General features: G+C 61.4%; 49 protein-coding genes, 1 pseudogene and 1 riboswitch. Of the genes and pseudogenes, 13 read left to right on the top strand and 37 right to left on the bottom strand.

What is annotated here, in order from left to right:
* Positions 1-192 precede the first annotated feature (192 nt).
* Positions 193-1,527 (top strand): glucoamylase family protein, encoded by a 1,335-nt coding sequence (locus tag RCCGE510_RS18380; protein WP_007632390.1) that lies wholly within the window; start codon positions 193-195, stop codon positions 1,525-1,527.
* A gap of 99 nt (positions 1,528-1,626) precedes the next feature.
* Here RCCGE510_RS18380 and RCCGE510_RS18375 read toward each other — a convergent pair whose 3' ends face one another.
* The 6 genes and pseudogenes from RCCGE510_RS18375 to RCCGE510_RS18350 all read right to left on the bottom strand — a co-directional run bounded on the left by RCCGE510_RS18375 (position 1,627) and on the right by RCCGE510_RS18350 (position 9,973).
* On the bottom strand, positions 1,627-2,664 hold the full coding sequence (locus RCCGE510_RS18375; protein WP_007632387.1) for an ABC transporter ATP-binding protein: 1,038 nt from the start codon (positions 2,662-2,664) through the stop codon (positions 1,627-1,629).
* Positions 2,661-4,327 (bottom strand): annotated as a pseudogene (locus tag RCCGE510_RS18370) (iron ABC transporter permease). Before RCCGE510_RS18370 ends, RCCGE510_RS18375 begins: the two are co-directional and overlap by 4 nt.
* Before the next feature lie 62 nt (positions 4,328-4,389).
* Positions 4,390-5,406 carry an iron ABC transporter substrate-binding protein gene (locus RCCGE510_RS18365; RefSeq protein ID WP_007632386.1) on the bottom strand — a complete coding sequence of 339 codons (1,017 nt, stop codon included), beginning with the start codon at positions 5,404-5,406 and terminating at the stop codon, positions 4,390-4,392.
* Positions 5,407-5,606: 200 nt separating this feature from the next.
* Positions 5,607-7,145, bottom strand: a complete 1,539-nt coding sequence (locus RCCGE510_RS18360; protein ID WP_007632385.1) for an aldehyde dehydrogenase family protein — start codon at positions 7,143-7,145, stop codon at positions 5,607-5,609.
* A 64-nt stretch (positions 7,146-7,209) separates the two neighbouring features.
* A complete protein-coding gene (locus RCCGE510_RS18355) occupies positions 7,210-8,493 on the bottom strand; it encodes an FAD-binding oxidoreductase (protein ID WP_007632384.1) in 1,284 nt (427 codons plus the stop codon).
* A 67-nt stretch (positions 8,494-8,560) separates the two neighbouring features.
* Positions 8,561-9,973 carry a VOC family protein gene (locus tag RCCGE510_RS18350; protein WP_037079240.1) on the bottom strand — a complete coding sequence of 471 codons (1,413 nt, stop codon included), beginning with the start codon at positions 9,971-9,973 and terminating at the stop codon, positions 8,561-8,563.
* A 101-nt stretch (positions 9,974-10,074) separates the two neighbouring features.
* Here RCCGE510_RS18350 and RCCGE510_RS18345 point away from each other — a divergent pair, with 101 nt between their 5' ends.
* From RCCGE510_RS18345 to RCCGE510_RS18335, 3 genes are all read left to right on the top strand, one after another.
* A complete protein-coding gene (locus tag RCCGE510_RS18345) occupies positions 10,075-10,983 on the top strand; it encodes a LysR family transcriptional regulator (RefSeq protein WP_007632381.1) in 909 nt (302 codons plus the stop codon).
* Positions 10,984-11,052: 69 nt separating this feature from the next.
* Positions 11,053-11,289 (top strand): Lrp/AsnC ligand binding domain-containing protein, encoded by a 237-nt coding sequence (locus tag RCCGE510_RS18340; protein ID WP_003567502.1) that lies wholly within the window; start codon positions 11,053-11,055, stop codon positions 11,287-11,289.
* Between the two features lie 247 nt (positions 11,290-11,536).
* Entirely contained in the window at positions 11,537-12,715 is a 1,179-nt protein-coding gene (locus tag RCCGE510_RS18335) for a glycosyltransferase family 4 protein (protein ID WP_007632379.1), read from the top strand.
* Positions 12,716-12,735: 20 nt separating this feature from the next.
* Here RCCGE510_RS18335 and RCCGE510_RS18330 read toward each other — a convergent pair whose 3' ends face one another.
* From RCCGE510_RS18330 to epmA, 9 genes are all read right to left on the bottom strand, one after another.
* A complete protein-coding gene (locus RCCGE510_RS18330) occupies positions 12,736-16,047 on the bottom strand; it encodes an alpha/beta fold hydrolase (RefSeq protein WP_007632378.1) in 3,312 nt (1,103 codons plus the stop codon).
* Positions 16,048-16,137: 90 nt separating this feature from the next.
* Positions 16,138-17,316 carry a glycosyltransferase family 4 protein gene (locus tag RCCGE510_RS18325; RefSeq protein WP_007632377.1) on the bottom strand — a complete coding sequence of 393 codons (1,179 nt, stop codon included), beginning with the start codon at positions 17,314-17,316 and terminating at the stop codon, positions 16,138-16,140.
* 45 nt (positions 17,317-17,361) lie between these two features.
* Positions 17,362-19,842 carry a glycoside hydrolase family 2 protein gene (locus RCCGE510_RS18320; RefSeq protein ID WP_007632376.1) on the bottom strand — a complete coding sequence of 827 codons (2,481 nt, stop codon included), beginning with the start codon at positions 19,840-19,842 and terminating at the stop codon, positions 17,362-17,364.
* Between the two features lie 16 nt (positions 19,843-19,858).
* Positions 19,859-20,839, bottom strand: coding sequence for a DUF1839 family protein (locus tag RCCGE510_RS18315; protein ID WP_192815326.1), 981 nt, complete (start codon positions 20,837-20,839; stop codon positions 19,859-19,861).
* Entirely contained in the window at positions 20,830-21,738 is a 909-nt protein-coding gene (locus tag RCCGE510_RS18310) for an amino acid--[acyl-carrier-protein] ligase (RefSeq protein ID WP_007632374.1), read from the bottom strand. Before RCCGE510_RS18310 ends, RCCGE510_RS18315 begins: the two co-directional genes overlap by 10 nt.
* 5 nt (positions 21,739-21,743) lie before the next feature.
* Positions 21,744-22,925, bottom strand: coding sequence for an acyl-CoA dehydrogenase family protein (locus RCCGE510_RS18305; RefSeq protein WP_007632373.1), 1,182 nt, complete (start codon positions 22,923-22,925; stop codon positions 21,744-21,746).
* Complete coding sequence (locus RCCGE510_RS18300) at positions 22,925-23,176, bottom strand: acyl carrier protein (RefSeq protein WP_007632368.1); 252 nt, start codon at positions 23,174-23,176, stop codon at positions 22,925-22,927. The genes RCCGE510_RS18305 and RCCGE510_RS18300 overlap by 1 nt, the downstream gene beginning before the upstream one ends.
* A gap of 262 nt (positions 23,177-23,438) precedes the next feature.
* Positions 23,439-24,491: a lysine-2,3-aminomutase-like protein gene (locus tag RCCGE510_RS18295; RefSeq protein ID WP_007632367.1), complete on the bottom strand. Its 1,053-nt coding sequence runs from the start codon at positions 24,489-24,491 to the stop codon at positions 23,439-23,441.
* A complete protein-coding gene (gene epmA / locus RCCGE510_RS18290) occupies positions 24,488-25,549 on the bottom strand; it encodes an EF-P lysine aminoacylase EpmA (protein ID WP_007632366.1) in 1,062 nt (353 codons plus the stop codon). The genes RCCGE510_RS18295 and epmA overlap by 4 nt, the downstream gene beginning before the upstream one ends.
* A 148-nt stretch (positions 25,550-25,697) precedes the next feature.
* On the opposite strand from epmA, the gene efp reads away from it, so the two are divergent.
* Positions 25,698-26,267: an elongation factor P gene (gene efp / locus RCCGE510_RS18285; RefSeq protein WP_007632365.1), complete on the top strand. Its 570-nt coding sequence runs from the start codon at positions 25,698-25,700 to the stop codon at positions 26,265-26,267.
* A gap of 173 nt (positions 26,268-26,440) precedes the next feature.
* Here the strand turns inward: efp and RCCGE510_RS18280 are convergent, their stop codons facing one another.
* The 6 genes from RCCGE510_RS18280 to metA form a co-directional block, all read right to left on the bottom strand.
* Positions 26,441-27,169 (bottom strand): SIS domain-containing protein, encoded by a 729-nt coding sequence (locus RCCGE510_RS18280; protein WP_007632364.1) that lies wholly within the window; start codon positions 27,167-27,169, stop codon positions 26,441-26,443.
* A gap of 16 nt (positions 27,170-27,185) precedes the next feature.
* Entirely contained in the window at positions 27,186-28,337 is a 1,152-nt protein-coding gene (gene nagA / locus RCCGE510_RS18275) for an N-acetylglucosamine-6-phosphate deacetylase (RefSeq protein ID WP_007632363.1), read from the bottom strand.
* Complete coding sequence (locus tag RCCGE510_RS18270) at positions 28,337-29,368, bottom strand: SIS domain-containing protein (protein WP_007632362.1); 1,032 nt, start codon at positions 29,366-29,368, stop codon at positions 28,337-28,339. The genes nagA and RCCGE510_RS18270 overlap by 1 nt, the downstream gene beginning before the upstream one ends.
* Positions 29,365-30,138, bottom strand: coding sequence for a GntR family transcriptional regulator (locus RCCGE510_RS18265; protein ID WP_007632361.1), 774 nt, complete (start codon positions 30,136-30,138; stop codon positions 29,365-29,367). The genes RCCGE510_RS18270 and RCCGE510_RS18265 overlap by 4 nt, the downstream gene beginning before the upstream one ends.
* A 145-nt stretch (positions 30,139-30,283) precedes the next feature.
* Positions 30,284-31,306, bottom strand: a complete 1,023-nt coding sequence (locus RCCGE510_RS18260) for an aldose epimerase family protein (RefSeq protein ID WP_007632360.1) — start codon at positions 31,304-31,306, stop codon at positions 30,284-30,286.
* Between the two features lie 173 nt (positions 31,307-31,479).
* Positions 31,480-32,403, bottom strand: coding sequence for a homoserine O-succinyltransferase (metA, locus tag RCCGE510_RS18255; RefSeq protein ID WP_007632359.1), 924 nt, complete (start codon positions 32,401-32,403; stop codon positions 31,480-31,482).
* A gap of 49 nt (positions 32,404-32,452) precedes the next feature.
* Positions 32,453-32,530, bottom strand: a riboswitch (SAM riboswitch).
* A gap of 153 nt (positions 32,531-32,683) precedes the next feature.
* Here metA and RCCGE510_RS18250 point away from each other — a divergent pair.
* On the top strand, positions 32,684-34,540 hold the full coding sequence (locus tag RCCGE510_RS18250) for an ABC transporter ATP-binding protein/permease (protein ID WP_037079188.1): 1,857 nt from the start codon (positions 32,684-32,686) through the stop codon (positions 34,538-34,540).
* A 48-nt stretch (positions 34,541-34,588) separates the two neighbouring features.
* Here the strand turns inward: RCCGE510_RS18250 and RCCGE510_RS18245 are convergent, their stop codons facing one another.
* The 4 genes from RCCGE510_RS18245 to RCCGE510_RS18230 all read right to left on the bottom strand — a co-directional run bounded on the left by RCCGE510_RS18245 (position 34,589) and on the right by RCCGE510_RS18230 (position 38,629).
* Positions 34,589-35,218 (bottom strand): DUF5666 domain-containing protein, encoded by a 630-nt coding sequence (locus tag RCCGE510_RS18245; RefSeq protein WP_037079186.1) that lies wholly within the window; start codon positions 35,216-35,218, stop codon positions 34,589-34,591.
* A gap of 221 nt (positions 35,219-35,439) precedes the next feature.
* The gene (locus RCCGE510_RS18240; RefSeq protein ID WP_007632356.1) at positions 35,440-37,260 is read right to left on the bottom strand and encodes an ABC-F family ATP-binding cassette domain-containing protein; all 1,821 of its coding nucleotides are present in this window, start codon (positions 37,258-37,260) and stop codon (positions 35,440-35,442) included.
* Between the two features lie 3 nt (positions 37,261-37,263).
* On the bottom strand, positions 37,264-37,920 hold the full coding sequence (locus RCCGE510_RS18235; protein ID WP_192815320.1) for a thiamine diphosphokinase: 657 nt from the start codon (positions 37,918-37,920) through the stop codon (positions 37,264-37,266).
* A 184-nt stretch (positions 37,921-38,104) separates the two neighbouring features.
* Positions 38,105-38,629 carry a MarR family winged helix-turn-helix transcriptional regulator gene (locus tag RCCGE510_RS18230; RefSeq protein WP_007632354.1) on the bottom strand — a complete coding sequence of 175 codons (525 nt, stop codon included), beginning with the start codon at positions 38,627-38,629 and terminating at the stop codon, positions 38,105-38,107.
* A 116-nt stretch (positions 38,630-38,745) separates the two neighbouring features.
* Here RCCGE510_RS18230 and RCCGE510_RS18225 point away from each other — a divergent pair, with 116 nt between their 5' ends.
* Together RCCGE510_RS18225 and RCCGE510_RS18220 are read left to right on the top strand one after the other, a co-directional pair.
* The gene (locus tag RCCGE510_RS18225) at positions 38,746-40,284 is read left to right on the top strand and encodes an MDR family MFS transporter (RefSeq protein ID WP_007632352.1); all 1,539 of its coding nucleotides are present in this window, start codon (positions 38,746-38,748) and stop codon (positions 40,282-40,284) included.
* A gap of 388 nt (positions 40,285-40,672) precedes the next feature.
* Positions 40,673-42,217 (top strand): M48 family metalloprotease, encoded by a 1,545-nt coding sequence (locus RCCGE510_RS18220; RefSeq protein WP_037079183.1) that lies wholly within the window; start codon positions 40,673-40,675, stop codon positions 42,215-42,217.
* Positions 42,218-42,377: 160 nt separating this feature from the next.
* Here RCCGE510_RS18220 and RCCGE510_RS18215 read toward each other — a convergent pair whose 3' ends face one another.
* From RCCGE510_RS18215 to RCCGE510_RS18195, 5 genes are all read right to left on the bottom strand, one after another.
* Complete coding sequence (locus tag RCCGE510_RS18215) at positions 42,378-43,241, bottom strand: RNA polymerase factor sigma-32 (protein ID WP_007632348.1); 864 nt, start codon at positions 43,239-43,241, stop codon at positions 42,378-42,380.
* 378 nt (positions 43,242-43,619) lie between these two features.
* Positions 43,620-44,192, bottom strand: a complete 573-nt coding sequence (locus tag RCCGE510_RS18210) for a CarD family transcriptional regulator (RefSeq protein ID WP_007632347.1) — start codon at positions 44,190-44,192, stop codon at positions 43,620-43,622.
* A 394-nt stretch (positions 44,193-44,586) separates the two neighbouring features.
* On the bottom strand, positions 44,587-44,925 hold the full coding sequence (fdxA, locus tag RCCGE510_RS18205; protein ID WP_007632346.1) for a ferredoxin FdxA: 339 nt from the start codon (positions 44,923-44,925) through the stop codon (positions 44,587-44,589).
* Positions 44,926-45,117: 192 nt separating this feature from the next.
* Positions 45,118-45,522, bottom strand: a complete 405-nt coding sequence (locus RCCGE510_RS18200; RefSeq protein ID WP_007632345.1) for an RNA-binding S4 domain-containing protein — start codon at positions 45,520-45,522, stop codon at positions 45,118-45,120.
* Positions 45,523-45,524: 2 nt separating this feature from the next.
* Entirely contained in the window at positions 45,525-48,770 is a 3,246-nt protein-coding gene (locus RCCGE510_RS18195) for a helicase-related protein (protein ID WP_007632344.1), read from the bottom strand.
* A 384-nt stretch (positions 48,771-49,154) separates the two neighbouring features.
* Between RCCGE510_RS18195 and RCCGE510_RS34805 the strand changes: the two genes are divergently transcribed.
* The 3 genes from RCCGE510_RS34805 (at position 49,155) to RCCGE510_RS18190 (ending at position 50,004) form a co-directional block, all read left to right on the top strand.
* Positions 49,155-49,367, top strand: a complete 213-nt coding sequence (locus RCCGE510_RS34805; protein ID WP_157179919.1) for a hypothetical protein — start codon at positions 49,155-49,157, stop codon at positions 49,365-49,367.
* Positions 49,368-49,563: 196 nt separating this feature from the next.
* Positions 49,564-49,719, top strand: a complete 156-nt coding sequence (locus tag RCCGE510_RS33530; RefSeq protein ID WP_007632343.1) for a DUF3309 family protein — start codon at positions 49,564-49,566, stop codon at positions 49,717-49,719.
* A 27-nt stretch (positions 49,720-49,746) separates the two neighbouring features.
* Positions 49,747-50,004 carry a YMGG-like glycine zipper-containing protein gene (locus RCCGE510_RS18190; protein ID WP_037079180.1) on the top strand — a complete coding sequence of 86 codons (258 nt, stop codon included), beginning with the start codon at positions 49,747-49,749 and terminating at the stop codon, positions 50,002-50,004.
* Between the two features lie 263 nt (positions 50,005-50,267).
* On the opposite strand, the gene RCCGE510_RS18185 is transcribed toward RCCGE510_RS18190, so the two are convergent.
* Positions 50,268-50,993 (bottom strand): beta-ketoacyl-ACP reductase, encoded by a 726-nt coding sequence (locus RCCGE510_RS18185; protein ID WP_007632339.1) that lies wholly within the window; start codon positions 50,991-50,993, stop codon positions 50,268-50,270.
* 70 nt (positions 50,994-51,063) lie between these two features.
* On the bottom strand, positions 51,064-52,245 hold the full coding sequence (locus RCCGE510_RS18180; RefSeq protein WP_007632336.1) for an acetyl-CoA C-acetyltransferase: 1,182 nt from the start codon (positions 52,243-52,245) through the stop codon (positions 51,064-51,066).
* Between the two features lie 239 nt (positions 52,246-52,484).
* Here RCCGE510_RS18180 and phaR point away from each other — a divergent pair, with 239 nt between their 5' ends.
* Positions 52,485-53,057: a polyhydroxyalkanoate synthesis repressor PhaR gene (gene phaR / locus RCCGE510_RS18175; RefSeq protein ID WP_007632334.1), complete on the top strand. Its 573-nt coding sequence runs from the start codon at positions 52,485-52,487 to the stop codon at positions 53,055-53,057.
* On the opposite strand, the gene RCCGE510_RS18170 is transcribed toward phaR, so the two are convergent.
* The 5 genes from RCCGE510_RS18170 to mtgA form a co-directional block, all read right to left on the bottom strand.
* Entirely contained in the window at positions 53,052-53,459 is a 408-nt protein-coding gene (locus RCCGE510_RS18170) for a hypothetical protein (protein ID WP_037079177.1), read from the bottom strand. The genes phaR and RCCGE510_RS18170 overlap by 6 nt on opposite strands.
* Before the next feature lie 143 nt (positions 53,460-53,602).
* Positions 53,603-53,788 carry a 50S ribosomal protein L32 gene (gene rpmF / locus RCCGE510_RS18165; protein WP_003543812.1) on the bottom strand — a complete coding sequence of 62 codons (186 nt, stop codon included), beginning with the start codon at positions 53,786-53,788 and terminating at the stop codon, positions 53,603-53,605.
* 155 nt (positions 53,789-53,943) lie between these two features.
* The gene (locus RCCGE510_RS18160) at positions 53,944-54,591 is read right to left on the bottom strand and encodes a glutathione S-transferase family protein (protein WP_007632329.1); all 648 of its coding nucleotides are present in this window, start codon (positions 54,589-54,591) and stop codon (positions 53,944-53,946) included.
* A gap of 13 nt (positions 54,592-54,604) precedes the next feature.
* On the bottom strand, positions 54,605-55,327 hold the full coding sequence (locus RCCGE510_RS18155) for a DUF1868 domain-containing protein (RefSeq protein WP_007632328.1): 723 nt from the start codon (positions 55,325-55,327) through the stop codon (positions 54,605-54,607).
* A 96-nt stretch (positions 55,328-55,423) separates the two neighbouring features.
* Positions 55,424-56,161 (bottom strand): monofunctional biosynthetic peptidoglycan transglycosylase, encoded by a 738-nt coding sequence (mtgA, locus tag RCCGE510_RS18150; protein ID WP_037079174.1) that lies wholly within the window; start codon positions 56,159-56,161, stop codon positions 55,424-55,426.
* Positions 56,162-56,295: 134 nt separating this feature from the next.
* Here mtgA and RCCGE510_RS18145 point away from each other — a divergent pair, with 134 nt between their 5' ends.
* Positions 56,296-57,210, top strand: a complete 915-nt coding sequence (locus RCCGE510_RS18145) for a polyprenyl synthetase family protein (protein ID WP_007632324.1) — start codon at positions 56,296-56,298, stop codon at positions 57,208-57,210.
* The last annotated feature ends 85 nt before the right edge of the window (positions 57,211-57,295 follow it).

Raw genomic sequence — 57,295 nt, 5'->3', positions numbered from 1 at the left:
GATTGGGGCGTAACCGCTCCTTTTGCTGCACTGCTTATATGACTTTTGCTAGATATTATTTCACCAATAATTATTAACGACCGATTCCGCCCATTCGTGTTCTCTTATCCGTACGAATCAAAAAGGTTTGATTTGCCCGGGGACGGCCACCATGTTGAAGCATGGGGCGATGCAACAGTTGGGTAGGAGCCTATGCTGCAACGGATTGAAGACATTGACGCAGCGCTTGTCGACAGGCTGCAGCATTCGGCATTCAAGTACTTCCTGAAATATTCCAATCCCGAAAACGGCCTGGTGGCCGATACATCGATCGGCGGCGTGCCGGCAAGTATCGCAGCCGTCGGCTTTGCCCTTTCCTCTTATCCCGTCGGTGTCGAGCGTTGCTGGATCAGCCGCGCGGAGGCAGCCGAACGCACGGTCAATACGCTGCGGTTTTTCGCCGAGGCGCGTCAGGGCGAGGAACGCCACGCCACCGGCCACCGCGGCTTCTTCTACCATTTCCTGCATATGGATACCGGCCATCGCGCCTGGAACAGCGAGCTGTCGACCATCGATACGGCGCTGCTTGTCGCCGGCATCCTGACGGCGGCGCAGTATTTCAATCGCGAAGACGACGAAACGGAGACTGAAATCCGTGAACTCGCGACCTTCATCTACGAGCGCGTCGACTGGCGCTGGGCCCTGAACAAGGGCGACACCATTGCCATGGGCTGGAAGCCGTCTTCCGGCTTCCTGCGCTGGCGTTATCACGGCTTCGATGAGGCGATCATCCTCTACACACTGGCGCTCGGCTCGCCGACGCACCCCATCCCGCAGTCTTGCTACGACGCCTTTACGTCAAGCTATTCCTGGATGCTGCACGGCGAACAGTCCTATCTCTATGCCGGGCCGCTGTTCATCCACCTCTTCTCCCATGCCTGGATCGATTTCCGCGGCATTCAGGACAAGCCGATGGCCGAGCGGAACTGGGATTATTTCCGCAACACCCAGGTGGCTATCAACGTCCAGCGTGATTATGCCGAGCGCAATCCCGGCCAGTTCGTCGGCTACAATAAGAATATCTGGGGTTTCTCCGCCTGCGACGGTCCGCCGCCGACGCGGCGCATGCGCGGCGGCCGTCAGCCGAAGGTTCTGGGCTATGCCGCCCGCGGCGCCCCGCTCGGCCCGGATGACGGCACGATCGCACCCTGGGCAGCCCTTGCGTGCCTGCCCTACGACCGGCAGGCGGCTATGGACGGCACCAAGGCGCTTTTGACCAGCTATCCGAACCTGCTCTTGGAAGGCGGCTTTCCCGGCGGCTTCAACCCGACAGTCAAGACCAAGCGGCCGGAAGGCTGGGTCGACGACCGCACGGTCGGCATCGATCAGGGTCTTCTCGTCATGACCCTCGAGAACGAGCGCTCCGACTTCATCTGGAAGCTGATGCGGCAATCGCCGGCCATCCGCCTCGGGCTCGAGCGCGCCGGCTTTACCGGCGGCTGGCTCGAAGGCATCGAACCGGAAGACCTGGTGCGCAAGTTCGGCTAAGCAATTCCAGGAAAAGTGCGAAGCGGTTTCCGTCAGGAATCGCGTTAAAGCAAGAAGTTAGAGCGGTTCTGCGCGTCCTCGGACGCGCGACGCTCTCACTCAGCTCTCGAAGACATGCGCCTTGCCGGCAATATCCAAGCGAACGAGATCGCCTCGCGCCGGCAGCGCGACACTCGAGGTCTTGATCAGGATCGGCGGCAGCGCAACGCCGTCGAGCGAAACGGCAACGGTGCAAACCGCGCCGCCGAATTCCACCTCGACAACACGTCCGCCATGGTTGCGATCGCTTTCATCGGCAACGACGCGGATCTGCTCGGGCCGCAGCATGATCTCCGCCTTGCCCTGACGGCTGCCTTCGACGGCGACGCGGCCAAGCGCACAGTCGGCCAGGCCGTTCCGAATGATGGCGGGAAGCAGCACGGCATCGCCGAGGAACAGCGCCGTCTCGCGATCCCTGGGATGCAGATACAATGATTGCGGCGACCCGGCCTGAACCAGCCGTCCTTCTCTCAGCACCGCGACCTGATCGGCAAAGGTCAGCGCCTCTTCCTGATCATGCGTGACGAGAATGGTGGTGATGCCGGCCGCCTTGAGAACACGAGCAACCGCCTTGCGCATGTTCTCGCGCAACCCGGTATCGAGTGCCGAGAAAGGTTCGTCGAGCAGCATCAGCCGCGGCTTGCGGCCGAGCGCGCGGGCGAGCGCCACGCGCTGTTGCTGGCCGCCGGAAAGCTGGTGCGGGCGCCGCACCAGCATGCCGCGGTCGAGTTCCACCATATCCAGCAGCTCGACGATGCGCTTCTCGCGATCGGCCGCACCCCGTTCGAAACCGAAGCCGATATTCTCGGCGACGCTTAAGTGCGGAAACAGCGCGCCGTCCTGCGAAACAATGCCGATACCGCGCTTGTGGGCCGGCACCGTTGCGGCGCCGTCGGCGAGGACTTCGCCATCGAGCGTCACTCTGCCGACGTCGGGCTGCTCGAAGCCGGCGATGATGCGCAGCAGCGTCGTCTTGCCCGAACCCGACGGGCCGACGACGGCGGTGCGGCTGCCCGCCTGGACCTCGAGCGAAATATCCTTCAGCGCCTGCACCGGGCCATAGCGCTTGCTGATGTTTTCGATCGTAAGCAGCGTCATTGGCCGGCAGTCCGTTTCGATTGGGTATAGAGCATAAGGGTAAGCGGCAGCGACAGAACGACCATCATGAAGGCATAGGGTGCGGCCGAAACATAATCGATTTCGCTGGTCAGCGACCAGAATTTCGTCGCCAGTGTATCGACGCCGTTGGGCGACAGCATCAGGGTTGCCGTCAGTTCATTGGTAATGCCGAGGGCGGCGAGCGCCACGCTGGCGGCCGCTCCGGGTGCGGCAAGCCGCATGGTGATCTGCCGTACCGCCTGGCCAGGCGTCCGGCCAAGGCCCATCGCGGCGCGCTCCAGCTCCACCGGTGCCTGGGCGATGCTGGCGCGCAACCCGACCATGGCGCGTGGCAGGAAAAGCATCACATAGGCGACGAGCAGCGTTGCAAAGGTCTGATAGAGCGGCAGCACGAGACGCACGGTGATCGTCACCAACGCCAGCGCCACGACGACACCGGGCAGCGAGCCGACATAATAATGGCAGGCTTCGAGCACGCGCTGCAAACGGCTGGGCGCACGAACGGAAAGCCAGGCCATCGGTGCTGCGGCAATCGTTGCCAGCACGCCGCCGACAATGGCAAGCACGATCGTCTGCAGGAAGGCGCTGCCGACTTCGAAGCGCCAGATCCCGGTGCCGCCGAGATAGAGCCAGCGGCCAAGCGTCACCAGCGGCACGCCGAGTGTCAGCACCGCCAGGGCGACAGGCAGAATAACGGCCGGCACCACGAACCAGCCGAGCCGGCGACGGTCTGTCGGACGCGGCGAGCCGGAGCCGACGCGTGCATACCGTTCGTTGCCGCGCACCAGCACCTCGAAGCCGAGCAGAAAAGACAGCAGGCGACGAGCACGCCGCCGAGCATGTTGGAGGCAGGGCTGTTGTAGGAGGACTGGAACTGATCGACGATCGCCGTCGCGAAAGTGTCGAACCGGATCATGACGAACAGCCCGTACTCCGAAAGCAGATGCAGCCCGATCAGCAGCGAGCCGCCGCAGATGGCCAGTCGGAGCTGCGGCAGCACCGCCCGGAAGAAGACCCGCCAGGGATTGAGGCCGAGCGAGGCCGCGGCGTCCTCGATCGCCGGATCGAGACGGCGCAACGCCGCGGCGACCGGCAGGTAGAGAAAGGGATAATAGGCGATCACCGAGACGAAGACGCCGCTCTGCAGGCCGCGCATGCCGGGGACGAGGCTGACCCAGGCATAGCTGTGCACGAAGGCAGGCACAGCGAGCGGAGCGATCGCAAGCCAGGCCCAGAGCCGCGCGAAGGGAATGTCGGTCCGCTCGGTCAGCCAGGCAAGCGTCACGGCAAGCGCGATCGACAGCGGGATGGTGAGCGATTCCAGCAGGACGGTATTGACGAGCAGTTCGCCGACGCGCGGCCGAAAGACCAGGGTCTTTACCGTTTCCCAGCCGACATCGTAGGTGACCCATCCGATGAAGCCAAGCGGCACCAGGCTGAAGATCGCGACGACGGTCGCCATCAGCACCACGGAAGCATGCGGCATAGGCCCGCGCGGCAATCCCATGCACGCGGCCCTCGGCGCGATCGGCGCCGCGTCGCCGGATGCGAGCAATCTGTTGTCCTGCAGCAAGGCCGATGCCTTTACACGCTGAAAAAGGAAGGCAACCGCTTTTGAGGAGCGGTTGCCGGATTTCGTCATGCCCTAAGGTTTTCTTGAGCCAAAAGCAATAGTTTTGGCCGGAAGTCGCCTGCGGCAGAAGGTCAGATCAGGCCGGCGGCCGTCATCAACTCCACGACCTTCTTGCTATCGAGCGTCGAGGCTTCAACTTTTGGCGCGTTGAGATCGGCGAGCGGAGTGAGTTTGTCGTTGGAGGCCGCGTCCTTGCCGACGGCATATTCGTAAGAGTCACCATCCCTAAGAACCGTCTGGCCGGTCTTGCTGGTAAGGAACTTCAGGAAAGCCTGGGCTTCCTTTATGTGCTGCGTCGACTTCAGGATGCCGCCACCCGAGACGCTGACGAAGGCGCCCGGATCCTGGTTCTTGAAGTAGTGCAGGCCGACATTCTTGCTGTTCTCGCCTGTTTTGGCCTGATCGCCGAACCAGTAATAATGATAGATGATCGCGCCTTCGACTTCGCCTGCATTGACGGCCTTCATGGCGACGCTGTTGCCCTTGTAGGGCGTGGCATTTTCCTTGAGAGCCTTCAGCCAGTCGGCAGTCGCCTGCTCACCCTTGAGCTGCAGCAGCGCAGCGACGATGGCCTGGAAATCGGCGCCGGCTGGTGACGCGCCCCAGCGGCCCTTCCAGGCCGGATCAGCAAGGTCGAGCATCGACTTCGGCAGCTTGTCTTCGGTGAGCTTCGTCTTGTCATAGGCAAAAACGGTGGTGCGCGCGGCAATGCCGGTCCACATCCCGTCAGCCGGGCGATATTGATCGGGAACCTGATCCAGCGTGTCCTTTTCGATCGGGGCAAAGAGGCCCGCGCCATCGACCAGCGTCATCGCCGGCGAATTCTCGGTCAGAAACACGTCGGCCGGCGAGGCGTCGCCTTCCTGAATGATCTGGTTGGCGAATTGCATGTCGCTGCCCTGCCGCATGGTGACCTTGATGCCGGTCTCCTTGGTAAAAGCATCGATCCATTCGCGGCCCAGGCTCTCGTGCTGGGCATTGTAGACGACGAGACCTTCGTCCTGCGCATTGGCGCTGCCGGCGAGCGCGGTGGCGGAGAGAAGCGAAGCGGCAAGCGCGAGAGAAAAACGGCTAAGAGCAATGTTCATGATGGCCTCCGTGGGATCTCACCCGAGGTCTCCAAGGGTGATGAGAGGCGTATATTTTTCCTGACTGAAGATTTCAAGTTTGGCTCGGTCGGAAAAGCCATCACAATATCTTGACTGAATATTTCATATTACAACGGGAATAAATCGCGATTTGCCAAAAAAGGCGACCCTCCTTGAGCGCCGCCTTTCATTGTAGCTGGCTATTCGACGTCGAACTTGACGCCCTGCGCAAGCGGCAGCGTCCTGCCGTAATTGATCGTGTTGGTGGAGCGGCGCATATAGGCCTTCCAGGCATCCGAGCCGGATTCGCGACCGCCACCCGTTTCCTTCTCGCCGCCGAAAGCGCCGCCGATTTCGGCGCCCGATGGCCCGAGATTGACATTGGCGATGCCGCAATCCGAGCCGCGGGCGGAGACGAAGGTTTCGGCCTCGCGCATGTCATTGGTGAAGATCGACGACGACAGCCCCTGCGGCACGGCATTGTGCAAGGCCAGTACTGCGTCGAAATCGCTGTATTTCATCACATACAGAATCGGCGCGAAGGTCTCGTGCTCGACCGGGCCGGTCTGATCAGGCATTTCGACAAGCGCTGGGCGAACGTAAAAGGCGTCAGCCGAACCATTGTCGACGCGGTCGCCGCCGGTCACCTTACCGCCAGCCGATGTCGCTTCGCCGAGTGCTGCCTGCATCTTCTCGAAAGCCTGGCCGTCGATCAGTGGTCCCACCAGCGTGCCGGTCTCGAGCGGATTGCCAATGGTGACGGAGCCATAGGCCTTCTGCAGGCGTGGCACCAATTGGTCGTAGACGCTGTCGTGCACGAAGAGACGGCGCAGCGTCGTGCAGCGCTGACCGGCCGTGCCCATGGCGGAAAAGGCAACGCCGCGCAGCGTCAGATCGAGATCGGCGCTTGGGCAGACGATCGCCGCATTGTTACCGCCCAGTTCGAGAATGGCGCGGGCAAAACGCTGCGACAGCCGCGGACCGACGGCGCGGCCCATGGCCGTCGAGCCGGTGGCGGAAACGAGCGGGATCTTCGGATGGTCGACCAGCACTTCGCCGACGTCACGGCCGCCGATGATCAAGGTCGACAGATTGGCCGGCGCCGTGCCGCCTTCTGCGACAAAACGCTTCAGCGCCTTCTCGAACAGCGCCTGCACGGCCAGTGCGGTCAACGGCGTCTTTTCCGACGGCTTCCAGACGGTGGAATTGCCGCAGACCATCGCAAGCGCCGCATTCCACGACCAGACGGCAACGGGGAAATTGAAGGCGGAGATGATGCCGATCACACCGAGCGGATGCCAGCTTTCCATCATCCGGTGCTCGGAGCGCTCGGTGGCGATCGTCAGGCCGTAGAGCTGACGGGAAAGACCGACAGCGAAATCGCAGATATCGATCATCTCCTGCACTTCGCCGAGACCTTCGGAGGTGATCTTGCCGACTTCGATCGAGACGAGACGGCCGAGCTCAGCCTTGGCGGTGCGCAGTTCCTCGCCGAGCAGGCGGACCAGTTCGCCGCGCTTGGGTGCCGGTACGGCACGCCATTCGAGGAAGGCCTTATGCGCCTCTTCGATCGCCGCTTTCGCCTCGGCAACCGAATGCTCCCTGAGTTTGCCGATTTCCTTGCCGGTGACCGGCGAGCTGACCGACAACGTGCCGCCGTGATAGCGGCCGGCATCGACGCCGAGTGCAGCAAGCAGCTTGGCGGTTTCGGTGGCGAGATCGAGGACGGCGATGGTCATTGTCGTGTTTCCAATCTTGTTGTTCTCAGAAGCGAGTTTCGCTTCCCGGAAGCTCTACCGGTTCTCAGAAGCGGGCATCGGCGAAATGGGCGACCTGAGCGCCGGCTTCGTACCATAGTTCTTTCAGCGCGCGGAAGCTCGGTTCGGTCGGCGAAGTCAGCGGCAGCGGCAGGTCGGCTTCGGCAAGCCGCCCGAGGACATGCTCCGCCAGCGTCCGGCCGAAGACCGTGCCTGGCGCAATGCCGCGGCCATTGTAACCCGAAAAGCCGATGACCCCAGGCGCGAATTTGTGAAAGCGCGGCAGCGCATTGTCGGTCATGCCGATCTGGCCATACCATTCGCACTCGAATTCGACATCGCCGACAGTAGGAAACAGCCGCTTCAGGGCGCGCTTGGCCCAGCCCTTATGCACGGTAAGCCCGGTATTGCGCAACGCCCCGACACTGCCGAACACCAGACGCCCAGCCTGATCCATCCGGAAGGAGGAGAGGATTTCCTTGGTATCCCACGCGCCTTCCCGGCCCGGCAGGATAGACTGACGCAGATTGTGGCCGAGCGGCGCGGTGGCGAAATTGAAATAGGGCAGATGCACCTGTTCGCTGCGCACCTGTTCCCACGGCCCGGTGCTATAGGCATCCGTCGCGACGATGATCCATTCCGCGCTGACTTCGCCGCTTTCGGTCTTCACGCTCCAGCGGCTGCCACGACGCTCCGTTGCAACGACCGGGCTGGATGTGTGAATGGCGGCGCCTGATTTGACGGCGGCGTGGGCAAGACCGCGCGCATAGGCCAGCGGCTGCAGCGTTCCGGCCCGCATGTCGAGCAGCGAACCGGTATAGGCATCGCTGCCGATGCGTTTGGCCGTCTCCGCCGCATCGAGCAGCGTCACGGCGGCGCCGCGGGCGGACCATTGCGCCGCGCGTTCCTCGATCTCCTTCAGCCCCTCCGCACCGACGGCGCAATGCAGCGTGCCGTGGCGTTCGAGTTCGCAGGCAATCCCGTATCTGTCGATCAGTTCCATGACCAGCTTCGGCGCATTGCCGAGCAGCTCGAGCAGACGTTCGCCATGCACCGGGCCGAGCACGCCGGGCAGATCGTCGGGCATCACCCACATGCCGGCATTGATCAAGCCGACATTGCGCCCCGCCCCGCCGAAGCCGATCTCCTTGGCTTCCAGCAGCACCACTTTCGACCCGGCTTCGGCTAGATGCAGGGCAGACGACAGGCCGGTGTAACCGCCGCCGACGACGACGACATCGGCCGATACCGCGCCTGCAAGCGGCGAGGTGGCCGGTGGTTCGGCTGCGGTCTTTTCCCAGAGGCCGTGGGAGCGCGGATCATTCAGCATGGCTCAGTCCGATCGGAACGAAATCGCGGTACTCTAACGCATATGATGAAGTGTTGAAGCCGCCATTTTACGCGACGGTCTTCAGTTGCAGGCCCGCAAGACCGAGCGCCTCCATCGCCGCATCCAGCGATGCCGCCTGGCATTCGGCATAAAGCGCCAGCTCGTCCTGGACGGTCGCGCCGAGTGCTGCCTCGAAGGCGTCGCGGTTCGACCGGGTCGCATAATTCTGCTGCTGGTCGGTGCCGAGGTTCGACTGAAAGATGCCGGCTGCGCTGACCGGCAGAAAGTCTTCATAGACGATCGGGGCGAAGGCGAGATAACCCTTGGCCATCAGCGCCTCGGGATCGCCGGCCAGCGTACCGCGGACGGCTGCGGCAATGCCAGCTGGCGTGGCGAAATAGCGGAAGAAGGCCAGATCCTGCCTGCGCAGCTCGTCCCAACTGTCCGGCAGCGCCTTGAAACGCTCGGCGAGTTCGTTGTCGTAGGCGCCGGCTTTGGCGCCGCCGGCGCCGACCTGCACCTCGCCGCGCACCGAGGCGAGCAGCCGGTCGTAGAGCGCCCGGCCCTTTGCCGTCAGCGCCACGCCGCGCTGTTCGATCTCGCCGAAGCGGGCGGTATGCGTACCCCGGTTCGTACCGTCGTCGCCGGAAAAGCCGATCCTTTCCTCCAGCGCCTTGAAGCTCGTCTGCCGCAGCAGAATATCGCAATGACGGCGCGGCGGCCCTTCGATGACGGCCTTCGGCGTGATGCCGCGTTCCGGCATGCGGGCCTGGACCGCGTCGATATCGAGCGTGCGCGGCGTCAGGTGGTTGATATGCGGCCCCTTGAAGCTGACGACGTCGGCGATCAACCGGTGTGCATCGTGCAGCCGTTTGTAAGTCTCGGCGCTGACGGTCGCCTCGCCGTGCCACCGGAAGGTTTCGAGCGCCTCGGCGACGAATTCCATCGCTTCCGCCTCGGTCAGCCCGCCGTTCCGCTCATGACGCTCGATCAGCGCGATGGCGCGCGGCGTATAGATGCGCCGTGCCGCCAGAATGGCCGCCGCTTCATCGCGCAGCCCCTCGTCCTCGATCAGCTCCAGCCGTAACAGCGAGGTGAAGACGCGGAATGGATTGACGTTCAGCGCCGCCTCGTCGACCGGCCGGAAGCTGGTGGAATGAACAGGCACGCCGGCAACCGAAAGATCGTAATAGCCGACAGCCTGCATGCCCATGACCGCAAACAGCCGGCGAATGGTGAAAAGCTCTTCTGCCGTACCAAGCCGGATGGCGCCGTGGCGCTCGACATCGATGCGCTCGAGTTCGCCAGCGCTGGCCAGGCGCGCGCGCAGTTCGGGGTCGTTTTCGAGGCAGCCAGCATTCACATCCGCCACCAGTTCGATCAGCGTGCCGTATTGCGGCACCTCCGCCCGGTACATCTGCGACATCGCCTCGGTGAAAAGCGAACGGATGCGGTCTGTGGAAACGAAGGTTTTCGGCATTGGGAACTCCGGCTCATTCCGCTTTTGCAGGATGCATCTCTTTACAAGCACCCCAAAGCCGGAAATATCGATATTTTGGAAATAGCTCATTCTGAAACGGAATGATCATGTTCGCTTCAAGACGATTTTTGCCGTCGATTTCGCATCTGGCCGCCTTTGAGGCGGTCGCCCGCACCGGCAGCGTGACGGCAGCGGCGCGTGAACTCGATCTGACCCAGAGCGCCGTCAGCCGTCAGGTGAGCGCGCTGGAGGAGCAGCTTGGCGTCGAGCTATTCCTGCGCGAACGCCAGACCATGCGGCTGACGCTTGCCGGCGACAGTTATGCCCGCGAAATCCGCGAGGCGCTGCGGCGCATATCCAGTGCCTCGCTCAACCTACGCGCCAATCCGCATGGCGGCACGCTCAATCTCGCCATCCTGCCGACCTTCGGCACGCGCTGGCTGGCGCCACGCCTCGGGCGTTTCCTCGCCGCCAATCCCGGCGTCACCATCAATCTGGTGACCCGGCTTTCGCCCTTCGATTTCCGCCTCGATTCGATCGACGCCGCCATCCATTTCGGCCATCCGCACTGGCCGGGCGCCGAACTGGCCTTTCTGATGTCGGAGCGCACGGTACCGGCCTGCAGCCCTGATTTCCTGAAGCGATACGCAATCTCCAGGCCAGAGGATCTGCTTTCGGTTCCGCTGCTGCACCTGACGACGCGTCCCGACGCCTGGGAGCAATGGTTCGCCGTCAACGGCGTTTCCTTCGAAAGCGTGCACGGCATGCTCTTCGACCAGTTCGCCACCGCCGCCCAAGCGGCGATCGCCGGCCTCGGCATCGCCCTCCTGCCGACATTTCTGATGCAGGAGGAGATCCGCCGCGGCGATCTCGTCGCCGCCGTCGACCGTGAAATGGAAAGCCGCGAGCGCTATTATCTCGCCTTTCCGCCCGAGCGGGCCGACTATGCGCCGCTTGCCGCCTTTCGCGACTGGATCGTCGCGGAAGCGGCCGCCAATCCAGCCGCGTGACGAACGGCTTGCATCGGCATGGCGCTTTCGACCATTATGCCGCCAACCAACCCTTTGCAGGAAATCCCCATGAAGCCGATCTTCGTCCAGCTCCAATGCGCCCCCGGCAAGACCTATGAGGTCGCCGATGCCATCTACCAGACCGAACTGGTCTCGGAGCTCTATTCCACCAGCGGCGACTACGACCTGCTGCTGAAGGTCTACATCGAGGAAGGCCAGGATATCGGCAAATTCATCAACGACAACATCGCCAATATTCCCGGCATCGTCCGCTCGCTGACGACCCTGACCTTCAAGGCGTTCTAAAGCAATTCCAGCAAAAGTGTGCAGCGGTTTTGCGTCCGGAATTGCGTAAAAACAAAAGACAGAGCATTTCCGTGATTCGAAGAAAAACGGAAATGCTCTGATTTCCCGTCAGACGCGGTTAACCTTTTTCGCGAAGAATCGCCTTTCGGGAGGCCGCTTAAACCGCGGCTTAACGCCGGAGAGATCTGGTCGTTGCTATAAGAGTCCCGCCTCAACTCGGGGCAACGTGCGCAGCGATAGGTGGAAAATGGCGATCCTCGAGGCAGATAGGGTGCGCGAGAAGGCGCAGCCGGAAACGGCGCCGCTGATCGTCCATGTCGTGCGCCAGTTCCTGCCCAACCGCGGCGGGTTGGAAGACGTGGTCGCCAATCTCGCTCGCCAGACTGTCCGGCGCGGTTATCGCGTCCGCGTCGTCACGCTCGATTCCCTGTTCACCACACCGGAGGACAAGCTGCCGCCGCGCGAAAACATCGACGGTATCGAGGTAGTGCGCATCCCCTGGTCCGGTAGCAGCCGTTATCCGCTGGCGCCTAAGGTTTTCCGTCATCTCGCCGATGCCGATCTCGTGCACGTCCATGCCATCGACTTCTTCTTCGACGCGCTCGCCTGGGGCCGACTGCTGCATCGCAAGCCGATGATCGTCACCACCCATGGCGGCTTCTTCCACACGCGAAAGTACGCGGCGATCAAGAAGATCTGGTTCAGGACGCTGACTCGCGCGTCGGCGATGGCCTATCGCCGTGTCGTCTGCTGCAGCGCCTCCGACCTCAAACAGTTTTCGGAAATCGTGCCCGACAGCCTGCTGATCGAAAACGGCGCCGATATCGGCAAGTTCGCCGACACCGCTTCGCGCCGGGCAAAGCGCCGCATCGTCACCATCGGCCGGTTCTCGGTGAACAAGCGGCTGGACTATCTGCTCGATGCGATGGTCATGCTGAAGACCCGCGACCCGGAATGGCATCTCGACATCGTCGGCGCCGAATCCGATCTGAACCAAGCGGACGTCGAAGCCGCGATCGAAAGCCGGAAACTTAACCGCCACGTCACCCTGCACGTGTCACCCGACAACGGCGCCATCCGGCGGATCATCACGGATGCCTCGCTCTTTGCCTCCGCCTCGGAATATGAAGGTTTCGGCCTGGTGGCGCTTGAGGCGATGAGCGCCGGGCTGCTGCCGGTGCTGAACGCCAACGATGCCTTCGCAACACTTGCCGAGCGGCATCCTGTTATCATGCTTGCCCATTTCACCGATCCTGAGGCCGCCGCCACAGCGATCGAAGCGGCCTATGAAGGTCTTTCGCGCCAAACTGAGACCATTCGCGCTGGGCTTCTCGACGCCGCGCGCGGCTATTCCTGGGATATCGTCGCCGGACGCTATATCGATCTCTACAGATCGTTGGATATCGTCGCCGTCGAAAGCATCTGATCCAGCCCGCTGAATTCCGGTCACGCTCTCGCTAGACGAATGATTTCGTCCAGCACGAATTTGCGCGACTGCGGCGGCGTCAGATTGTGGTCGGCATCCGGCAGCATCAGCAACCGCACGTTCGGATAGCGGGAAAGCCTGGCGCCGCGCGGCCCAAAATGGAAATAGACGTGGTCGAGCCCGACATCGCCCTCGCTGTAGATCAGCGTCAGCGGCACCTTGCGTTTGCCGAACAGTGCGAAAGAATGCCTGACCTCGCGGGCGATATGGCGTCGGTCGGGAAGCAGCTCCAGCAGCGGCGCGATCCACGGCGACAGCCGGCGGCCGGCGGCGATGACGACATTCTGCAGCGCCGAAACCACATCCACCTGGCCGCGCAACAGCCGCTTCAGCGTATCGAGCCGCGCCAGGCGCTGTCCGTAGTCATCCAGGCTGCGGGGAACGGAAACGACATGTTCCTTGCGCACCGGTATCTTCGGGTCCCAATAATAGACGAAGGGATTGATCGACACGACGGCCTTCAGACGTTCATCGGCAACCCCAGCGCGGAAGGCGAGATAACCGCCGCTGCATCGGCCGGCGACCATGACCGGACCGGTGACAATGCTTTCCAGCAGATCGAGCGAGGCGACCGCGTCCGCGGTCTGCGTATCCGAATAAAGCACCTGTTCCGGTGCATCCGGCCGCGGCGGGCTGTCGCCGACATTGGCGGAATCGAAACGCAGCGAAACGACGCCTTGCCGCGCCAGCTCGCGGGCCATATCGACCGTCGTCCGCCCCCAGCCGGCGTGCCGGTCATAGGCGGTCGACAGGAACAGCACGGCATTGCCCTTGATCTCGCCCAGCGGCCGGCTGACCACGCCGACCAGGTGATCATGGCTTCCGAAACGGATCGGCATCTCCGTAAAACCGTCGCCCGCAAGCGGCGGGTTCTCGATCGCTGCCGATGAATGGGCTGCGGACGTCTCCCTCGTCGTTGCCTCAAGCCACGTCGTCAACAGCGCGATGACATCCATCGGCGTCTTGGCAAACAGCGGATTTGTGGCGAGCTCGTCATAGCCTTCGAAAGGCCCTTGCTCGACCTCGGCGCCAAGCGCCCTCACCGCATCGGCAAAGCCGGTATCCTCGGACTTGGCGGGACGTTCAAGGATCAGATAGCGCGAGGCTGCAAGCCCCTGCGGTGAAGCGATACTGAGCTTGCCGAGCTCGGCAGCGATCTCCTCGGGCATGACCAACCCGGCGATCTGCACCTTCGCCGTCTGGACGTGCTCCTTGCCGAGGCCGAGATCGGCGTCGATAATCCTGGACCACATGTTGAGTTCACGCAGATAGGCCCGGCCGCTCAGCACCGGGGCCAGCATGACCAGGCTGTCGACGCCGTCGATCGAGGCGCCGACGCGCTGGGAAAGTGTCGCACCGAGGCCCTGGGCGATGAGGATGATGCGGTCGCAGCCGCTCAGCGATTTCAGCTTGGCGGCGGCCGCGCGGATCGAATTTTCCCAGGTTTCCAGCCTTGCCGGCAGCGCGCCGAAATCGAGCGCATCGCCGGTGCCGCGATAGTCGAAGCGCAGGCTCGGCACGCCGATGTCGGAAAAATGCTCGGCCGCGACGCGGAAGAATTTGCGGCTGCACATCTCCTCGAAACCCCACGGGCTGACAAAGAGCACGGCCGCCGATCGCTTCTTCACTAGGGGATTCTCGGGCATGAACAGCCCGACCGTGCCGTCGAACACGACAGGCATGGCAGCGCTGCGTCCCGCACCCTCGGCCGGCTCGAGCGAGAATTCGCCGGGCGCGACCTTGGCGCGATCGGGATCGCCGGGAAGCCGCGGCGCAATGAAATTGATCGCGTAGCCCACAGGCCGGCGCAGCAGCGACGGCATCTTTTCAAGAATGGAGCGCATGACGTCGACATCCTCGCCCGGCACGGCGCGGAGCACGCGGAGCGCGGCGAAATAGCAGAATGCACCGGCGACGATTGCAGCGAGCAGTCCGGCCGGGCCATGGAGGAATTCCAGCACGGAAATCGCGCCGCAAGCGCAGAGCACGGAGGCAAGCGTCACCTTCGTCAGACTTGTGTAGAGACCCGAAAGCTGGGATCCGAATCCTGTCTGCCTGATCATCATCACCGACATCGCAACGAAAACGAGGATGCGCACGAGTGCGGCACCCTCGGCTGCAAGCCTAGGTACGATCAGTAAACAACCCGCTACCATGAGAAGGCCACCTATCACACTGATGTTCAGGCGGGAGCGAGCCCGGTCCATCGACAACAGGTAGAGGCTGAGGATCTGCATGAAGGTATAGGCGGGCGCGACGAGCGCCAGCAGCGCCACCACCGTGCCGCTGCGGCGGAACGCCTCGCCGAACACCACAAGCACCAGTTCGCTGGAGATCGCGGCAAGCCCGAGGCTCATCGGCAAGACGATATAGGCCATGCTGCGGGTAACGGCGGCGAAGACTTCGACCGGCAAGGTCGAATCGTCGCTGCTGTGCCGCCGCTCGGAATAATAGGGCAGCAGGCTGCCGGTCATCTGGATCGGCAATTGAAGGGCGATATTGGCGATCGACAGGCCGACGGCGTAGTAGCCGACCATCTCCACCGACCAGAATTGCTGGAGGAAGAGCAGTTCCAGCCGATTGAGGAAGATGGAATCGATGATGAACTGGATCGACAGGATGACGGAGGAGGAGGCGAGCGATTTCAGCGACACTCCGCACCAGTCGCGCCGCGAAAGAAGGATCGGCAGTGTGGCGAAAAACAGCACGAGTTGGCCGAGCGCATAACCGACGAGAACACCCTCGACGCCATAGAAAACGGCGCCGACGGCAACACCGGCGAGCTGCAAGATCGAGACGGCGACCGTCAGCCGGAAGAAGGCACCAAGCCTTTTTTCGCCGATCAGGTAGAATTTGACGAAGGATCCGATCGCCTGGACGAAGAACAGCACGCCGGTGACCAGAGCGACGGAGGGCGCGGTATCGGCCCAGTGCATCTCCTCGGAGGTCAGGAAGAACAGAGCGTAGAGCGCCAGCAGCACGACGGTCGAGAACATCATGAAGCTGACGAGGATGGCGGCAAAACCGCGCCGGCGGCGCGCGTCGTATCCTTCTGCCGAAAGTTGCGGCAGAGTCTTCAACAGCGTGATGCTGGAACCGAGCTCGGCAATCGAGGCGCCCGTGACCACCAGCCAGAGCGAGAAGGCGACAATGCCGTTGGCTTCCGGCCCGAGCAGCCGCGCCGTGATGATCGATGACACGAAGCCCGTCAGCAAAAGCAACATGCCTGCCGCCGCATTCATCACCGAATTTGCGATAATACCCTTCGACATCTATCCATCCGCCAGGATCGGCCCTTGAGGCCCGACACTCGCCATCTCTAATGCGAAAATGTTAAAATAAAGCGGAGTGGCGACCTCACCTTAGCTCGCCTGCATCGCCGCCAGCCTCTGAAGCGCCTTCTCATAGCTATTGTCAGCGAGATAGCGCAGCAGGAATTCCCGAGCCTTTTCTGCCTTCTCAAGCGCACGCTCAGGCGCAAGGTAGATGTCCCTCAACTGCGCCGCCGCAGCTTGCGGAGAGGGATCCGCCCAGACCGCGCCTGCAAGCCCGACAAATTCGGGATGAGTATCGACGACAGGAATGAGAGAAGAGTCGACCAGCCATGTATTATCAGGATCGCAGAAGTCCGCCGTGCCCGACCAGGCGGTTGAGATAACCGGCGTGCGCTGCATGATCGCCTCGGCAACCGTCAGCCCGAAACCCTCGGAGCGATGCAGCGAAAGATAGGCGTCGGAGGAGCGGATGAGGCCGTTGATCTCGGCGTTCGACAGCCTGTCGGTGACGATCCTGATGCGGCTGTTGCCCGCAACCGAAGCGACCAGCGCGCGCAGGCCTTCATCCTTGTTCACATCGCCACTGGCCTTCATCAACAGGAAGGCGCTTGGGGCTTCGGCGGCGAATATCCTGAAGGCTTCGATGACGGCCCGCGGATTCTTCCGGTTGATCGAGGAGCCGCCGCTGAAGATGAAGCTGACGAGAAAGGCATCCTTCTCGATGCCGAACTTTTCCCGCATGCCTTCGCTCGCCGGCGCCTCGGTGACGGGATGCGGAACGACGATGACGGGTGCCTTGGTGAGCGGCGCAATCACTCGCCGGGTGAATTCCGACGGCACAAAGACGGCATTCATGTAATGCATCGCGTTGCGCCACTCGGCCGGCACGACTTCGAGCTCCCAGGCGAAGTAACCGATGTTGTAGGCGCGGGTGAAATTGGCTACGCCCTTCTTCAGGATGGCGCGCGGCAGCATCGGCGGATTGAGGTGCCAGACACGGCTTCCCGGCGGCTCGGTGGAGAGATGCGACCGTACCCATCCGGCGAAGGAACCCTCGTCAGGATGCGTGCTGACATCGGAAAGCGAGATCGCCCTTCCCGCCTCCGACAGAGCGCCGGCGCAAAGCCTTGCCGATTCGCCGACGCCGACAGCCATCGAGAGATAGCCGACGATTTCCACCGGCTTGCGCGGATTGAAGGCAAGACGCGACCGCGGGATCAGCCGCTGCAGCACATGGGCACGCAAAAAGCGGTAAGTCGTTCTCAAATCACGGTCTTTCTCAATGAATTGGCATCATCCTTCGCAGGGACATCAGCCCTCGATTGCGACGCGATGCGAACTGCCTAGACTTCTGATCTCGCCTGCAGGCGCAATATCGCTTTCGGTGCCAGGCAGCGCAGAAAGCGTTACGCGCCGCATCGCGCCGGGGGCCAGATGGAACCAGTCGTCTTCGGCCCGGTAGCCTTCGATGTCGATATGCACCGACTGCGCCAGCCGATCCGTCTTCAGATCGACGAACCAGTCGTCGCCGTCTCGGCCGAGTGATGCCTCAATGCCGGCATCATGCAGCGCCTTCCCCCGTCCGCACGGGAAGTGGAAGCTTTCCGCCAGCACGGCGCCGTCTTCCAGCGAACGCAGACGCGCGACACTCGCATCATGCGACGGCGGCCCGAAACGGAAGGCATAGGTCGTGTCGAAAAAAGCGCCGAACAGCGAGGTAGCGGCAATACGCTCCGTGTCCCTTGCGGCCAGCTTGAAGGCCCTACTGCCGCTCAGCACCTGTTGTTTCCCTTCACGCAGGCAGACGACTTCGAGTTCTACCTCGAGGGCGGCATCCGTCTCGTTGATGATGTGCACGTCGAGACCGTTGTTTCCCTCATCGGTGAAAACCACCTGAATCGGGCGGAATGCACGGCGCATCGCATACCAGACCGGCTTCGGCTCCCCGGTGGAATCGATCACTCCCCAACCGGGACCGGGCAGCAGGTCCTGCAGCGTCCAGACGAGGGCGCCGTTACAGGAGGAGCCCTTGCGCCGCCATTCGGCAAAGGTCTCTTCGATCACCTCGCCGGTGATGGCGCGGGAAAGATCGAGATAATGCCCCGGATCTTCGCGGCGCAGCTGAGCCGGATCAAGGTCGTAGAGAAGCTGCAGGTAGAAATCGCGAACATCCTCGAAATCCCACGAAGCGCTGCGGTCGCGCGGCACGCGGGCCTTCCAGAGCGGGCTGTGGACGGCCGGCACGTCGAGATGGCGGTGCAGCGTCCTCTGCTGCGGCACATGCGCGAAGGCAAGGCTTTCGGAGGCAAAACGCACATCGGCGCGGCGTGCATCGGCAATCGGCCGCATATAGGCGCCGACACCGTAATAATGGGCGATACCGGCATTCGGCGAAAACGGCATCGCCCCGCCATGTGGCGAATTCGGGACATAGGGCACATCGGGTCGCATGCGCGTGGCGATCGCCGGGATGATCTCATCGGTGACCGGCCCGCTCCAGAATTCCACGGGGAGACCCAGCATCGCCGCCTGCTGGTGGATTTCACTGCCGCCGCAGAGCACCGCCAGCGATGGCGATGCCTGGACGCCATGCAGGAATTCCTCGACTTCCGCATGCACATGGCCGAGAAAAGCCTTGTCGTTGCGCGGATAATCGAAATTGGCGAACATGAAATCCTGCCAGACGAGCAGACCGAGTTCGTCGCAGAGCCCAAAGAAATCAGGCGTCTCGTAGGCCATGGTGCCGCCGATGCGGATCATGTTCATGCCGGCTTCAGCGGCAAGCCGCAGGAACGGTTCATAATCTGCCCGCCCGCCCGGCAATCGGACGATATCGGCTGTCGTCCACACCGCGCCGCGGCAGAAGATGCGTTCGCCATTGACGGTGAGCGCGAAGTCATCGCCATCGGCGCCGCGGTTGACGTCAATACGCCGGAAGCCGGTTGTACCGAGCGGATATTCCACACCGTCGGAAATCAGCGTCAGCTCATAGAGGCGCGGAGCGCCATGCGTATGCGGCCACCAGGGCTCGATGTCGGAGAGCTTGAGGATCGCCGAGTAATGATTGTCGCCGATCTTCTCGAAGGGCTGCTCCATCCCGCCGCAGTGCAGCAACATCGCGGGATGCTCGGCATTGCTGTGCAGAGAAACGCTGAGACGGCCGATCCCACTCTCCTCCAACACCGCGCGGATGGAGACGTTGTCGATCGAGACGGGATTGCGCCGCACCATCGAAATCGGCCGCCATGGCCCGACGGCATGGATATCGGGGCACCAGCCCGGCATATGACCGAGCAGCGTCGTGCGGAAATTCTTCAGCCCCGCCGGCGTGATCATCTGCGGCCGCCAGCGCGCACGCGGGCCTGGCTCCGACAGGCGGGGGCCGAGCGCCCGGAAGCAGAGCGCCAGTTCGTCGCCGCCCGAAAGCGTCACCGGAATCTCGTGCGCCGTGAACATGCTCTCGGAAAACAGGATTTCCTGGCCGTTCAGGAAAACATGGCAAAGCGTCGCGAGCCCTGCAAAACGCAGGATTGCCGCGCCGGGCTCGGCATCGAACAGCCGGCAGAGATACCAGGCGTCTCTCGTGTTCAGCGGTTCGGGATTTTCCCGATCGAAGAGACCGGCCTTTTCGAGGGCGCCAGCGACGGTTCCGGGAACGGGCGCTGGGATGAACCGGGCAGAGAGCGGGATGTCGTGCGGCACGGCGCAGGCGCCCGGCTCCGTCAGGATCAGGTTCCAGCCTTCGGAAAGTAGACTTTCCTCCGCACCGATGCTTGCCAAACGCCCCCGCATGGTCAGATCTCCGGCCTCAGATTCGCCCCGCAAGCGACACCATCATGGAATCCCATGCATCGGCAGCCGGATCAAGGGCTGCCTGCAACGGCTCGAACTTCCTGCGGGTGACAGCGCGGGCAAGCTGGAACTGCACCGATTTCGCCACTTCCGAAATGCGCCGCGCATGCTCGGCTGCCGCCGCGAGGTCACCGGGCGAAAGCCAGGTCAGATAATCGGCCGCAAGCTCGAAATTGGCGCCCACCTGGCGAAGCGTGTTGAAGGCGTATTTGTGGAAGAAGCCGAACGGCCGCTCCGCCACCGCTTCCACCTGTTGCGGAAAGACGCTTGCAAAGGCGCGGATCGGGTTTTCGCAGGGACGCCTGGTGAAATGAACGCCGGCAAGCCGCCGTGCGGTCGAATGCAGATGCGCCTCATCCGCGGGCTTTTCCGGGAAGCGGGCAAATTCCGTGTAGGGCAGGAACGGCGGGTTATCTTCCGTCAGCTGCAATTGGAACAATCCGTCGAAATCCTCGCCTTCGAGGCGGAAATAGCCGGCATTGTGGAAATAATCGACGTGCTTGGCCGCAACGTCCAGCCGGTTGATCGCCACCGTCGTCTTGCCGTGTTCCTGCCGGTAGGCAGTGCCGCGCGTATCCGGCATATAAAAGGAATCCATCTCGATCAGGCAGAGACGGCCCCGCGCGATCTGCACTTCGACATGCCGTTCGACGCGGTCGTAGATGGCAAGCTCGGTCGCGCGAATGCCGTAGAGCGCTTCGAGATCTTCGAGTGGCACCTTGAAGAAGGTGAATTGGTCGCCCTCGAAATCCTGCGTCAGGGTGAAACCGAGCATGGCCTCGGGCGCAACGCCCGAAGTCGCCAGCACCTCGATCCAGAGATCGACATAGCAATTGGTTTCCGGCCAGGCGCGCTCACTGGAATGCAGCGCATGCGCCCGATAGGTTTCCGGGTCGATTCCCGAAAATACCGATGTCATCGACCGGCTCAGCCCCACAGCGTTTTCCGGACGCTGGCCGGCCATTCCTTCACGTCGAGCCCGTGATGATGGAAGAGAGCCAGCGCGATCCGCTCCAGTCCGAAGCCGACGCAGGCGGTGTGCGCGACACTGCCGTCCTCGAGATTGAGACCCCACTTCGTCCCGAAAGCGTCCTGATGGTAGTTGAAGCTCATGCAGGCAGTCGGATTTGCGGCCGAGGTGATCGGGATCAGCAGTTCGAATTTCAGGTTCTGGTCGCGCTGGTTGTTGGCAAGCATCTTGCCGGCGCGGCCGAAGAACGGATCGTTGGCGACGTCGATCGTCACGTCGAGGCCGACGGCCTTCATCATCTCGACGCCGCGATCCATCCAGCGCTGGCGGAAATCGGTGACATGCTGTTCGGTACCCATGCAGACATATTCGCGCATGCGGAACAGCTGCTGGCGGGCCGGATCCTTCGACGGCTCGTGGCGGAAGCAATAGGATTGCAGGTCGAAGAGGCCGCCTGTCTTCGGCAGGTTGCCGCGCTTGGCGATCGTCGGATAGAGCGGATAGCAGGCAGCCGGCGTCAACACGATATTGGTCGCCTCCTGTCCCTTGGTCCAGTCCTCGCCCACCTCCATGCATTGCAGCAGGCTGACATGATCGAGTTCGCTGCCGCAGAAGCTGTGCACCGTGCCGGCGAGTTGCGGAAAGCTCTTCATGTAGCCGCTCTTTTCGAAGAAGGCGCGGTTCATGCCCGGCGGAAAGCGCATGGCCTCCGCGCCGTCGGCGCCGCCGAACGTGTCGACCAGGCGCTCGAAGGCAGCGATCACCTCTTCGAACTGGCCGCTGCGGCCATAGAGCCCGTCGATGCCGGTATCGATCAGCAGGCCGGCTTCGAAAAGCCGGTCGAGAAACGAGGTCTGCATATCCATGACTGTCACCCCAGTAGGCTAGTGTCCTGCTTATGGACAAGAAGCATGCTCGACGTATTGCCGAGGATGCGGTCGTTCGAAATCATCAGCTGTGCGGAATGCGCGTCGCGCAGATGGCGTCCGAGGCTGAAGGGCGTGCCATTCTTGTAGCCCATGATGCCGCAGATCAGCATGGCATGGTTGACGATCTCCAGGATCGTCTCGGACGAGGCGATCTTGACGTTGTTCATCGTCACCGCAAATCCCATCGAAGACAGCCTGTCGACATCGACCTTGGCATCCTCATAGGCCTTGAGGCCGGCAACCACATTGGATTTTACCATCTGCAGCAGGTTCGAAACCTCGGCCAGGCGCAGCGCGCCCGGCGGCTGGGCATCCGGCGTCTTGCGGGCGGCGGCGCGCACGAAAGCCTGAGCGCGTGCGACGGCGTCGACGGCGATGCCGTACCAGACGCCGCTCCACAACAAGTGCGAGGAGGCGAGCATGGATTGCGCGGCGATCTCGGCGAAGGGCTTCGGCAGGATTTGATGCGCCGGCGCCTGCCCCTTGAAGAGGAATCCGTCGGAGCAGGTGCCGCGCATGCCGAGCGTATTCCAGACATGCGTTTTCTCGAGCGTGTACTGGTCCTTGAGGAAGGCCGTCAGCACCTGATCGGAGGAAGCCGCCTGCGCGTGGGCACGCGAGGTGATGAGAATGGCGTCGGCATGCGAGCCATAGGAAATGACGGTCGCATCCTTCGCCAGGCGACAGGTGTCACCATCGACCTCGACCGCGCAAATACTGTTGCGCAAGTTACCGCCAATGCCACCTTCTGTGGTGGCCGATGCGATCAGCAGCTGATTGGCGGCAATGCGATGCATGAAGTCGCGGTGCCATTCGCTGTCGGTCCCGTGTTCAACAAGGCTCGACAGCTTGATATGATGCATGGCGAAGACCATGGCGCTTGCCGCACAGGCCTGGCCGAGCATCGAGCACAATTCGGCGATCTCGGTGATCGAGGCGGATTCGCCGCCGAATTGGCGCGGCACCTGGATGCCGAGCAGCCTTTCGGCCTTCATCGCATCCACGGCTTCGCGCGGAAAGCGAGCTTCGGTGTCGACGGCATCGGCGTGTTTCGCCGCGATTTCGGCAACGCGGGCCACTCGTGCGACAAGACCGTCCTGCATGATCTTCACAGGGAAGTTCATCAGGCGACCTTCCGGCTGTCCCGGATGAGATCAACGGTCCGGGCGATGGCCGAGATGCTCGCGAAGGATTTGCGGTTCAGGAGATTGTCGGGAAATTCGATGTCGAACGCCTCTTCGATGCCAAGCATCAGCTGCACCGAAGCAAAGGACGTCAGACCGGCCGCATAAAGATCGGCTTCGTCGGCGACCTGGTCGATCGACGCAGGAAGTTTGCCGTATTTGGCTACGAGGTCGCGGATTGTCTTATGCATCCCATCACTCCAAGATTCTCATGATCCCGAACCGGCGTTCATCGCCTTGTCATGAGCGTTCTTTTAGTGCGGAAAACAGAAAATTCCGCTAATTTATAGCGTTAAATATGATTGAGGCTCACAGTTAGAATTTTAGCGACCATTTCGGTGCTAACTAAAATAAAATTTATATATCAATAATTTAAACGATTTTCGAGAGCGATGATCGCCGCAGCTTTCAGCCCAGTGCGTACAGAAATGACACGAAAAACACCCGTTTTCCTCAATCAGCGGGCGGATAGGAATGCTCGCCGCCGCGATAATCCGAGACGGAATAACATCCGTCACCGCTAGCCCGGATGGCATTTCCGCTGACAACGGCCTTGCCGTGACCGCCCGGGATATCAAGGATGTAGGTCGGCTGGCAGAGACCGGAAATCTGTCCGCGCAACGCGGAGACGATCCTCTGCCCCTCCTCGATCGTCACTCTGAAATGACTGGTACCGGGCGCCAGATCAGGATGATGCAGGTAATAGGGTTTGACACGGATCTCGACGAAGGCCTTCATCAGTGCTGCAAGCGCATCCGGATCGTCGTTGACGCCCTTGAGCAACACCGACTGGCTGACCATGGGGATGCCGGCATCGACGAGGCGGGCACAGGCAGCACGCGCTTCCGCCGTCAGTTCTCTGACATGGTTGGCATGCAGCGCCACATAGACCGTCTTGCCGCTCGCCTTCAGCGCGGCGATCATCGCCGCATCGATCTTCTCGGGATCGACAACAGGAACACGGGTGTGGAAACGCACGATCTTGACATGGGCGATCCCGGCAAGCGCCTCCATAATGTCATGGAGGCGGCGCGGAGAAAGCACCAGCGGATCGCCACCGGTCAGGATGACCTCCCAGATCTCCTCATGACCTTTGATGTAATCGAATGCTGTCTGCATCGCCGCCGCATCGAGCGTGCCGAGGCCCTGCGGCCCGACCATTTCGCGTCGGAAGCAGAAGCGGCAATAAACCGGGCAGACATGCACGGCTTTGAGCAATACACGATCGGGATAGCGGTGAACGATACCTTCGACGGGGCTATGGGCATGATCGCCGATCGGATCGGCGCGTTCTTCTCGGGTGATCGTGAGTTCGGCACTATCAGGCACGAATTGCCGTGCGATCGGATCGTCAGGATCGGTGCGGTCGATGAGCTTGCTGATCGCAGGCGTCAGCGCGATCGCGTAACGCGCCGCAACCTGCTCGAGCGTTGCACGATCGGCCGGCGCGACCAGTCCTGCCATCACCAGATCGTCGACGCTTTTGAGCGGTTTGACGGCATTCATCGTCCATACTCCGCCACCGGCGCCCAGAGCACCTGGTCGATGCGCGAAGCTCCCGTCGCCAACATCACCAACCGGTCGAAGCCGAGCGCGATGCCGCTTGCTTCAGGCATCAGCGAAACTGCGGCAAGGAAATCCTCGTCGATCGGATAGGTCTCGTCGTAGACGCGAGCCTTTTCGGCCATTTCGATCTCGAAGCGCCGGCGCTGTTCGGTAGCATTGGTGAGCTCGCCGAAGCCGTTTGCGAGCTCGACGCCGCAGGCGTAAAGCTCGAACCGCTCGGCAACCCTCGGATCGCGTGCCGAGGGACGCGCAAGTGCCGCCTCCGAGATCGGATATTCGTCGAGGATGGTAATGCGGCCGAAGCCGAGATGCGGCTCGATCTTTTCGACCAGCACCCGGCTGAACAGATCGGCCCAGCCGTCGTCGTCGGCAACACGCATACCGACGCGCGTCACCTCGGCCGCCAGATGATCGCGATCGGTCGACCCGTCCGCGGCGACCGAGGCGAGAAGGTCGATGCCGGCATGACGCTCGAATGCTTCGGCAACGCCGATCCGCTCCGGACCGGCGAAAGGATCGCTTTCGCCGCCGCGATAGGCAAGTTTTTCAGCCTTTACCGTTTCGGCCGCGAGCGCCAGGATCCGCACACAATCCATCATCAGGCTCTCGTAGCTTTCGCCGGCCCGATACCATTCGAGCATGGTGAATTCGGGATGGTGCAGCGGTCCGCGTTCGCGATTGCGATAGACATGGGCAAAACACGAGATGCGTTCTTCGCCGGCCGCAAGCAGCTTCTTGCAGGCAAATTCCGGCGAGGTGTGCAGGTAGAACGGGGCTTTTTGCCCATCCGTCGTCAGCGCTTCCGTTGCGAAGGCATGCAGATGCGCTTCATTGCCCGGCGAGACCTGCAGCACCGCCGTATCCACCTCGATGAAATCCTCGCGCGCGAAAAACCCGCGCAACGCCGCCTGGATCGCATTGCGCCCGATCAGGAACGGGCGGCGATCGGCGTGTACGGACGGGGTCCACCAGGGGGACGCTTTCGCCGAAGAGTTCATTCCAAGCTTTCTTCGCCGGAGAAGCCGGTATGGGGATGGCTATTTCCCGGATTTTAGGTTAGTTGCGCCCCCAAAGAAAAATATTTGCGTCTTCGAGGCGTCTCGGCAGTTCTCTACGACGCCGAAAGCCGAGTTACAAGGAAGTCTTATGGTCAAGGTCATCGCCTCTTCGGTCCGCAAGGGCAACGTTCTCGACGTCGACGGCAAGCTTTACGTCGTTCTCACCGCTCAGAACTTTCATCCGGGCAAGGGTACGCCGGTCACCCAGGTCGACATGCGCCGCATCGTTGACGGCGTGAAGGTTTCCGAGCGTTGGCGCACCACCGAACAGGTCGAGCGCGCCTTCGTTGAGGACGTGTCCTTCCAATATCTCTATCAAGACGGCGAAGGCTTCCACTTCATGAACCCGAGCAACTACGATCAGGTCGTGGTCGATGTCGACACCATGGGCGACCAGAAGGTCTATCTGCAGGAAGGCATGTCCTGCATCCTCTCGATCTATGAAGGCCTTCCGCTGGCACTCGAGCTGCCGCGCCACGTCACGCTTGAGATCACCGAGACGGAACCGGTCGTCAAGGGCCAGACGGCATCGTCCTCCTACAAGCCGGCCATCCTGTCGAACGGCGTGCGCGCCATGGTGCCGCCGCACATCAATGCCGGCACCCGCGTCGTCATCGCAACGGAAGACAATTCCTACGTCGAACGCGCCAAGGACTGATCCCTGGTTCATTCCATGCAAAAGGCCGGTTCCAACCGGCCTTTTTTGTGTCCGCCGCCAACATTGCTGATTAAAGCATGTCGCGCAAAAGTGTTCAGCGGTTTTGCGGCAACGATATGCGCAAAAACAATGAGCTAAAGCGCGAGGAGCGATCTGAAAGATCGCGCCGCGCTTTAGAGATGCGGGTTGCGCGGCCGGTACTTCCGCACAAGCTTCTGGTTGATCTCGGCTGCACCCGGCATGTTGGCGCTGAGATAAACCGGTGCATCGCCGCATTTCGAAAGCTCCGAGGCGACCTCGGCGAAGATCGCATTGATGACCGTCACCCCGACCGCCGTCGAGACCGGCCCAACCCGAAGCCCCGTGCCTTCGAGATCGAGAACGGCGTCACCCGGTGGCAGCCCGTTGTCGAGCACCACATCGGCCGCATCGGCGAGCCGCCGGCGGCCATTGGCGATCGCCGAGGAATAGGCGATCGACGTGATGGCAATCACCTTTGCGCCGATTTCCCGCGCGTAGTCGGCGGCTTCGATCGGCGCAGCGTTGACGCCCGAATTGGAGGCGATGATGATGACGTCGCCCGGCTGCATGCCGTAACGCTCCAACATCGGCCGGACCAGGCCCTGCGTGCGTTCATAGACTGAACTGATTACCGCACCCTCATGCAGCATCGCCGAGCCGACGAGCACCGGCACGGTGAAGGCGAGCCCGCCGGCACGATAGTGCACCTCTTCCGCCAGCATATGCGAATGGCCGGTGCCGAAGACGTAGACGCGCTTGTCGCCACGAGCGGCATCGAGAATGACGGCCGCTGCCTGCGCCATCGGCTCGGCAAGCGTTTGCTTCAATTCTTCCAGCCGGCCAATCAAGTTGGAGAAATAGGCATTGGTGATGTCAGTCATCCCACGTCTCCTTGAGTCATGCCGCTTCGCCGCTGAGCCAGGTGGCGGTGACGGAGAGCGCATCGGTGAGATGCACGAGATCGGCGCGCGCGCCTGGTGCGAGATGGCCGCGATCGCCCAGTTTGAGGAAGCGGGCGGGATAAAGCGTTGCCATGCGCAAAGCCTCGGCCAGCGTCAGATCGAGATAGGTGACGCCGTAGCGGATCGTCGAGATCATGTCGACGTCGGAACCGGCCAGCGTGCCGTCGGACAGTACCAGCTTCGAGCAGAAACCGCCCCGTTCGCGCCGGACGGCGCGCCCGTTCAGCGTGAACGAATCCTTCTCCGACCCGACGAGCGACATCGCATCGGTGACGAAGAACAGTTTGCCTTCGCCGCGTTTGGCGCGCAGCGCCGTGCGCAAAGCCTTCGGATCGACATGGTGACCGTCGGCAATGATGCCGCACCAAGTCGAGGGATGATCGATCGCCGCGCCGACAAGGCCGGGGGTGCGGTGCCCGAGCTGGCTCATGGCGTTGAAAAGATGCGTGACGCCGCGCGCTCCGGCATCGAAACGTTCTTCCGCTGCCTCGCTCGAACAATCGGAATGGCCGATGCTGACGCTGACGCCGGCTTCGGCAAGCGTGCGCACCTGGGCAACCGTCACCTGCTCGGCAGCCATGGTGACGAGTAGCGTACCGATTGCCTCGCGTGCCCGGATGAAGGCTTTGACGTCGCGGTCCTCGACCGGCCGCATCAGTTCGGCCAAATGCGCACCCTTGCGCGCAGGCGCCAGATGCGGGCCTTCCAGATGCAGGCCCGCGACGCCACGGTTTGCCTTCACCGCCTCCTTGGCAGCCTCGATTGCGGCAATGGATGCCTCGGATGTATCGGTGATCAGTGTCGGCAAGAGCGATGTCGTGCCATAGGGCCGGTGTCCAGCAGCGATGATCTCCATCGAGATGGCTGATGGATCGTCGTTCAGCATCCGCCCGGCGCCGCCATTGACCTGCGCATCGATGAAGCCGGCCGACAGCACGCCGCCGGCAAGTGTTACCGTCTCGCTGTCCGGCAGATCGTTTCCAGCAGCGATCGCTTCGACACGGCCGTCGGCAACGATCAGTGCTTTCTCGTCATGGAAGCGCTCGCCGTCGAAGATGCGAGCGCCGATGAAGATCTTGCGGACCATCAGACCGTCTCCGTCACCTTGAGCAGGTTCGCCGGCTTGTCGGGATCGAAGCCCTTGCGGCGCGTCACCGACTCGATCAGCCGGTAATAGACGAGCAGCGACACCAGCGGATCGATAAGGCCATTGCCCGTCGTCGACACGCGCAAATTGACGCCGGAAAGCGGCTGCGTGGAGAAACCGACAGTGGTGGCGCCGAGCTTTTGCAGGCGCTCCAGCGCCTGGACGTTGTTGACGAAGGCCGCATCGTCCGGCGCAAAGGCGACGATCGGAAAGCCCGGTTGCACCAGGCGCATCGGGCCGTGCATCAGTTCCGCCAACGAGAAGGCCTCGGCATGCAGGCCGGAGGTTTCCTTGGCCTTCAACGCCGCTTCGAGCGCGATTGCGAAGGCCGGGCCGCGGCCTGCTGTATAGAGCGAGGTCGCATTGAAAAGCACCTCCTCGGCTACCGCCGTGTCGATCCCGGCGGTTGCTGAAAGCGCCTCCGGCAGTTTGCCAAGCGCAGCCTGCAGGTCGGACGCACCGCCGACCGCAGCCGTCACGCCGGCAAGGGCGGCGACGGAGGCGATAAAGGATTTGGTCGCCGCAACGCTCTTTTCCGCGCCGGCATTGAGCCCGAGAACAATATCGGCTTGCTTCGCAAGCGGACTGTCGGTGACGTTGACAACGGCAATCGTCGTCGCTCCGCCCCTTTTGGCCGCATCCTGCAATGCGACGATATCGGGGCTGGCACCCGACTGCGAGACGGTGAAATGCACACCCCCCTTGAGATGCAGCGCGGCACCATAGACCGAAGCGATCGACGGGCCGACCGAGGCGACCGGGACGCCGCAGGTGATCTCGAAAAGGTATTTGAAGAAGGTGGCGGCATGGTCCGAGGAGCCACGCGCCGCCGTCGTCACCACGCTCGGGCGGGCGGACGAAAATAGCCGGGCGATCTCGGCAAGGGCCGGCTTTTCCTTCTCAAGAAGCGTGGCCACCACCTCGGGGGATTGGCCGGCTTCCTGCAGCATCAGCGACTGATTCTCACTCATAGGTCATCTCCGATTCTCAATTCGGCAACGAAATCATAGGCATCGCCGCGATAATGCGAGCGGGTGTATTCCACGACGCGCTGGTCTTCCAGGCGCGAAACGCGTTCGATCAGAAGCGCTGGCGCGCCTGATTTGACATTCAGGATCGCAGCGGAGGACGGATCGAGCGTCACCGCCGTTAGCCGCTGCAGCGCCCGCACCGGCTTGTGACCGTTGGCCGCCAGCGCATCATAGAGCGATCCCTCGCCGCCGGGATCGCCGCCTAAGAATTTGATCGGCACCACGGCGCGTTCGATCGCCAGCGGCAGTCCGTCGGCGAGACGCAGCCGGTCAAGCCTCAGTACCGGCTCGTCGCCACCAAGGCCGAGCAGAAAGGATTCCTCCGGCGACGGCGTATTGACGGCCCGCGACAAGATCCGCGCGGCTGGCAGACGCCCACGCGAACGCATGTCGGCTGAGAAGGAGGAAAGCCGCCAGAGCGACTGTTCCATGCGCTCCACTCTGCTCGATACGAAGGTACCGCTTCCATGGCGCGATTCCAGGGCGCCCGATGTCATCAGATCGCGATAGGCGGTGCGCACGGTGACACGGCCGAGCTTCAAGGCCTCGGCAAGGTCGCGCTCTCCCGGCAGCGCCGTGCCAGGCTTCAGCAGGCCCTCCTGAATAAGACCGGTCAGCGCCTGCGCCAGCCGCTTGTAGAGCGGGCCGGTCAACGCCTCGTCACGCAGGCCGCGGTTGTTCAGCTCCGCTATCAGACTGGTTCTATCCATGTGAACACAATAGAACCTATTTAGAACCAATCCACAAGCAGCAATCGCGCACGGCCAAGAAAAAACCTCCCCGGGGACCGGAGAGGTTCATAGCGATAAGATTTGAAAGCCGTGCGTTCACAGCGCCGTGCGTCTAAAAAAGGCGTCAGCTCTTAGTGAAGATATAGTCCGTCTCCTGGCGCAGCACTTCGCCGGGGCGCAGCACCGCATTCGGGAAACCCTTGTGATTGATGGCATCCGGCCAGACCTGCGTCTCTAGGCAGAAGCCGGCAAACGGGCCGTACTTGCGCCCGCCGATGCCGGGAGCGCCGGTATCGAGCTTGAAACCGGCATAGAACTGTACGCCCGGCTCGGTGCTGCGCACCTCAAGCGACACACCGGAATACAGGCTGCGGGCAAGCGCGACGCTGCGCTTGGCGGTGCGTTCGCCCGACAAACAGAAATTATGGTCGTACAAAGCCTGTTCGCTGCCGACGAAACGCTTCATCGGCGCCATCTCGCGGAAATCGAACTCCGTGCCCTCGACGGAACGGATCTCGCCGGTCGGGACCTGTTTCCCGTCGGTCGGCAGGTAGTGATCGGCCGCGATCATGATGTCGTGGCCAAGCGCATCCTCGCGGCCGTCGAGATTGAAATAAGCGTGCTGGCAGACATTGGCGAGCGTTGGCTGATCACAGGTCGATTCATAGGTCACCGACAGTTCGCCGTTACCGTGCACCCGAAAGGTTGCCTGGATGGTGCAATTGCCGGGATAGCCGGCGCGGCCATCGGGATCGACGATCTTCAGCACCACGCGGTCGACATCGTGCTCGACGACTGTCCAGATGCGTTTGGCGACATTGTCGCTGCCGCCATGCAGATGGGTGACGCCATTTTCGTTCAACTCGAGCTGGTAGTCCTTGCCGTCGAGTTTGAAGGCGCCGCCACCGACACGGTTGGCGCAGCGGCCCGGTGTCGCGCCGAAATAGGCCGAATAAAGCGGGTAGCTGTCGAAATCGTCGAAACCGAGCTGCAGTGGCGCCTCATGTCCCTGAAGGCGCAGATCCTGGATGACCGCGCCCCAGGTGATGATCTTGGCTGTCAGCCCGCCGCCCTTGATCTCGACGCGATAGACGGTCTCGCCTGCCGTCGTCTGCCCGAAAACTTCCCGCTCCAATTTATCCGACATCATCGACCGTCCATTCTAATTCAAAGTTTTACAGCGTTGCACGTCAGATAGAGACCCGCAACGCTGTAGGTTTCAGGTGCGGAACCTGCCCGCATTTGCTCCAAACCGCAACCGGTCGGATTAGAAGAAGCACCACAGTAGCGATGCGGGGGCCTCGGTCGAGGCGCGGTGCTTTAGAGGTCCGTGCCGATCTCCTCCACATCGAAGGGCGTCGTCTGGTAGATCTCATTGATCCAGTTGCCAAACAGGAGATGCGCGTGGCTGCGCCAGCGGTTCTGCGGCGTCAGCGCCGAATCGTTATGCGGGAAGTAGTTGTGCGGCATCTTGATCGGCACGCCGGCATTGACGTCGCGGAAATACTCGTCGGAAAGCGAGGTGGAATCATATTCGACATGGTTGAACATGTAGAGCCGCCTTCCCCTCTTCTCGTGCACGAGGCAGACACCCATCTCGCTTGATTCCATCAAGATCTCCAGGCTTTCGGATGTCTCGATATCGGCGCGGCGCACTTCGGTCCAGCGCGATACCGGCACCTCGAAATTGTCGGAAAAGCCGTTGAGATAGATGGAGGACGGTTTCAGGTTCCGGTGGCGGTAGATGCCGAAGGCCTTCTCTTTCAGCTCGTATTTCGGAACGCCGTGGAAATGATAGATCGCCGCCATCGCGCCCCAGCAGACGTTCATCGTCGAATGCACGTTCGTTTCCGTCCAGTCGAGAATCTGCTGCATCTCCGGCCAATAGGTAACGTCCTCATAGGGCAAAAGCTCAATCGGCGCCCCGGTGATGATGAAGCCGTCGAATTTGCGGTGCTTGACCTCCTCCCAGGTCTGGTAGAAGGCGAGCAGATGATCTTCGGACGTGTTCTTCGCTTTGTGGCCGCCGATGCGGATCAGCGACAGCTCGACCTGCAGTGGCGAGGCGCCGACGAGCCGGGCCATCTGCAGTTCGGTCTTAATCTTGTTCGGCATAAGATTGAGCAGCCCGATCTGCAGCGGTCGGATATCCTGACGGATCGCCAACGTCTCGGTCATCACCCGCACACCCTCTTGAACCAGGGTTTCGAAGGCGGGCAGCGTATCGGGGATCTTGATGGGCATTGCGGTCACTCGATCAAAAAACAAAAAACCGGCGGCGAAAAAAATCGCTACCGGTCCGCACGCGGCCCTTTAGCGACTTTTTTAACGTGGCTGCAAGCCGGCCGGCCAAATCACCACGGAGCTTAATTAGCCCCAGTCGGACCGCGAATCAACTGCCGAATGCACGCAGGAGCGATCCATGCAAGCATCATCACAGTTTAATGACTGATAGAATCTGTTGATAGACCGGTAACGCCACCATGTTAATAATGGTAAGCATGGGCGATGTTGGAAAAGCGTAATGGCAGATAAGATCGAGGGGAGGCCGGGCATCCGAAGGCAGGATAGGGTAGGGTATGATCTCAGCCTGACGAATCGCCTCGGGGTGATGTTCTCCGCATTCTGGAATTCGGAAGTGCGTGGCAAGGTGCTGTTTCTGGCGACCGTGCTGATCCTCGTCATCCTGGCGACGTCCTACGGCCAGGTCATCCTTAATCAATGGAATGCTCCCTTCTACGACTCGCTGGAACGCCGCGACCTCGGTGAATTCTTCCACCAACTCGAAATTTTCGCCATGATCGCCGGCGCGCTGCTGCTGCTCAACGTGCTGCAGGCATGGCTGAATCAGATGACCGCGCTCTATATGCGCGAGGGCCTGTCGCGCGACCTCGTCGATCAGTGGCTGAAGCGCAAGCGGGCGCTGCGGCTTGCTTCCAGCGGCTTGATCGGCGTCAATCCGGACCAGCGCCTGCACGAGGATTCCCGCAACCTCGCCGAAAGCACGACAGGGCTCGTTCTCGGCCTGCTGCAGTCGACCATTCTTCTGGTGAGCTTCATCGGCGTGCTCTGGGAGCTTTCCAGCGGCTTCATCTTCCACATCAGCGGCCACAGCTTCTCCATTCCCGGCTACATGGTCTGGGCGGCGATCTTCTACGCCGCTTCCGCCTCGGTGCTGAGCCAGGTCGTCGGCCGCAAACTGGTCAAGCTGAATGCCGACCGCTTTTCGAAGGAGGCCGAGCTTCGCTTCACGCTGATGCACGCCAACGAGAACATGCCGGCAATCACCGTCGCCCGCGGCGAGGAAAATGAACGCCGACGCATCAACACCGACATCAGCTCGGTACTGACGGTCGTCAAGCGGCTCGCCATGGCCAATACCAACCTCACCTGGGTTTCGGCCGGCTACGGCTGGCTGGTGATCGTCATCCCGATCATCGTCGCCGCCCCCGCCTATTTCTCCGGCGGCCTCACCCTCGGCCAGCTGATGATGTCGGTCGGCGCCTTCAATCAGGTCAACACGGCGCTGCGCTGGTATGTCGCCAATTTTGGCCCGATCGCCGAATGGCGCGCGACACTGATGCGCGTCACCGATTTCCGCCAGGCGCTGCTCGACATGGAAGAGGAATTCGCCCAGAAGGACGGCATCGCCTATGAAAACACCGCGCCCGACACGCTGACGCTGAAGGATGTGGTGATCGTTGCCAAGATCGGTGAAGAGATCGACGAATGCGGCGGTTTCCGCCTGCGTGAAACCGATGTCGTGATCAAATCAGGCGAAAAAATCATGATCAACGGCGATCACAGCGTCAACCGCAAGCTGCTCTTCCAGGCGATGGCCGGCCTCTGGCCGTGCGGCAGCGGCACGATGGGCCTGCCGCCGATCGACGACATGCTGTTCGTTCCGCAGATCGCTTATGTTCCCGGCGGCACGCTGGGCGAGGCGCTGGCCTTTCCCGCAAGTCCTGATGCCTACGAGCGAGCCGCTGTCGAGACGGCCCTCGACAGAGCCGGCCTGCATTCGCTGATCGCAAGGCTCGATACCCGCGCCCGTTGGGACAAGCTGCTCGACAGCGACGAACAGAAGGCGATCGGCTTTGCCCGCCTGCTGCTCGTGCGCCCGCGCTGGATCATCTTCGACGAAGTGTTGGAAGGCATGGAGCCGGAATGGCAGGAAATGATGGCCAAACTGCTGACCTCCATGCCGGAAAGCGGCATGATTTATATCGGCCGCTCCGAGGCCTATCTCGAGGCGTTGAAGCCGCGCGTGCTACATCTGCAGGCGCTGCCGGCAAGATCTGAGGAACCGCAGCAGCAACAGCACGTCGCCCCGACCGGCACCAGTACCGGCGCTGCCGCCATGCCCGCGCCGGCGCTGTAGAGCGCCGCGCGGCCGATAGACACTATATCACTTTGAATTCCACGCTGGTCACATCGGCGGCGTGATACCATTCAGGCCGACGGCCACCTGGCTGGCCGAGATGCTGCCATCCGCCGCCTTCTCGCCGGTGACGATGACGCCGGCGCCGGCCTTCAGATCGTCCTTGGTCGCCGGCGCCAAGGTCACGATCGGCGTGCTGTCGGCAATCGTGATGGTCTTTTCCTTGCCTTGATAGGTCAGCGTGATCGTGTGGCCGTCGACGGATTTGACGGCATTGCTGACGGTGGCATTGGTCATCTGGCTGTTCGGCTGCGCATCCCAGGGGCGGTTGCCCTCGCCGGTCCCCTTCATCGACGCCGGAAAGATCAAGACCTCGATCGCCCCATCCGGGCCGGTGCCCTTCGGCAGCGAGGCGACGCCGACGAAATCGCCGGGCTTGATATCCTCGACCGAGGCTTTTTTGATACCGCCGACTTTCCAGCCGGCTTTCAGCGCGATCGTTGCATCGCTGCCTTCGCGCGTCTTGACGACGAGACTATCGCCGCTGAGACTTTCGATGGCGCCGCGAACGCGAACGCGGTTGCCATCCTGCGCCTGTGCGGCCTGCGATAGCGCAAACGCAACAAGGGCGCCGGCGGCAAATGCCGTGAAAATTCTGGAATAGGGGTTAAGAGACATGTGACTTTCCTTGTCGCCATTGCGCTCGGCAATATCCTTGCAGCGCCGCGCATCTTTCCAGACGCGCAATGGGCGCTGTAACACTTTGATTTGCTGCATAATTTGGCTTTAGATCGATTCCGATCTAAGAAATTATACGCTACCTGCCGGACAGCACCTTATGCCGCGCGGCGATACACTGGCCAATCAAGGAAAGGTGAGCCGGTGAGGTTGTGGAAGCCTCAGCCTTCCAGCTCTTCACGCAGCATTTCAAGCTCCAGCCACTCCTCCTCCATTTTCATGAGGCTGGCGCGCAGTTTCTCCATCTCGCTAGCAAGCCGGTTGAAAGCGGCAGGATCGCGCGTGAAAAGATTGGGATCGGTCATCACCTGTTCGCGCTTGGCGATCTCGGCTTCGGCTTTCGCCATGTCCCTCGGCAGGTTTTCCAGCGCGAATTTCTGCTTGAAGGAAAGCTTGCCCCTGGCGCTTCCAGCAGAAGACGCTGCCTCTTGGGTCTTCGGCCTCTCCGCCGCCTTCTCAGCCCGCTTGCGCTCCTCGATCACGCCCTTGCGCTGCGCAAGCATGTCCGAGTAACCGCCGGCATATTCGATCCAGCGGCCGTCAGGTGCGTCCGGTACGGCGGGTGCGATCGTCGAGGTCACTGTGCGGTCGAGGAAATCGCGGTCATGGCTGACGAGAATGACGGTGCCGGGAAAGCCGGCGACGATTTCCTGCAGCAGGTCGAGCGTCTCGATATCGAGATCGTTGGTCGGTTCGTCGAGGATCAACAGGTTGGTAGGGCGCGACAGAATACGCGCCAGCATCAACCGGGCGCGCTCGCCGCCGGAGAGGCTTCTGATCGGCGTTCGCGCCTGTTCCGGTTGGAACAGGAACTCCTTCATGTAGCCGGTAACATGACGCTGTTCGCCGTTGACGAGCAGGTTTTCGCCGCGCCCGTCCGTCAGGTAGTTGGCGAGCGTATCGTCGGGATCGAGGTCCTCGCGTTTCTGGTCGAGTGTGGCGATCTCCAGATTTGTGCCGAGCTTTATCGTGCCGCTATCCGGGGAAAGCTCACCGGTCAACATCTTCAAGAGCGTCGTTTTGCCGGCGCCGTTCGGCCCAACCAGACCGATGCAATCGCCGCGATGCACGCGGATCGAGAAGGGCGTGACGATTGCCCGGTCGCCGAAGCTCTTGGTGATCTTGTGAGCTTCGATCACCAGCTTGCCGGATTCCTGCGCGTCCGAAGCCGTCGCCTGCACTGAGCCCTGCGGTCCCTTATGGCCGCGATAATTCGAGCGCATCGTCTGCAGCTCGCCGAGGCGGCGCATGTTGCGCTTGCGCCGCGCCGTGACGCCATAACGCAGCCAGTGCTCCTCGCGCTCGATCGCTTTGCCGAGCTTATGCTGCTCCAGCTCTTCGGCCTCCAGCACTTGGTCGCGCCAGGCCTCGAAATGCGAAAATCCCCTGTCGAGCCGGCGCGAAGTGCCGCGGTCGAGCCAGACGGTTGCCGTCGAGACCTTTTCGAGAAAACGACGGTCGTGCGAGATCAGCACCAGGGCGCTGCGCGTCTTCTGCAGCTCGCTCTCCAGCCATTCGATTGTGGGAAGGTCGAGATGGTTGGTCGGCTCGTCGAGCAGGAGAATGTCGGGCTCCGGCGCCAGCACGCGGGCAAGGGCGGCCCGGCGCGATTCGCCGCCGGACAGCATGCGCGGATCTTCCTCGCCGGTCAGCCCGAGATGAGACAGCAGATAGGTGACACGATAAGGGTCATCGCCCGGCCCGAGACCGGCTTCGGCATAGGCCTGGACGGTGTTGAAGCCGGCAAAATCCGGCGCCTGTTCGAGATAACGCACCGTCGAGGACGGATGACGGAAGACCTCGCCGGACTGCGCCTCGACCAGGCCGGCGGCGATCTTCAGCAGCGTCGATTTTCCCGAGCCGTTGCGCCCGACGAGACAGATTTTGTCACCGGGCTCGATCTGCAGACTAGCACCGGCCAGCAGCGGTGCGCCGCCGAAGCTCAGGAAGATATCGTCGAGTTTCAGAATGGGAGGGGCCAAAAATCAGACTCCGGAAAGATCATAGGGCCTGGCGAGCACAATCGCCCGGCCGCTGCGGAGCGAAAAGCGAACAGTGCTTTCCGCAACATTGGAAATGGTGCGCGACGAGCCGAAAGGCAGATGGAAATCGGCCAGTGGATAACGCGCATTCTCGATGGAAAGCCCGGTCAGCTCGCTGAGCCCGAGCACGGAAAACAGGCTGTCCTTGGGAAGATCCAGCTCGATCGTCCCGGCAAGCAGCGGCACAGCCTCTTCCTTGCCCGAGGTCAGCAGCACGTCGAAACCCTCCTCCGCCAGACTGACGGCCGACAGCAGATGCTGCAGCGCGTGGTCCGAGCGTTCGCCGCCAAGCGCGCCGGCGAGAATCAGCCGCCGCGCACCCCGCGCGATCGCTTCCGACACGGCGATTTCGCCGTCCGTCGCCGCTTTTGCCGCGGGATAGGGCTGTTTCGGCACATGGGGAAAGGCACCCTCGAGATCATCGGGCGTCGAATCGAAATCGCCGACCCAGAGCTCCGGCTCGATGCCGAGTGCCACCGCATGCCGCATGCCGCCGTCGGCCGCGATGGAACGACTGCCGCCGACGGCCTGGCGCAAGCGCTCCGTCAGGCTGAGTTCGCCGCCGAGGAGAATGGTAAAGGTGGATGGGCTCATGGGCATTGCCCTTAGCGCAAACCGGGGGTCGAGGGGAAGAGGCGGCGGCGGATCGGCGCCATTTGCCTTCGAGCGCCGCCAAAACAGGATGATTTTAGGCCGCTCGGCCTAAAATCTGAATCCTGTTCTAAATTGAAGAGTTAGAGCATGATGTCGCCCGAAAACCGCACACACTTTTCGGCATTATGCTCTAGCCCGGCGTATCCTTGTCGCGCGACTGGAAGACCGCCTCGTAACCGCCGATGAAACGCTCGAACAGCATTGCGAAACGATCGACATCCTCCTCAGGCCAGTCGGAGACGATCTCCGAGATGATCGCCAATTTCTGCGCGACGATCTCGGCAAGCAGATTCTGGCCGACTTCGGTCATGACAACGACAATCCGTCGCGCATCGGCCTGCGAAGCCTCGCGGCGCAGCACGTTACGCCCGACCATGTCGGCCACCACCCGGCTTGCCCGAGACGGATCGATGCGCAGCATCTCCGCAATCATCCCAACGGTGACCTCGCCGGCAGGCTGCGCCCTCCGCACCGCATCGAGCACGTCGAGATGCGAAAGTTCAAGGCCCGGTGCAGCACTCTGGATCGCCAGCCGGCCGATCAATCGCCGCCCGGTCATCAACCGCATGCGCCCCATGCTCCGGCCGATGCGGGGCACGTTTTCCTCAGCCGGCCCTGGCTCCGTGGAAGTGGTCTTGGTCAGCACTTCGTTCATGACGGGACCATAGCAGAGCCGTTTGGGAATTTGAATATGCCGATGTCATTAATGTGCCATTGACAAATATATGCTGTTAGCACATAAAAACTTGCCCAACCCGGAATGATACTCCCATGGATATGCAATTCGCGCCTGCGCCGCTCGTGACGGATCCTCGTCGCCGGCTCATCCTCTTCTTCTTCCTGATGACAGCCATGTTCATGGCGACGCTGGACAATCAGATCGTTTCCACAGCGCTGCCGACGATCGTCGGCGAGTTCGGCCATCTCGAGCGTTTCGGCTGGATCGGCTCGGCCTATCTGCTGTCGCTAAGCGCCGTCATGCCGGTTTATGGCAAGCTTGGCGATCTCTTCGGCCGCAAATATGTGATGATGACGGCGATTATGATCTTCACCGTCGGCTCGGCGGTCTGCGGCCTAGCGGTTTCGATGAACACGCTGATCGCCGCCCGCGTGCTGCAGGGTCTCGGCGGCGGCGGCATCATGGTATCGATCTTCGCCGTCAATGCCGATCTGTTCGAGCCGCGCGAGCGGGCCCGCTATCAGAGCTATTCCAGCCTGGTGTTGATGGCGTCAGGTGCGATCGGGCCGGTCCTTGGCGGCACGATGAGCGACCTTTTCGGCTGGCGCTCGATTTTCCTCGTCAACGTACCGATCGGCTTCATCGCACTTATCGGCCTTGCCGTGATGCTGCCCTATCGCAAACCGCATCGCCGGCCCAAGATCGATTATGCCGGTGCGCTGCTTCTCGCCCTGACGACGACTAGCATCGTGCTTGCCACCGACAGCAGCGAACTCTTCGGCGCATTGGTCTCGCCACAGAGCATCGGCATCGTCGCCTTCGGTATCGTTTGCGCTATCACCTGGGTGTTCGTCGAGCGCCGCGCGCCGGAACCGATCGTTCCCCTTCAGCTCTTTCGCAATTCGACCTTTAGCCTGCTCCTGGTGATGTCGATCATGGGCGGCGCCATCGCTATCGGCATGGTCAACTATCTCGCCCTCTTCCTGCAGACCACCACCGGCCTTTCGCCCTCTGCCGCCGGCGCGCTCTTCATCCTTCTGACCGGCGGCCTCGTCTGCGGATCGCTGTCCGCAGGCCGCATCATCTCAAAGACTGGGCGTTACAAGCCCTTCGCCATCGCAAGCCTCACTTGCAGCGCCATCGCCTTCGCGCTGATGTCACAGATCCATGCGGGGACGCCGATCGCCTTCATCGGGGCGATTATGATGCTGCATGGCATCGGCATTGGCCTTGCCCAGCAGGTTCCCATCATCGGCGTACAGAATGCGGCGCCGGCCCGGGACGTCGGCGCCGCCACCGGCTCGGTGACGCTGTCGCGCATGGGAGGCGCGTCGATCGCCATTTCCATCTATGGCGCCATCATCGCCTCTCAACTCGACAAGGTCGGCGTCTCAATTCCCGGTGTTGCCGATATCAAGCAGCTGACGCCGAAGATGATGGCCTCCCTTCCCGAAGCAAGCCGCCAGGCTGTCGCCGATGTCTATGCCGGCGCCTTCTCGCCGCTCTTCATGACCTCCTGCGCTATTGCCCTGATCGGCCTGGTGGCCGCCATCATGCTGAAGCCTGTACAGCTGCCTCGCGCCGGCGAGGCGAAGATGCCGCAACCGGCGACAGCGGATGCGGCGGAGTAACCGAATCGAACCCGCGGAATACGTCATCAGGAGGGCTTCTTTCCGCGATGACATTATCCGCGGTTGCAATTTTCTCGCATGGCTGCCGCTATCGGCTCGGTTGCTTCAATCAGGCCGTTCTTTTTCTGCGCCGCCGACGAATCTCCGCGTTGTGACGGAACTTTCGCCATAATTTCATCCGAGCGAAGGGAAGGCCTTTCGTCCGAGGCTTGCTAAAATGCAACGGCGCCACATTTAAACAGAGTCTCGCTATGCAACCGATGCGTAAATCAGCTACAGCAAGGACTTGTATCGGCCGATTGTGCAGCGCGAGATCAGGGGTGCGCACCTGTTGAATTCCCCTTGCCACGGTCGGTGCCAATCTGCGGCAAACCGGCAAGACAGCGACATGATGCGGAGAACCAGACTGGATAGCTTGACGACGTGGAAATCGCCCGCGCTTTCCAGTGATGCCATTTCCGCGCCGCGGCGTTTCGCGCGTCGTCTGATGCTGCTTTCGGCCGTGGCAATGGCGCTGAATGGCTGTCAGACGCTGATCGACCAATCCTATCAGCCGAGCGTTTCGCCTTCTTCCAATCCGCAGATCGTCGACGAGGTCCAGAAGAACGACCCGCGTGCGGCGATGGGCGCCCGCGAGCATCCGCGCATCGTCGCCAGCTACGGCGGCGAATACAAGGACGCCAAGACGGAGCGCCTCGTCGCCCGCATCGCCGGTGCGCTGACGGCGGTATCGGAAAACCCGAGCCAGTCTTACCGCATTACCATCCTGAATTCGCCGGCGATCAACGCGTTTGCGCTGCCGGGCGGTTATCTCTACGTCACCCGCGGCCTGCTCGCCCTTGCCAACGACGCCTCGGAAGTCGCCGCCGTGCTGTCGCACGAGATGGGCCATGTGACGGCGAACCACGGCATTGAGCGGCAGAAGCGTGAGGAGGCTGAGGTCATCGCCAGCCGCGTCGTCGCCGAGGTCCTCTCCAGCGATATCGCCGGCAAGCAGGCGCTGGCCCGCGGCAAGCTGCGCCTCGCCGCCTTCTCACGCCAGCAGGAACTGCAGGCCGATGTCATCGGCGTGCGCATGCTTGGCGAAGCCGGCTACGACCCCTATTCCGCCGCCCGTTTCCTCGATTCCATGGCGGCTTACAGTCGCTTCATGTCGGTGGATCCCGAAGCCGACCAGAGCCTGGACTTCCTGTCGAGCCATCCGAATTCGGCGCAGCGTATCGAGCTTGCCCGCACCCATGCCCGCGCCTTCGGCCAGGAAGGTTCGGTCGGGGATAAGGGACGCGACTATTATCTCGACGGCATAGACGGCCTGCTCTATGGCGACAGCCCGGAGGAAGGCTACGTGCGCGGCCAGACCTTCCTGCATGGCGGCCTCGGCATCCGCTTCGACGTGCCGCCGGATTTCCACATCGACAACAAGGTCGAAGCCGTGATGGCCACCGGCCCGAACGACATCGCCGTCCGCTTCGACGGCGTCGCCGACAATCAGACCCAGAGCCTTACCAACTATATCTCCAGCGGCTGGGTGACCGGCCTCGACCCGTCGACCATCCAGCCGGTCACCATCAACGGAATGGAAGCGGCCACGGCGCGGGCAAGCGCCGACCGTTGGGATTTCGATGTCACCGTGATCCGCAACAATTCGCAGATTTTCCGGTTCCTGACCGCCGTGCCGAAAGGCAGCGACGCCCTTGAGCCAACGGCCAATGTCCTGCGCGCGAGTTTCCGGCGCATGACGCCGGCAGAGGCCGCTTCGCTCAAGCCACTGCGCATCCGCGTCGTCACCGTCCGGCCGGGTGAAAACATCTCGACACTCGCTGCCCGCATGATGGGCACCGACCGCAAACTCGATCTCTTCAAACTCATCAACGCCCTGCCCACGGGCGCAGCCGTTTCACCAGGCGATCGCGTCAAGATCATCGCCGAGTAAAAAATAGCCCGGCTCGCGCCGGGCCAGTCTGTGCTGCTGGAGGGAATAAATTAATGCAAGCCGCCCGGAAGTGTGCAGCGATTCCGAGATAACGACATGCATAAGAACAACGATCTAAAGCGCGTCGTAGGAATCAAATTTCATGCGACGCGCATTCGGTTCAGGCGTAAGCCGCCATGTGCGGATCTGCGCTGACAAGCGCGCTGCGGAGCTTCTCCATTGCCCGGCTTTCGATCTGCCGCACACGTTCCTTGGAAATCCCGAGGTCGGCTCCGAGTTCTTCGAGCGTGGCACCGTCTTCCGCCAGACGCCGGGCGCTGATGATCTTCATTTCGCGTTCGTTGAGATGTGTCAGCGCCGAGGCGAGCCAGACGCGGCGGCGCTCGCCGTCGATCATGTTTGAAACCTGCTCGTCCGGCAGGGGATCATTGCTGACGAGGAAGTCCATCTTCTCCGCACTCTCCGCATCGCCGGAGACCGAAGGCGCCTGCAGCGAAGCGTCATTGCCGGAAAGCCTGGCATCCATGGTCTGCACATCGGCGAGGCTGACGCCGAGCGCCGCGGCGATCTCCTGGTGGATGGATTGCAGCGTCAGCTGCGTGTCACCCTTGGCGAGCTTGGCGCGCAGACGGCGCAGATTGAAGAAGAGCGCCTTCTGTGCGGAACTCGTGCCGCCGCGCACGATCGACCAGTTGCGCAGAATATAATCCTGGATCGAAGCCCTGATCCACCAGCTCGCATAGGTCGAAAAGCGTACGTCGCGTTCCGGCTCGAAGCGAGCGGCAGCCTCCAGAAGGCCGACATAGCCCTCCTGCACGAGATCGCTCATCGGCAGGCCGAAATTGCGAAACTTGCCCGCCATGGATATGACGAGGCGCATATGGGCCATGGCGATCTGGTTGCGCGCGCCGCGATCATCGTGATCCTTCCAACGGATGGCGAGATCGTGCTCTTCCTGACGGGCAAGGTAGGGGGCGGCCATCGCGATTTTGATCATGCGCCGATCTGCAGACATGTTCTTCATTTCGATCTCCTGAAACAGGCCTCTCGCCCTAAATGAACAATAAAACGCGCCTTCCGGAACATCGCTGTCCGAGCTGAATGGGGTTCTGAATGCATAAAGGCCTCGCCCCTGGACTTTTCAGGGGGAGGCCCTATTTTTTATCATGTGCCGTTAAGACGGCTGGGCCGGATCTGTTTCTTCACGCTGCCGAATGGGCAATATTGAAAAGGCATGATCCGCTCCTCATCGAACATTGACGGAATGACAGTTCGCCCGTCGAGGCATTGCCCTGCGAGCAGTCCGCAATCACGTATGTTAAACGCGGCAGTCGTGAAAAAGTTCCAATAAAAAAACCCGGCGCTAGCCGGGTTTTTTGATAGGGGAAAAAACAGGGTCGCCTTATGCGGCTTCGTCCTGTGAGTCGTCTTCTTCGATCGCCTTGCCGCGCTTCGGACCCTTGTTAAGATTGGTCTCGACCACGCGGACGGCTTCGGTTTCCGACATCTTGTTGACGGCGGCGATTTCGCGCGCCATGCGATCGAGCGCAGCCTCATAAAGCTGACGCTCGGAATAGGACTGTTCGGGCTGGTTTTCGGCACGGTAGAGATCGCGCACCACTTCAGCGATGGAAATCAAGTCGCCGGAATTGATCTTGGCATCGTATTCCTGGGCACGTCGCGACCACATGGTGCGCTTGACGCGCGCCTTGCCCTGCACGACCTTCAATGCACGCTCGACGAAATCCGTTTCCGAAAGCTTGCGCATGCCGATGCTCATCGCCTTGGCGACCGGGACCTTCAGCCGCATCTTGTCCTTTTCGAAATCGATAACGAAAAGTTCGAGCTTCATGCCGGCAACTTCTTGCTCTTCGATAGCGGTGATGGTACCGACGCCGTGAGCGGGGTAGACGATCGATTCACCGGTCTTGAAGCCGTGGCGTGCGGTGGAAGGCTTTTTCTGCTGAGTCGTCATTCTATTCAAAAACTCCCTGTTACGCTTCCGGCGGCGGCCGGAGCCGGGTCAGTCAGGCCCGGGTGAGACGGTAGTATCCGTCGGGTGACTTCACTCTGGTCCCATCGGGCAAAAGCAAAGAACTTCTTGCGCACGATCTTGGGACCCGGCGCTCAAAGCGTTGAAATGTCACGGAAACCGCGTACGGATTGGTTTTGCTTTCGTGATGGTTTTGGGCATGCGTCATGCCACAAATGGAACAGTAGCCGAAACCTATCATAAAAATATGAGGAAATCAATAATTTGCTTCGGTTGAGTCATGCGGGCAACACATGTCACCCATATGCCTCGCGCAGCTTTTAAAACGCTCCGCCCCGCAGCCGCCCGAATCGGGCAACCGAATATGGCCGCCGTCTCAATCGCCGGAACCGGGTTTCTCGGAGAAATATTTCTCGAACTTTCCGGTCTCGCCATCCATTTCCTTGGCCTCAGGCAATGGCTCCTTCTTGACCGTGATGTTCGGCCAAATGGTGGCATATTCGGTATTGATCTTCAGCCATTTATCGAGGCCCGGCTCGGTATCGGGTTTGATCGCCTCGGCGGGACATTCAGGTTCGCAGACGCCGCAATCGATGCATTCGTCAGGATGAATGACGAGGAAATTCTCGCCCTCATAGAAGCAGTCGACAGGGCACACTTCCACGCAATCGGTGTATTTGCACTTGATGCAATTGTCGGTCACGACGTAGGTCATGAAGAACTCCAGGATTCCATGCGATGGGGCCGGGCAACCTGGAACGTCGCGCCTATCCCCGTGCCGGAGGAAAAGCGTGGGCAGGCTTGGGAGGCAAGCACGCTTCCGGCAGGTTGTCAGTGACGTATCGGCTTTAACGCCGGATTTCAAGGATAAACGATCTGCAAAAGCCACCGCCGCAGACAGAGTTTTCTAATCCTCGTCCGACATCAGCCTGTCGATTGCCCGTCTTTCCTTTTTGGTCGGACGGCCGGTGCCGGTCGCCCGGATCGCCTGCTCGTAGGGGGTGAGACGTTTTGCCTCATCGGGCGGCGGTGACAGGTCTTCGTAAAGCAGTCGGGCCTCCTCGTAGGGCCCTCGCCGCTCGCCGGCGAGGCGCACGAGGAGAACGAGATCGCGTCGATCCAACGTCAGCTCGACACGGTCGCCCGGCTTGACCATCTGGCTCGGTTGATTGCAGCGCTCGCCGTTGATGCGCACATGGCCCGATTGGACATGGCTCTGGGCCAACGAGCGCGACTTCACCATGCGCGCGAAGAACAGCCACTTGTCGATGCGCTGGCGCGAACCGCTTGTCGGCTGTGTCTCCCCGCTCATGATTACTTCTTCATCTGCTCCTTGAGAGCCGCGAGCTTGGCGAAAGGTGAATCCGGATCGATCGGCTTCTCCTTGCGCGGCGGCTTGGCCTCGAAGCGCAGCGGCTGCGAACCACCGCGATTGTTGTTGCGATCGTTGCGGTCATTTCGCTCGCCGCGATCCTTGCGGTCCTGCCGGTCGCCGCGCGGCTGGTCGCCCCGTGGCTGGTTGTTGCGTTCGCCTCTTGCCTGCTGCGGCCGGCCGCCATCGCGATTGCCACCGTCCTTGCCGCGGTTTTGACGATTATTGTCGCGGCCTTCGCCGCCGCGATTGCCCTCACCGCCTTCACCGCCGCCCGGCCGGCGATTGCGGTCGGTGCGCTCCTGGTTCTGACCGCGCTCCTGGCCCTGGCCGCCACGGCGTTCGCCATGACCGCTTCGCGCCTGGCGCTGATTGTCGTTGCGGCCGCCGAGGCGCCAGAGAAGAACCGGCTTCGGTTCCGCCGGCTCGCCGGCTTCCTCGGAAGCGGACACAGCTTCCACAGACGCGGATACCGCTTCCGCAGGAGCGGAGGCTTCATCGGCAGCAGAGGTCTCGACTGCTTCAGCCGGAGTGGGGGTTTCGACCGCTTCCGCCACGGGCGCATCGACGTCAGCCGAAGCCGCCTCGGTTGCGGATGGCTCGGCGGCGATCTCTTCCGCCGCCCCATCGGCATCGTCGTGATCGGCCTTTTCGGCTGTCTCGTCCGCAGGCGTTTCCGTGGTGGCAGCCGGCACTGAGGCCACATCTTGCGTCGCAAGATGTGCCGATGCCTCTTCCGCCTTCACCGCATCGGCGCGATAACCGAGGCCCTTGAGGATTTCTTCCATGTCCTCGAGCGTCGCACCGAGGATCGACAGCATCGCCGTCGTCGTCGTGAAGCGGCGGCCGTCATAAGCGCCCTCCGGACGGTTGTTCTGACCGGGCTTCCACTGCAGCAGCGGACGGATAATATCCGCAAGCCGTTCGAGGATATCGATGCGCACGGCCCGCTTGCCGAGGAACCGGAAGCCGGCGAGCTTGTAGAACATCCGCTCGAAGCTCGGATCGGTGACGACGGAGGTACGGCCGGCGGCAAGCACCGGGATAAGATCGCCATAGCCCGGTTTGTCCAAACCGTCGTTCTTCAGCGCCCAGAGCAGCGTGATGAGCTCGGCCGGCGCCGGCTTCAGAAGTGCCGGAACGAAAATATGATAGGCTCCGAAACGCACGCCATAACGGCGCATGGAGGCTCGGGCCTCCTGGTCGAGCGATTTCACTTCCTCGGTCACGTCGCGGCGGAACAGTACACCGAGATTCTCGACCAGCTGGAAGGCCAGCCCTTTGGCGAGACCCTGCAGGTCCTCGGCACGCGACAGATCATCGAGCGGCTTCAGCACCGTGCTGATATGATGATTGACGAAGCGCTCGATCCGGGCGGCGACATGATCGCGGGCATTGCCCGTCAACTGCTCGTCGGCCAACAGAATCACGCGCGGACGCATGATGTGTTCGCTGCCCGAAAGCCGCGCCACCGGGTCGCCGATCCAACGGATCAACCCATCCGAGCCGATCGCCAGATCGCTGTTGCCGGCGGCATGGATTCGAGCCGCACGGGCCTCGAATTCGAGCGCGAGCGCTTTCTGCGACGCAGCCTGAACTGCCTTGGCATCCGGTCCGTCCGTTCCCGTCACCGGCGTGAAACGGAATCCGCTCAATTGCCCTACATGATGTCCTTCAACGAAGACATCGCCATTCACACTGATTTCAGCTTCCAGCATCGCATTCTCTCTCAGGCGCTTCATGAGCACAGATGTCCTGCGATCAACAAAGCGTTTCGTCAACCTTTCATGTAACGCGTCGGACAATCGATCTTCGATTTCCCGCGTCTTTTCCTGCCAGTGTGTCGGATCGGCAAGCCAACCAGGCCGATTCGAAACGTAGGTCCAGGTTCTTATCTGCGCGATTCGCGCCGAAAGCGTGTCAATTTCCCCATCTGTCCGATCGGAGCGATGAACCTGCTCCGCGAGAAACTGTTCGTTCACCGTGCCATAGCGGACGAGATCGGAAAAGAGGGTCGCGATAAGATCCGCATGTTGTGCCGGGGTGATACGCCGATAGTCGGGAAGCGCGCAAGCCTCCCAGAGTTTTTCGACGCGGGCCGGCCTGTCGGCAAGACCGACGATCTCGGGATAGCGCGAAAGCTGTTCGAGCGCCTGCTGGTCGACCGCAGGCAGCGCCCGCGTCAGCCCCGGCACGCGCGGCCCTGCCTCGAGGCTGGTCCGCAAGGATTGAATCGAGGAGAAGTCCATTTCGGTCGTGCGCCACTGCAAAACCTTGACGTTGTCGAATTCGTGCCCTTCGATGCGCTGCACCTGCTCTTCGTCGAACGGCGAGACCTGTCCGGTGACGCCGAAGGTACCGTCTCGCACGTGCCGCCCGGCGCGTCCAGCGACCTGACCGAGTTCACCCGGATTGAGATTGCGGAACTGGTAGCCGTCGAATTTGCGGTCCTGGGCGAAGGCGACGTGATCGACGTCGAGGTTCAGCCCCATGCCGATCGCATCGGTCGCTACCAGATATTCGACGTCGCCCGCCTGGTAGAGCGCGACTTGCGAATTGCGGGTGCGCGGGCTGAGCGCGCCGAGCACGACAGCCGCGCCGCCGCGTTGCCGGCGGATGAGCTCGGCAATGGCATAGACCTCGTCGGCCGAGAAGGCGACAATGGCCGAGCGCTGCGGCAATCGCGTGATCTTCTTCTGCCCGGCATAGAAAAGATGCGAAAGCCGTGGCCGCTCGACGATATTGATGCCCGGCAGAAGCTGCAGCAGGATCGGCCGCATCGTCGCCGCGCCAAGCAGTAGGGTTTCCTCGCGGCCGCGAAGATGCAGGATGCGATCGGTGAAGATATGGCCGCGCTCGAGATCGCCGGCGAGTTGCACCTCGTCGATCGCGACGAAGGCGGCCTTGGTCTCGCGTGGCATCGCCTCGACGGTGCAGACCGAAAAACGTGCATTGGGCGGCGAAATCTTTTCCTCGCCGGTGACCAGCGCCACATTCTGTACGCCGACCTTCTCCACCACCCGCGTATAGACCTCGCGAGCCAGCAGCCTGAGCGGCAGCCCGATCACGCCCGTCCCATGCGCGACCATGCGCTCGATGGCATAATGGGTCTTGCCGGTATTGGTCGGCCCGAGCACCGCGGTCACACCGCGTCCACTCAGAATAATCGGCTGCGAAGTCAGAATCATGGGTCCATGCAAATGAGGCGGGCGCCCCCAGGAAAATCTCGGCTCCTCAGGGAAGCTAATGAACACATGGACAGCTGTCACCGCAAACGCAAGGGCAGATTTCAAAATGCTTCTGGGATTGCGACCATTGCGAGTCTTGCGGAACACCCGAATTTCCGATTCGGAACAGCGCAAGAACGAATCAGCGACGAATCGCCGACTCCCGCTGATTCAGCTTTTGTTCACGGCTAAGTATTGATTTTGAATCGCTTTTTCCCACTAGATGCTGAATCGCTGGTCCCCCTCCGCTATTGTATTTTCGCTGTCGTTGACGACGAGTCCGCTCCGCGGCGAACAATCGAAAATGGCGCCGGGAAATTAACCTCTCGACCAAAGCCGGAACGAATGGGCGACGAATCGCCGACTGTATTGATTTCGCCTTTTGTTCACGGCAACATCTGGTGGGCGGATTTCAATCCCCGTGCTAGATGCGGATCGGTGGCTGGTGCGCCGTTCCGCCTCGTGATCTCGGCGTTAATCTTTGGAAGGCGGATTCAGATGCGGTTAAGTCGGGATGGCAATGGCGGCGCACCGATCAAAAACGGAACGAATCGCTGACGAATCGGCGACATCGAGACTTTCTTGCTTTGTTCACCGCAACATATTGTATTTAAACGACTTTTTAACCATACAAGCAAGTTTCCGATCGGTGGAGGTGAGGACACGTGACATTTCCTGGCTTAACCGGGAACAAAAATCGCCAATAGGTGTTTCTCGTCCATTCAAATTGCCTATGAAATGAAGGAAACACACCATGCTTGGCACAATACTTCTTGTTATCCTCATTCTGCTCTTGATCGGAGCCTTGCCGAATTGGGGTTATAGCCGTGGCTGGGGCTATGGACCTTCTGGCGGTTTGGGGCTAGTTCTCGTGATTATCATTATTCTTGTACTCATGGGCCGCGTCTAAAGGCCAACAAACCTGGGGAGTTTCGACATGATGAAGAAGATTGTTCTTATTGGTGCGCTCGTTGGCGCTCTGGCATCCTGCACAGCGACCGAGCAAGGTACCGCGATCGGCGCCGGCACTGGTGCGGTCATCGGCGGTGTCGTCACCAACAGCTGGGGTGGTGCCGCGGTCGGCGCCGTCGCCGGCGGTCTGACCGGCGCTCTCATCGGCAACTCGGTCGAACGCCGCGGCTACTGTGTCTATCGCGACCGTTACGGCCGCCGCTACGAGGCCCGTTGCCGCTGATCGGCAAAAGCATATCGGACTCCCAACGGGCGCTTCGGCGCCCGTTTTTCTTTGCGGCTCACACCCGCGGACACGGCGTTGACGATCCGTCGCCGAAAATTAAACCGGTCGACCAGGCACAAACGGTGATGGGCATACGAGGCATGAAATAAGCAAGAGCGCATCCAACCGAACGCGCTCTTGCTTCAATCCACCGCTGATCGACTCGGAAAATTACGGCATGTCGTAATCGCAAACGACGATGCAGCTTTGCGAGATGTACTTTAGGCGAAGAACTGCCCGCCATTGGCCGTCAGCGTCGAACCGGTGATGAAACCGGCATCGTCGGAGGCGAGGAAGGTGACGCAGCGCGCGATCTCTTCCGGCTCGCCGAGACGGCCGACGGGGATCTGCGGGATGATACGTTCGTTCAGCACCTTTTCCGGCACGGCAAGCACCATTTCCGTTCCGATATAACCGGGGCAAATGGCGTTGACGGTGATGTTCTTGGTCGCGCCTTCCTGGGCCAGCGCCTTGGTGAAGCCAAGATCGCCCGCCTTGGCTGCCGAATAATTCACCTGACCCATCTGGCCTTTCTGGCCGTTGATCGACGAGATGTTGACGATGCGGCCGAAGCTGCGGTCGCGCATGCCGGTCCAGACCTGATGCGTCATGTTGAACAGACCGGTGAGGTTGGTATTGATCACCTCGTGCCACTGCTGCGGCGTCATCTTGTGGAACATCGCGTCACGGGTAATGCCGGCATTGTTGACGAGGATTTCGACCGGCCCGATCTCGCTTTCGATCCTGGCGATCCCTTCGCCGCAGGCGAGGTAATCCGAGACATCCCATTTGAACACCGGAACGCCGGTCACGTCGTGGAAGGCTTTGGCTTTCTCGTCGTTGCCGGCATAATTGGCAGCAACCCTGCATCCGGCATTTTTCAACGCCATGGATATGGCCGCGCCGATGCCGCGCGTACCCCCGGTGACCACAGCCACTCTGCTCATGTTCCGCTCCCCTTTTGTTTTCGCCCCGCCTCGTGGCGAGATTTTCAATCAATGACGGATCGTATGCTATTTAAAGTGCTTCGAAGCACATGGCGACACCCATGCCGCCGCCGATGCAAAGCGTGGCAAGGCCCTTCTTGGCGCCGCGGCGCTTCATTTCGAACAACAGCGTATTGAGAACGCGCGCGCCGGAAGCGCCGATCGGATGGCCGATCGCAATCGCCCCGCCATTGACGTTGACGATCGCAGGGTCCCAGCCGAGATCCTTGGTGACGGCGCAGGCCTGCGCTGCAAAAGCCTCATTGGCCTCGACGAGATCGAGATCGCCGACCGACCAGCCGGCCTTTTCGAGCGCCTTGCGGGACGCCGGGATCGGGCCGGTGCCCATGATTGAAGGATCGACGCCCGCCGTTGCCCAGGAAACGATGCGGGCGAGCGGCTGAATGCCGCGCCGGACGGCTTCCGCTTCGCTCATCAGTACCGCTGCGGCCGCACCGTCGTTGATGCCGGAGGCATTCGCGGCCGTAACCGTGCCCTCCTTGTCGAAGGCCGGGCGCAGCTTGCCCATCGCCTCCAGCGTGGCGCCATGGCGGATATATTCGTCGGCATCGACGGTCACGTTGCCCTTGCGCGTCTGGATGACGTAGGGGATGATCTCGTCGGCAAAGCGGCCGGCCTTCTGCGCCGCCTCCGCCTTGTTCTGCGAGGCGACGGCGAACTGATCCTGCTCCTCGCGAGAAAGCTGCCACTGTCGCGCGATATTCTCGGCGGTAACGCCCATGAGGTAGCCGTGGAAGGCGTCGGTCAGGCCGTCCTTCATCATCGTGTCGACCATCTTCGCGTCGCCCATCTTGACGCCGCCGCGCAAATGCATGGCATGCGGCGCCATCGACATCGATTCCTGGCCGCCGGCAACGATGATCTTGGCGTCGCCGGTAGCGATCTGCTGCATGCCGAGCGCGACGGCGCGCAGACCCGAACCGCAGAGCTGATTGACGCCCCAGGCCGTCGCTTCCTTCGGGATGCCGGCCTTTATCGCTGCTTGGCGGGCCGGGTTCTGGCCCTCGCCGGCAGCGAGCACCTGGCCGAGGATCACCTCATCCACTTCGCCGGCATCGACGCCGGCGCGAGCGAGCGCACCCTTGATGACGGCCGCGCCGAGTTCATGTGCGGGGACCGTTGCGAAAGCGCCGTTGAACGAGCCGACGGCCGTTCGACCTGCGCTGGCGATGACGATGGATGAATTGCTCATGGGGACGCTCCTCGTTTTTCGTCTCACTTACATAAGACGAAACTGGCAAAGCTTGGAGCGCAAGTCAAACGCGAAGACCGGCTGCGGTTATTTTTCGGCAGAGCCCTGGAAAGCCCGATTCATCTGCTCTGTTAAAGGTTTGCCGCATCGCACAAAGAGATTGTCACCGGCCTTCTTTTGCGTTTACAGTCTGAAGTGGAGGAATATCCATAATTCAGACGGGGGTCCAGGAGACTGATATGGCGAAGCATGAGGGTCAGATTGTAATCAAGAAATACGCCAATCGCCGGCTATACAATACAGGCACCAGCACCTACGTCACGCTGGAAGACCTGGCGGAGATGGTGAAGAAGGGCGAAGATTTTACCGTCCAGGATGCAAAAAGCGGAGATGACATCACCCATTCGGTGCTGACCCAGATCATCTTCGAACAGGAATCGAAGACCGGCAATACGCTTCTCCCGATCTCCTTCCTGCGCCAGCTCATCACCTATTACGGTGACCAGATGCAGATGGTCGTGCCGAGCTTTCTCGAACATTCGATGCGCGCCTTTGCCGAACAGCAGTCTCAGATGCGCGAGCAGGTGAACCGCGCCTTGGGCGAAACGCCGCTTGGCAAGAACCTGCAACTGCCGATGCAGATGGTCGAGGATCAGGTGCGGCGCAACACAGAGCTGTTTCAGCAGGCCATGCAGATGTTCTCGCCCTTCATGACGCCGCCCGCCAAGGAAAGCCGCAAGGCCGAGGCTAAGGATATCGATGAATTGAAGGAACAGCTCCGCGCCCTTCAGAACAAGCTCGATAACCTATAAGCCGATAGAAACATCCCGCCCGGCGCTCCGGATCGAGACGGCAAAGCCGCCGATCACATCGATCAGAGCGATCGTCATCAAAATGAAGAATACCTGCGTTGCGGCGTCCCGGACGAGCAGAAATTCGACCAGGAAGGCGATGAAAACCAGCATCGACAGCATATGGTTGATGAGGTTGCCGGGGCCGGTCCTGGTTGCCTTCAGGATTTCGAAGAACAGCACGACAAGCGCTACGACGATGAAAAGATCGCCAAGCGCCATGCTCCATATTGCCCCCGAGATCATCGACAGCACGATAATATCATGCTGCAGCGCCGGAATGCCGCCATCGCCCATCAGGCCCAGCATCGCCAGATTGTAGAGAATAAACGGGATAATCATCAGCGGCATTGCGGCTATCATCGGCAAACTCCTTGGCGGCTGGAAGAATACTGCCGCAAACCGCTGCCACACTGCAAGTCGTTGCAAATATTATATCACCGGAATGCAAAAGGCCGGCGTAAGGCCGGCCTTGGAACTTTCGATCGGACAAGCCAAATCGGAAATTATGCGCTTTCCTTCGGCGTCAGAACCTGGCGGCCGCGATACATGCCGGTCTTCAGGTCGATATGATGCGGGCGGCGCAGTTCGCCGGAGTTCTTGTCTTCGACATAGGTCGGAGCCTTCAGCGCGTCTGCCGAACGGCGCATACCGCGCTTGGACGGGCTTGTTTTTCTCTTCGGTACAGCCATTTCTCTTACTCCACTTGCGGGCAAAACATTCCCACGGCCACACCGGCGGCCGAAACGGACATGTCGCGATTTCGGAATTTCGCGCGCTTATACATGCAAGGGGTGGCCTTGACCAGTCCCCATGCGTATTTTTTGCGAAGCCGATGATTCCATATTCAGACTTCATCTCCCGGCACGATCCAAGGCTCGGCGCGTGCTGCTTCTTCCCATTTCCGCCAGGCCGCATGCGCCTTCATGGTCGCCATATAGGCCAGCGTGTCGCCCCCGCTGACCAGGTCATAGATCTCGAACCGGTTGACGACAGGTGCAAACATCGCATCCGCGGCCCCGAACGCGCCGAAGAGAAACGGTCCGCCGGATTGCTGCAACAGATCCCGCCAGATCGTCTCGATACGGCTGATGTCGGCCGCGACACCGTCCGGCAGTGCGATCCTGGCCTTCGGCCGGCGGATATTCATCGGGCAGGCGCCGCGCAGGGCCCGGAAGCTTGAGAGCATTTCCATCGAAACCGAACGGGCGAGCGCCCGCGCGGCGCGATCCGCAGGCAGAAGCCCGGCTCCCGGATAAAGCTCGGCGGCATATTCGATGATCGCCAGCGATTCCCAGATCTTCAATGCACCATGCTGAAGAAGCGGCACCCGCCCGGTCGGAGATACCGCCTTGATATTCGGGTTGCCGCCCGCGTCGTCGAAAGGGATCAGCACCTCCTCGAAATCGATGCCGACGCCGGTCAGCGCCATCCAGGGCCGGAACGACCAGGAGGAATAATTCTTGTTGGCGATGTAGAGCGTCGGTTTATCCATGGGCCTCTCCCGTTCAGGCGTCGAAATCGAAAATCAGCAATTCGTGGAAATGGTTCATGTCCTCGAATGCGCAGAATGCCGGCGGTGCCAGTTCTAGAATAGGGGCCTTGCGGCGGATATCGTCGGCGACCTCGTCGAGCATTGCCTGCCAGCGCGGCAAGGCTTCGTCCTCCAGCCGTTCGATCGCATAGGCAAAGGTCATGTGGAACTTGTAGTCCTCGTGGTTCGGCTGGCGATAGCCCAGCAGATCGGCAAACGCGTTGCGCCAGGCGCGCATGACCTTGCGGTCGTTCTCCGTCGCCCCGTCGACGAGCAGGCCGGACGGGCGAGCTTCGACGATGGCGACCTTGAACGGGTCGAGTATCGGGAAACCTTCAAGCCTGGCAGCCATCAATTCCGTCATGTCGTCGATCGGCGTATCGAGAGGGAGATCGTCCGGCCAGCAATCCTGCCGACGCCTAGTCTCGATGATGCCTTCGAACAGCGTCATGTGAAGGCTGGAGATCGGCGTGAACAGGAACTGTGGAGCTTCGGGCATCGCCAGATATGTCTGACGTGCCTCGATCAGCGCCGCCTGCGTCTGCGAACCCTTGTCGAGATGGCAGACGATGGTATTGCCGGCTTCCGGCAGAAAGCCGCCGATCTTGCCATAGCGGCTGCCGAGATGGGCGGGCGGGTTCGGATTGTGCGTCTTCGAGTAAAGGAGAAGCTCGTGCGAAAGCGTCGTAATGGTCATGGGCGACTCAGGGGCTCCAGTTGGACTGCACTCGCCCATATGGCAGAACCAAGAATGTCAGATGACGCTTGCCGCCTCCAGCGACAAGTTCCGATCTCACCGATAGATGCACTTGATGTAATCGCCCGAGCCCTGCGCGCGCCTCTCGATCACGCCGGCAAGCCGGCGAAGGCCTCGTCCTGGTTTGCCGGCATTGCGGTCGATCGGGTTCGGCAACGAAACGGCAAGCAGCGATGCCTGGCGTCGCGTCAGTTTCGACGCCGGCACCTTGAAATGATGCTGGGCCGCAGCCTCGATTCCGTAAATACCGGGACCCCATTCGGCGATGTTCAGATAGATTTCCATCAGTCGGCGTTTCGATAGGACGAAATCCGTGGAGACAGCGAGCGGAAGCTCCATCGCCTTGCGCACGAAGGAGCGGCCGTTCCAGAGAAAGAGGTTCTTCGCCGTCTGCATTGGGATGGTACTGCCGCCGCGCGTCGCCTGACCTTTCAGCGTATCCTCGACCAGCATCCGCATCTCAGCCCAGTCGACGCCGCCGTGAAAGCAATATTGCCCGTCCTCTGACATCATCACCGACTGCACCAGAACCGGGGCGATGTCATCAAGCGACACCCATTGCCTGTCGTAACCGCGCAGCAGCACCAGATCGCGCAGCATCAGCGTCGAGACCGGGTGAATGAACGGCAGCAGATAGAAAAAGATCAGCGCGTAGGGAAGGATCAGCACGATCAGCACGGCAAGAACAATGCGTTTCAATAGACGCCGGTCTCCGAACCATTGCCGACGAGCCGGCATGTCGACGCTGTCCTCTCTCTCCGGCGCTATATCCAATGTCCCCAGTCCGATTTCGCTCCTGTCGTTCTCATAGCGCCTGTACGGAGCTTATGCCAGAGTGCGCGGCGAATCTTGCTGCGCCATCGACAATTCCGTTGCAAGCCCGGGGGCGCTCATGCCAAACAGCGCCCATGGACGCGAACCGGGACACTTTCGAGACGAGGCTGAAGAACAACGCCCGCAAGATCGAGGCGCTGCTCGACGCATTGCTGTCCCCGAGCTCTCTTTCCGATGAAATCGTCAGGCCCGAGACGCTGCGCGACGCCATGCATTATGCCGTGCTGAACGGTGGCAAGCGGCTGCGCCCATTCCTCGTCATCGAAAGTGCAGCCCTTCTCGGCGGTGCCGCCGAGGCGGCACTTCGCGTCGGCGCCGCCCTCGAATGCGTTCACTGCTATTCGCTCGTGCATGACGACCTGCCGGCCATGGACGATGATGATCTTCGCCGCGGCAAACCGACGGTTCACAAAAAATTCGATGAAGCGACGGCGATCCTCGCAGGCGACAGTCTGCTGACCTACGCCTTCGACATCATCGCCGCGCCGGAAACCGCGCTTCCCGATACGAGCAAAGCATCGCTGGTGCTGGCTCTTGCCCGCGCAGCCGGTCTCGGCGGCATGGCCGGCGGTCAGGCGCTCGATCTCGCGGCAGAAAGACAGGCGCCGGACGAGGCTGGCATCATCCGCCTGCAGGCAATGAAAACAGGCGCGCTGATCCGCTTTGCCTGCGAAGCCGGCGCCCTTATCTCGGCAAGCCCGCCGGAAGATCGCCGCCGCCTGCGCGCTTTCGGCGAGAAGATCGGCCTTGCCTTCCAACTGGCCGACGACATCCTCGACCTGACATCGGACACTGCGACCATGGGCAAGGCGACCGGCAAGGATGCAGCCCGCGGCAAGGGAACGCTTGTGGCGCTGCGCGGCATGGAATGGGCCGAGGCACAGCTCCACCAGCATGTCCGCGATGCCGAGACGCTGCTTGCCCCTTATGGCGCCCGCGCCTCGACCCTCACCGCCGCGGCGCATTTCATCGCCGACCGGAAGAGCTGAACCGGCAACTTAGTGCATGTCGCCCGGAAATGTGCAGCAGTTCGGGGACAACGACATGCGCTTTAGAGTCTGTCAGCGCTAATCG

Origin of the sequence: Rhizobium sp. CCGE 510, from assembly GCF_000292525.1 — a bacterium.
In the GTDB taxonomy this organism is placed as follows: Bacteria; Pseudomonadota; Alphaproteobacteria; order Rhizobiales; family Rhizobiaceae; genus Rhizobium.
This window is presented reverse-complemented; position numbering and strand designations above follow the sequence as displayed.

Coding starts and splice junctions, on each gene's coding strand:
- RCCGE510_RS18380 (WP_007632390.1), top strand. CDS start 193: ATGCTGCAACGGATTGAAGACATTGACGCAGCGCTTGTCGACAGGCTG.
- RCCGE510_RS18375 (WP_007632387.1), bottom strand. CDS start 2,664: ATGACGCTGCTTACGATCGAAAACATCAGCAAGCGCTATGGCCCGGTG.
- RCCGE510_RS18365 (WP_007632386.1), bottom strand. CDS start 5,406: ATGAACATTGCTCTTAGCCGTTTTTCTCTCGCGCTTGCCGCTTCGCTT.
- RCCGE510_RS18360 (WP_007632385.1), bottom strand. CDS start 7,145: ATGACCATCGCCGTCCTCGATCTCGCCACCGAAACCGCCAAGCTGCTT.
- RCCGE510_RS18355 (WP_007632384.1), bottom strand. CDS start 8,493: ATGCTGAATGATCCGCGCTCCCACGGCCTCTGGGAAAAGACCGCAGCC.
- RCCGE510_RS18350 (WP_037079240.1), bottom strand. CDS start 9,973: ATGCCGAAAACCTTCGTTTCCACAGACCGCATCCGTTCGCTTTTCACC.
- RCCGE510_RS18345 (WP_007632381.1), top strand. CDS start 10,075: ATGATCATGTTCGCTTCAAGACGATTTTTGCCGTCGATTTCGCATCTG.
- RCCGE510_RS18340 (WP_003567502.1), top strand. CDS start 11,053: ATGAAGCCGATCTTCGTCCAGCTCCAATGCGCCCCCGGCAAGACCTAT.
- RCCGE510_RS18335 (WP_007632379.1), top strand. CDS start 11,537: ATGGCGATCCTCGAGGCAGATAGGGTGCGCGAGAAGGCGCAGCCGGAA.
- RCCGE510_RS18330 (WP_007632378.1), bottom strand. CDS start 16,047: ATGTCGAAGGGTATTATCGCAAATTCGGTGATGAATGCGGCGGCAGGC.
- RCCGE510_RS18320 (WP_007632376.1), bottom strand. CDS start 19,842: ATGCGGGGGCGTTTGGCAAGCATCGGTGCGGAGGAAAGTCTACTTTCC.
- RCCGE510_RS18310 (WP_007632374.1), bottom strand. CDS start 21,738: ATGGATATGCAGACCTCGTTTCTCGACCGGCTTTTCGAAGCCGGCCTG.
- RCCGE510_RS18305 (WP_007632373.1), bottom strand. CDS start 22,925: ATGAACTTCCCTGTGAAGATCATGCAGGACGGTCTTGTCGCACGAGTG.
- RCCGE510_RS18300 (WP_007632368.1), bottom strand. CDS start 23,176: ATGCATAAGACAATCCGCGACCTCGTAGCCAAATACGGCAAACTTCCT.
- RCCGE510_RS18295 (WP_007632367.1), bottom strand. CDS start 24,491: ATGAATGCCGTCAAACCGCTCAAAAGCGTCGACGATCTGGTGATGGCA.
- epmA (WP_007632366.1), bottom strand. CDS start 25,549: ATGAACTCTTCGGCGAAAGCGTCCCCCTGGTGGACCCCGTCCGTACAC.
- efp (WP_007632365.1), top strand. CDS start 25,698: ATGGTCAAGGTCATCGCCTCTTCGGTCCGCAAGGGCAACGTTCTCGAC.
- RCCGE510_RS18280 (WP_007632364.1), bottom strand. CDS start 27,169: ATGACTGACATCACCAATGCCTATTTCTCCAACTTGATTGGCCGGCTG.
- nagA (WP_007632363.1), bottom strand. CDS start 28,337: ATGGTCCGCAAGATCTTCATCGGCGCTCGCATCTTCGACGGCGAGCGC.
- RCCGE510_RS18270 (WP_007632362.1), bottom strand. CDS start 29,368: ATGAGTGAGAATCAGTCGCTGATGCTGCAGGAAGCCGGCCAATCCCCC.
- RCCGE510_RS18265 (WP_007632361.1), bottom strand. CDS start 30,138: ATGGATAGAACCAGTCTGATAGCGGAGCTGAACAACCGCGGCCTGCGT.
- RCCGE510_RS18260 (WP_007632360.1), bottom strand. CDS start 31,306: ATGTCGGATAAATTGGAGCGGGAAGTTTTCGGGCAGACGACGGCAGGC.
- metA (WP_007632359.1), bottom strand. CDS start 32,403: ATGCCCATCAAGATCCCCGATACGCTGCCCGCCTTCGAAACCCTGGTT.
- RCCGE510_RS18250 (WP_037079188.1), top strand. CDS start 32,684: ATGGCAGATAAGATCGAGGGGAGGCCGGGCATCCGAAGGCAGGATAGG.
- RCCGE510_RS18245 (WP_037079186.1), bottom strand. CDS start 35,218: ATGTCTCTTAACCCCTATTCCAGAATTTTCACGGCATTTGCCGCCGGC.
- RCCGE510_RS18235 (WP_192815320.1), bottom strand. CDS start 37,920: ATGCCCATGAGCCCATCCACCTTTACCATTCTCCTCGGCGGCGAACTC.
- RCCGE510_RS18230 (WP_007632354.1), bottom strand. CDS start 38,629: ATGAACGAAGTGCTGACCAAGACCACTTCCACGGAGCCAGGGCCGGCT.
- RCCGE510_RS18225 (WP_007632352.1), top strand. CDS start 38,746: ATGGATATGCAATTCGCGCCTGCGCCGCTCGTGACGGATCCTCGTCGC.
- RCCGE510_RS18220 (WP_037079183.1), top strand. CDS start 40,673: ATGATGCGGAGAACCAGACTGGATAGCTTGACGACGTGGAAATCGCCC.
- RCCGE510_RS18215 (WP_007632348.1), bottom strand. CDS start 43,241: ATGAAGAACATGTCTGCAGATCGGCGCATGATCAAAATCGCGATGGCC.
- RCCGE510_RS18210 (WP_007632347.1), bottom strand. CDS start 44,192: ATGACGACTCAGCAGAAAAAGCCTTCCACCGCACGCCACGGCTTCAAG.
- fdxA (WP_007632346.1), bottom strand. CDS start 44,925: ATGACCTACGTCGTGACCGACAATTGCATCAAGTGCAAATACACCGAT.
- RCCGE510_RS18200 (WP_007632345.1), bottom strand. CDS start 45,522: ATGAGCGGGGAGACACAGCCGACAAGCGGTTCGCGCCAGCGCATCGAC.
- RCCGE510_RS18195 (WP_007632344.1), bottom strand. CDS start 48,770: ATGATTCTGACTTCGCAGCCGATTATTCTGAGTGGACGCGGTGTGACC.
- RCCGE510_RS34805 (WP_157179919.1), top strand. CDS start 49,155: ATGGGCGACGAATCGCCGACTGTATTGATTTCGCCTTTTGTTCACGGC.
- RCCGE510_RS33530 (WP_007632343.1), top strand. CDS start 49,564: ATGCTTGGCACAATACTTCTTGTTATCCTCATTCTGCTCTTGATCGGA.
- RCCGE510_RS18190 (WP_037079180.1), top strand. CDS start 49,747: ATGATGAAGAAGATTGTTCTTATTGGTGCGCTCGTTGGCGCTCTGGCA.
- RCCGE510_RS18185 (WP_007632339.1), bottom strand. CDS start 50,993: ATGAGCAGAGTGGCTGTGGTCACCGGGGGTACGCGCGGCATCGGCGCG.
- RCCGE510_RS18180 (WP_007632336.1), bottom strand. CDS start 52,245: ATGAGCAATTCATCCATCGTCATCGCCAGCGCAGGTCGAACGGCCGTC.
- phaR (WP_007632334.1), top strand. CDS start 52,485: ATGGCGAAGCATGAGGGTCAGATTGTAATCAAGAAATACGCCAATCGC.
- RCCGE510_RS18170 (WP_037079177.1), bottom strand. CDS start 53,459: ATGATAGCCGCAATGCCGCTGATGATTATCCCGTTTATTCTCTACAAT.
- rpmF (WP_003543812.1), bottom strand. CDS start 53,788: ATGGCTGTACCGAAGAGAAAAACAAGCCCGTCCAAGCGCGGTATGCGC.
- RCCGE510_RS18160 (WP_007632329.1), bottom strand. CDS start 54,591: ATGGATAAACCGACGCTCTACATCGCCAACAAGAATTATTCCTCCTGG.
- RCCGE510_RS18155 (WP_007632328.1), bottom strand. CDS start 55,327: ATGACCATTACGACGCTTTCGCACGAGCTTCTCCTTTACTCGAAGACG.
- RCCGE510_RS18145 (WP_007632324.1), top strand. CDS start 56,296: ATGGACGCGAACCGGGACACTTTCGAGACGAGGCTGAAGAACAACGCC.